At 61.1% G+C, this 57,671-nt stretch carries 50 protein-coding genes and 2 pseudogenes (2 of these 52 only partly in view); 25 read left to right on the top strand and 27 right to left on the bottom strand.

Going from position 1 to position 57,671, the window contains the following annotated elements; all coding sequences use genetic code 11:
- The 4 genes from BLR69_RS01370 to BLR69_RS01355 form a co-directional block, all read right to left on the bottom strand.
- Positions 1-1,312 carry the 5' portion of an acetate--CoA ligase family protein gene (locus BLR69_RS01370; protein ID WP_071495068.1) on the bottom strand. The gene continues 797 nt to the left of window position 1, outside the view, so the window shows 1,312 of its 2,109 coding nt (coding positions 1-1,312); the start codon lies at positions 1,310-1,312; its stop codon lies beyond the left edge, outside the window.
- 17 nt (positions 1,313-1,329) lie between these two features.
- Positions 1,330-2,490 (bottom strand): acyl-CoA dehydrogenase family protein, encoded by a 1,161-nt coding sequence (locus BLR69_RS01365; protein ID WP_071495069.1) that lies wholly within the window; start codon positions 2,488-2,490, stop codon positions 1,330-1,332.
- A gap of 27 nt (positions 2,491-2,517) precedes the next feature.
- Positions 2,518-3,309 carry an enoyl-CoA hydratase/isomerase family protein gene (locus BLR69_RS01360; RefSeq protein WP_071495070.1) on the bottom strand — a complete coding sequence of 264 codons (792 nt, stop codon included), beginning with the start codon at positions 3,307-3,309 and terminating at the stop codon, positions 2,518-2,520.
- Between the two features lie 151 nt (positions 3,310-3,460).
- Positions 3,461-4,099, bottom strand: coding sequence for a TetR family transcriptional regulator C-terminal domain-containing protein (locus BLR69_RS01355; protein WP_010211286.1), 639 nt, complete (start codon positions 4,097-4,099; stop codon positions 3,461-3,463).
- Between the two features lie 187 nt (positions 4,100-4,286).
- Here BLR69_RS01355 and dkgB point away from each other — a divergent pair, with 187 nt between their 5' ends.
- Positions 4,287-5,102, top strand: a complete 816-nt coding sequence (gene dkgB, locus BLR69_RS01350; protein ID WP_071495071.1) for a 2,5-didehydrogluconate reductase DkgB — start codon at positions 4,287-4,289, stop codon at positions 5,100-5,102.
- Here dkgB and BLR69_RS01345 read toward each other — a convergent pair.
- The 8 genes and pseudogenes from BLR69_RS01345 to BLR69_RS01305 all read right to left on the bottom strand — a co-directional run.
- On the bottom strand, positions 5,099-5,521 hold the full coding sequence (locus BLR69_RS01345) for an ANTAR domain-containing protein (protein ID WP_071495072.1): 423 nt from the start codon (positions 5,519-5,521) through the stop codon (positions 5,099-5,101). The genes dkgB and BLR69_RS01345 overlap by 4 nt on opposite strands.
- 134 nt (positions 5,522-5,655) lie before the next feature.
- Positions 5,656-9,270 carry a transporter substrate-binding domain-containing protein gene (locus BLR69_RS01340; RefSeq protein ID WP_071495073.1) on the bottom strand — a complete coding sequence of 1,205 codons (3,615 nt, stop codon included), beginning with the start codon at positions 9,268-9,270 and terminating at the stop codon, positions 5,656-5,658.
- 1 nt (position 9,271) lies between these two features.
- A complete protein-coding gene (locus tag BLR69_RS01335) occupies positions 9,272-9,898 on the bottom strand; it encodes a response regulator transcription factor (RefSeq protein WP_071495074.1) in 627 nt (208 codons plus the stop codon).
- 301 nt (positions 9,899-10,199) lie between these two features.
- Complete coding sequence (locus tag BLR69_RS01330) at positions 10,200-10,916, bottom strand: MgtC/SapB family protein (RefSeq protein WP_058427147.1); 717 nt, start codon at positions 10,914-10,916, stop codon at positions 10,200-10,202.
- A 16-nt stretch (positions 10,917-10,932) separates the two neighbouring features.
- Positions 10,933-13,638, bottom strand: a complete 2,706-nt coding sequence (gene mgtA, locus BLR69_RS01325) for a magnesium-translocating P-type ATPase (RefSeq protein WP_071495075.1) — start codon at positions 13,636-13,638, stop codon at positions 10,933-10,935.
- Positions 13,639-14,059: 421 nt separating this feature from the next.
- A complete protein-coding gene (locus tag BLR69_RS01315; protein ID WP_071495076.1) occupies positions 14,060-14,662 on the bottom strand; it encodes a GNAT family N-acetyltransferase in 603 nt (200 codons plus the stop codon).
- A 12-nt stretch (positions 14,663-14,674) separates the two neighbouring features.
- Positions 14,675-15,019: an FKBP-type peptidyl-prolyl cis-trans isomerase gene (locus tag BLR69_RS01310; protein ID WP_071495077.1), complete on the bottom strand. Its 345-nt coding sequence runs from the start codon at positions 15,017-15,019 to the stop codon at positions 14,675-14,677.
- Positions 15,020-15,054: 35 nt separating this feature from the next.
- Positions 15,055-15,327, bottom strand: a pseudogene (locus tag BLR69_RS01305) (type II toxin-antitoxin system HicB family antitoxin); the annotation flags it as partial.
- 439 nt (positions 15,328-15,766) lie between these two features.
- Here BLR69_RS01305 and BLR69_RS01300 point away from each other — a divergent pair.
- Both BLR69_RS01300 and BLR69_RS01295 read left to right on the top strand, forming a co-directional pair.
- On the top strand, positions 15,767-16,012 hold the full coding sequence (locus tag BLR69_RS01300; RefSeq protein ID WP_071495078.1) for a DUF6124 family protein: 246 nt from the start codon (positions 15,767-15,769) through the stop codon (positions 16,010-16,012).
- A 150-nt stretch (positions 16,013-16,162) separates the two neighbouring features.
- Entirely contained in the window at positions 16,163-17,050 is an 888-nt protein-coding gene (locus tag BLR69_RS01295; RefSeq protein WP_071495079.1) for a nitrilase family protein, read from the top strand.
- Positions 17,051-17,086: 36 nt separating this feature from the next.
- On the opposite strand, the gene BLR69_RS01290 is transcribed toward BLR69_RS01295, so the two are convergent.
- Positions 17,087-17,707, bottom strand: a complete 621-nt coding sequence (locus BLR69_RS01290) for a transglycosylase SLT domain-containing protein (RefSeq protein WP_033902081.1) — start codon at positions 17,705-17,707, stop codon at positions 17,087-17,089.
- Between the two features lie 170 nt (positions 17,708-17,877).
- On the opposite strand from BLR69_RS01290, the gene BLR69_RS01285 reads away from it, so the two are divergent.
- Together BLR69_RS01285 and BLR69_RS01280 are read left to right on the top strand one after the other, a co-directional pair.
- Positions 17,878-19,374, top strand: coding sequence for a PAS domain S-box protein (locus BLR69_RS01285; RefSeq protein WP_071495080.1), 1,497 nt, complete (start codon positions 17,878-17,880; stop codon positions 19,372-19,374).
- A gap of 102 nt (positions 19,375-19,476) precedes the next feature.
- Positions 19,477-19,749, top strand: a complete 273-nt coding sequence (locus BLR69_RS01280; RefSeq protein WP_071495081.1) for a DUF1652 domain-containing protein — start codon at positions 19,477-19,479, stop codon at positions 19,747-19,749.
- Here the strand turns inward: BLR69_RS01280 and BLR69_RS01275 are convergent.
- Positions 19,712-20,905 carry an MFS transporter gene (locus tag BLR69_RS01275; RefSeq protein ID WP_071495082.1) on the bottom strand — a complete coding sequence of 398 codons (1,194 nt, stop codon included), beginning with the start codon at positions 20,903-20,905 and terminating at the stop codon, positions 19,712-19,714. The genes BLR69_RS01280 and BLR69_RS01275 overlap by 38 nt on opposite strands.
- A 77-nt stretch (positions 20,906-20,982) precedes the next feature.
- On the bottom strand, positions 20,983-21,291 hold the full coding sequence (locus tag BLR69_RS01270) for an RcnB family protein (protein WP_071495083.1): 309 nt from the start codon (positions 21,289-21,291) through the stop codon (positions 20,983-20,985).
- A 174-nt stretch (positions 21,292-21,465) separates the two neighbouring features.
- On the opposite strand from BLR69_RS01270, the gene BLR69_RS01265 reads away from it, so the two are divergent.
- The 4 genes from BLR69_RS01265 to BLR69_RS01250 all read left to right on the top strand — a co-directional run bounded on the left by BLR69_RS01265 (position 21,466) and on the right by BLR69_RS01250 (position 28,808).
- Positions 21,466-25,692 carry a dermonecrotic toxin domain-containing protein gene (locus BLR69_RS01265; protein WP_076955227.1) on the top strand — a complete coding sequence of 1,409 codons (4,227 nt, stop codon included), beginning with the start codon at positions 21,466-21,468 and terminating at the stop codon, positions 25,690-25,692.
- A gap of 82 nt (positions 25,693-25,774) precedes the next feature.
- Positions 25,775-26,332, top strand: coding sequence for a helix-turn-helix domain-containing protein (locus BLR69_RS01260; protein ID WP_058425569.1), 558 nt, complete (start codon positions 25,775-25,777; stop codon positions 26,330-26,332).
- Positions 26,333-26,343: 11 nt separating this feature from the next.
- The gene (locus tag BLR69_RS01255; protein WP_071495084.1) at positions 26,344-27,690 is read left to right on the top strand and encodes a glutamine synthetase family protein; all 1,347 of its coding nucleotides are present in this window, start codon (positions 26,344-26,346) and stop codon (positions 27,688-27,690) included.
- Between the two features lie 20 nt (positions 27,691-27,710).
- Positions 27,711-28,808, top strand: coding sequence for a DNA alkylation repair protein (locus BLR69_RS01250; RefSeq protein WP_071495085.1), 1,098 nt, complete (start codon positions 27,711-27,713; stop codon positions 28,806-28,808).
- A gap of 37 nt (positions 28,809-28,845) precedes the next feature.
- Here the strand turns inward: BLR69_RS01250 and BLR69_RS01245 are convergent, their stop codons facing one another.
- Complete coding sequence (locus tag BLR69_RS01245) at positions 28,846-29,739, bottom strand: LysR family transcriptional regulator (protein WP_058425572.1); 894 nt, start codon at positions 29,737-29,739, stop codon at positions 28,846-28,848.
- Between the two features lie 130 nt (positions 29,740-29,869).
- Between BLR69_RS01245 and BLR69_RS01240 the strand changes: the two genes are divergently transcribed.
- From BLR69_RS01240 to BLR69_RS01205, 8 genes are all read left to right on the top strand, one after another.
- On the top strand, positions 29,870-31,537 hold the full coding sequence (locus BLR69_RS01240) for a GMC family oxidoreductase (RefSeq protein WP_071495086.1): 1,668 nt from the start codon (positions 29,870-29,872) through the stop codon (positions 31,535-31,537).
- 128 nt (positions 31,538-31,665) lie between these two features.
- Positions 31,666-33,288, top strand: coding sequence for an MFS transporter (locus BLR69_RS01235; protein ID WP_071495087.1), 1,623 nt, complete (start codon positions 31,666-31,668; stop codon positions 33,286-33,288).
- Positions 33,289-33,515: 227 nt separating this feature from the next.
- On the top strand, positions 33,516-35,465 hold the full coding sequence (locus BLR69_RS01230) for a DNA topoisomerase III (RefSeq protein WP_071495088.1): 1,950 nt from the start codon (positions 33,516-33,518) through the stop codon (positions 35,463-35,465).
- Positions 35,466-35,596: 131 nt separating this feature from the next.
- A complete protein-coding gene (locus BLR69_RS01225) occupies positions 35,597-36,037 on the top strand; it encodes a CBS domain-containing protein (protein WP_058425576.1) in 441 nt (146 codons plus the stop codon).
- Positions 36,038-36,450: 413 nt separating this feature from the next.
- Complete coding sequence (locus BLR69_RS01220) at positions 36,451-38,676, top strand: cytochrome P450 (protein ID WP_071495089.1); 2,226 nt, start codon at positions 36,451-36,453, stop codon at positions 38,674-38,676.
- Positions 38,673-39,467: a class I SAM-dependent methyltransferase gene (locus BLR69_RS01215; RefSeq protein WP_071495090.1), complete on the top strand. Its 795-nt coding sequence runs from the start codon at positions 38,673-38,675 to the stop codon at positions 39,465-39,467. Before BLR69_RS01220 ends, BLR69_RS01215 begins: the two co-directional genes overlap by 4 nt.
- 40 nt (positions 39,468-39,507) lie before the next feature.
- On the top strand, positions 39,508-40,050 hold the full coding sequence (idi, locus tag BLR69_RS01210) for an isopentenyl-diphosphate Delta-isomerase (protein WP_071495091.1): 543 nt from the start codon (positions 39,508-39,510) through the stop codon (positions 40,048-40,050).
- Positions 40,051-40,528: 478 nt separating this feature from the next.
- Positions 40,529-40,858, top strand: coding sequence for a hypothetical protein (locus BLR69_RS01205; RefSeq protein WP_071495092.1), 330 nt, complete (start codon positions 40,529-40,531; stop codon positions 40,856-40,858).
- 61 nt (positions 40,859-40,919) lie between these two features.
- Here BLR69_RS01205 and BLR69_RS01200 read toward each other — a convergent pair whose 3' ends face one another.
- Complete coding sequence (locus BLR69_RS01200; RefSeq protein WP_071495093.1) at positions 40,920-41,825, bottom strand: LysR family transcriptional regulator; 906 nt, start codon at positions 41,823-41,825, stop codon at positions 40,920-40,922.
- A gap of 133 nt (positions 41,826-41,958) precedes the next feature.
- Between BLR69_RS01200 and BLR69_RS01195 the strand changes: the two genes are divergently transcribed.
- The 3 genes from BLR69_RS01195 to BLR69_RS01185 are packed head-to-tail and all read left to right on the top strand — an operon-like array spanning position 41,959 to position 44,544.
- The gene (locus BLR69_RS01195) at positions 41,959-42,657 is read left to right on the top strand and encodes a CoA transferase subunit A (RefSeq protein ID WP_058425579.1); all 699 of its coding nucleotides are present in this window, start codon (positions 41,959-41,961) and stop codon (positions 42,655-42,657) included.
- Positions 42,658-42,691: 34 nt separating this feature from the next.
- On the top strand, positions 42,692-43,351 hold the full coding sequence (locus BLR69_RS01190) for a CoA transferase subunit B (protein WP_071495094.1): 660 nt from the start codon (positions 42,692-42,694) through the stop codon (positions 43,349-43,351).
- Between the two features lie 11 nt (positions 43,352-43,362).
- Positions 43,363-44,544 carry an acetyl-CoA C-acetyltransferase gene (locus BLR69_RS01185; protein WP_071495095.1) on the top strand — a complete coding sequence of 394 codons (1,182 nt, stop codon included), beginning with the start codon at positions 43,363-43,365 and terminating at the stop codon, positions 44,542-44,544.
- A 170-nt stretch (positions 44,545-44,714) separates the two neighbouring features.
- Here the strand turns inward: BLR69_RS01185 and BLR69_RS30655 are convergent.
- Positions 44,715-44,828: pseudogene (locus BLR69_RS30655) on the bottom strand (PaaI family thioesterase); the annotation flags it as partial.
- A 102-nt stretch (positions 44,829-44,930) separates the two neighbouring features.
- Here BLR69_RS30655 and BLR69_RS01180 point away from each other — a divergent pair.
- Positions 44,931-45,716, top strand: a complete 786-nt coding sequence (locus BLR69_RS01180; protein ID WP_071495096.1) for a DUF4349 domain-containing protein — start codon at positions 44,931-44,933, stop codon at positions 45,714-45,716.
- On the opposite strand, the gene BLR69_RS01175 is transcribed toward BLR69_RS01180, so the two are convergent.
- The 4 genes from BLR69_RS01175 to BLR69_RS01160 all read right to left on the bottom strand — a co-directional run bounded on the left by BLR69_RS01175 (position 45,717) and on the right by BLR69_RS01160 (position 49,604).
- Positions 45,717-46,802 (bottom strand): DUF1615 domain-containing protein, encoded by a 1,086-nt coding sequence (locus BLR69_RS01175; protein ID WP_071495097.1) that lies wholly within the window; start codon positions 46,800-46,802, stop codon positions 45,717-45,719.
- Between the two features lie 165 nt (positions 46,803-46,967).
- Positions 46,968-47,942: a porphobilinogen synthase gene (hemB, locus tag BLR69_RS01170; protein ID WP_071495098.1), complete on the bottom strand. Its 975-nt coding sequence runs from the start codon at positions 47,940-47,942 to the stop codon at positions 46,968-46,970.
- A 117-nt stretch (positions 47,943-48,059) separates the two neighbouring features.
- Positions 48,060-48,902, bottom strand: coding sequence for a PhzF family phenazine biosynthesis protein (locus BLR69_RS01165; protein WP_071495099.1), 843 nt, complete (start codon positions 48,900-48,902; stop codon positions 48,060-48,062).
- A 3-nt stretch (positions 48,903-48,905) separates the two neighbouring features.
- Positions 48,906-49,604, bottom strand: a complete 699-nt coding sequence (locus BLR69_RS01160; protein WP_071495100.1) for a glutathione S-transferase N-terminal domain-containing protein — start codon at positions 49,602-49,604, stop codon at positions 48,906-48,908.
- A 260-nt stretch (positions 49,605-49,864) separates the two neighbouring features.
- Between BLR69_RS01160 and BLR69_RS01155 the strand changes: the two genes are divergently transcribed.
- Positions 49,865-50,566: a histidine phosphatase family protein gene (locus BLR69_RS01155; protein ID WP_071495101.1), complete on the top strand. Its 702-nt coding sequence runs from the start codon at positions 49,865-49,867 to the stop codon at positions 50,564-50,566.
- Between the two features lie 44 nt (positions 50,567-50,610).
- On the top strand, positions 50,611-51,666 hold the full coding sequence (locus BLR69_RS01150) for a permease (RefSeq protein ID WP_071495198.1): 1,056 nt from the start codon (positions 50,611-50,613) through the stop codon (positions 51,664-51,666).
- 129 nt (positions 51,667-51,795) lie between these two features.
- Here the strand turns inward: BLR69_RS01150 and mnmH are convergent, their stop codons facing one another.
- The 4 genes from mnmH to BLR69_RS01130 form a co-directional block, all read right to left on the bottom strand.
- Positions 51,796-52,899 carry a tRNA 2-selenouridine(34) synthase MnmH gene (mnmH, locus tag BLR69_RS01145; RefSeq protein WP_071495102.1) on the bottom strand — a complete coding sequence of 368 codons (1,104 nt, stop codon included), beginning with the start codon at positions 52,897-52,899 and terminating at the stop codon, positions 51,796-51,798.
- On the bottom strand, positions 52,899-53,933 hold the full coding sequence (selD, locus tag BLR69_RS01140; RefSeq protein ID WP_071495103.1) for a selenide, water dikinase SelD: 1,035 nt from the start codon (positions 53,931-53,933) through the stop codon (positions 52,899-52,901). Before selD ends, mnmH begins: the two co-directional genes overlap by 1 nt.
- Before the next feature lie 94 nt (positions 53,934-54,027).
- Positions 54,028-54,780, bottom strand: coding sequence for a TerC family protein (locus tag BLR69_RS01135; protein ID WP_071495104.1), 753 nt, complete (start codon positions 54,778-54,780; stop codon positions 54,028-54,030).
- Positions 54,781-54,806: 26 nt separating this feature from the next.
- Positions 54,807-55,058 (bottom strand): hypothetical protein, encoded by a 252-nt coding sequence (locus tag BLR69_RS01130; protein WP_071495105.1) that lies wholly within the window; start codon positions 55,056-55,058, stop codon positions 54,807-54,809.
- A gap of 134 nt (positions 55,059-55,192) precedes the next feature.
- Between BLR69_RS01130 and nhaR the strand changes: the two genes are divergently transcribed.
- Positions 55,193-56,095 carry a transcriptional activator NhaR gene (gene nhaR, locus BLR69_RS01125; protein WP_071495106.1) on the top strand — a complete coding sequence of 301 codons (903 nt, stop codon included), beginning with the start codon at positions 55,193-55,195 and terminating at the stop codon, positions 56,093-56,095.
- A 4-nt stretch (positions 56,096-56,099) separates the two neighbouring features.
- On the opposite strand, the gene BLR69_RS01120 is transcribed toward nhaR, so the two are convergent.
- Positions 56,100-57,257 (bottom strand): MFS transporter, encoded by a 1,158-nt coding sequence (locus BLR69_RS01120; RefSeq protein WP_071495107.1) that lies wholly within the window; start codon positions 57,255-57,257, stop codon positions 56,100-56,102.
- A gap of 239 nt (positions 57,258-57,496) precedes the next feature.
- On the opposite strand from BLR69_RS01120, the gene sstT reads away from it, so the two are divergent.
- Positions 57,497-57,671, top strand: partial view of a serine/threonine transporter SstT gene (sstT, locus tag BLR69_RS01115; RefSeq protein ID WP_071495108.1) — the 5' end (the start) only. Its footprint extends 1,046 nt past the window's final position; 175 of the gene's 1,221 nt are visible here — the first part of the coding sequence; it begins with the start codon at positions 57,497-57,499; its stop codon lies beyond the right edge, outside the window.

The following is a 57,671-nucleotide window of genomic DNA, read 5'->3' as shown; positions in this document are numbered from 1 at the left end:
GCGCCGCGATGCCTTGGGCATGCAGGCGCTCGCGGGCATGGGCCGGCAGCAACTCGGGAAAGGCCGAGGTGACAAACCCGGTCTTGCCATGCCGGCCAAGCGCACTGCAAAACAGCTCCAGCAGCAGGTCGCACTCCTTGCGCTCACCCGTGGACTCGGCCGGGTAATCCAACACCAACAGCGCGGCATCGGCCTCAGTGCGCAGGGCGCTGTCGAGCATGGCGCCGAGGGCCTCACGGTTGCCCCAGATGGCCGTGGTGAAATCCAGCGGGTTGACCAGGTTGGCGTAGCTGGGCAGCACCTGCGCCAGTTCACAGCGCTGGCCTGCATCGAGCGCTGGCAAGGCCAGATGGTTGCGCTCGGCATAGTCGGCAATCAGCCCCGCATCGCCACCAGAACAGGCCAGCGCGATCAGGCGGTTACCCGCAGGAAGGTTGCCGCATGCCGCCGCTTTGAGGGTTTCGACAAAACTCACCGGCCCGCTCACGCGGATCACGCCCAAGCGTGCAAACAGGCTGTCGTACAGCGCATCGGAGCCGGACAGCGAACTGGTGTGACTCAAGGCCAGCTCGGCGCCGATCTGCGACACGCCGGTTTTCAGCGCGATGATCGGAATGCCTTTTTCCAGGGCCTTGTGGGCGGCGCGGGCAAACCCCGGCACATTCTTCAACCCTTCCAGATGCAGGCCGATGGCGGTGACGCGCGGTTCATCGAGCAGCACCTCCATCAGTTCGGCAACGCCCAACTGCGCCTGGTTACCCACTGATGCCATGTAGGCCACCGGCAGTGAACGGTCGCTCATCGACAGGTTGTAGGCGAAGTTGCCACTCTGGGTCAGCACCGCCACGCCCTTCTCCACCGTCTTGCCGCCATGGGCCACCGGCCACAGCGCAGCGTTGTGCAGGTAGTCCAGCAGGCCGTAGCAGTTGGGGCCAAGCACGGCCATCTCACCCGCTGCATCTAGTAATTGCTGTTGCAGAACGGCGCCATCGGCCCCGGTCTCGGCAAACCCTGAGGCGTAGCAAATGGCGCCGCCGGTACCGATAGCCGAGAGTTCGCCGACGCAAGTCAGTGTAAGTTCGCGGTTGGTGGCGATGAACACCGCGTCCGGCCCGCAGGGTAAATCCGCCACGCGGCGTACACAGGGGATGCCATCGAGGCTGTCATGCTGCGGGTTGACCAGCCACATCGGCCCGATAAAACCACCTTCGGCGCAACGCTTGAGCGCACGGGCCATGCTGCGGCCGCCGACGAAAGCCAGGTGCCGGGGCGCCAACAGGCGCTTGAGGTTGTCGCGATTAGCCTGGGACATAAGCGTTCTCCGCGCCATCAGCGCAACAGCGGCCGCAACAGTTCACGAGCGATGATATGGCGCTGGATTTCCGAGGTACCTTCCCAGATCCGCTCGATCCGCGCGTTGCGCCAGATACGTTCCACCGGCCCTTCATCCATCAGGCCCATGCCGCCGAAGATCTGCACCGCCTCGTCGGCGACCTTGCCCAGGGTTTCACTGGCAAACAGCTTGGCCATGCCGGCCTCGCCATCGGTCATGCTGCCCTGGTCCATCTTCCAGGCGGTGTGCAGGGTCAGCAGTTCTGCTGCGCGGATCTGCGTGGCCATGTCCGCCAGCTTGAAGCTCACGCCTTGATAGGTGCCGATGGGCTGGCCGAACTGCTTGCGGTCCGCCGCCCATTGCAGCGACACATCCAATGCACGCTGGGCCTGGCCGACGCAGTTGGCGGCCACCATCACACGACCGGCGGTGAGCCAGGCGTTGGCCACGTCCCAGCCCTTGCCCACTTCGCCCAGTACCTTGGAAGCGGGGACGCGGCAGTCGTCGAAGAACATTTCATAGGTGTGATAACCCCGGTTGCTCACGCACTTGGGGCCGCGGCGGATGGTCATGCCGGGCGTGCCACGATCCACCAGGAACGACGTCACGGCGTTGCGCTGGCGACCGTTGTGTTCGTAGGTATCGGTGACCGCAAACACGATGGCGAAATCGGCGTGCCCGGCATGGCTGATGAAGTGCTTGCTACCGTTGATCACGAAGTCATCGCCACGGCGCACGGCGCGGGTCTTGATGGCATTGGCGTCGGAACCGGCGCCGGGTTCGGTCAGTGCAAAGCAGTCGATCTTCTTGCCCTGCACACACGGCAGCAGGTAGTCGCCAATCTGCGAGCCCGTACACGCCATGAGAATCTTGGATGGGCGCGCGACAAACACATGCAGCGCCCACGAGACCTTGGACAACTCCCGCTCGATCAGGGCCTGGGACAGGTAGTCCAGGCCGCCGCCCCCCACCTCCTGCGGCATGTTGAACGCATAGAAGCCGGCAGCGATGGCCTTGTCACGGATCTGCGCGGCCAGCTCGGGGGAGACCTCATCGGCACGGTCCACCGCCGCCTCATGGGGCAACAATTCCTTGGCAACAAAACTGCGTACCGCGTCCACCAACATGTCTTGTTCTTGGCTGAGTTGGAAATGCATGGCGCTACCTGCTCGGAGGAAGTGGGGTTACTGGCCGCAAAAAGTCGGCGGGCGTTTTTCCATGGACGCGCGCAAGGCCTCGGCGCCATCGGCACTGCGCCCGCACAACAGGCCGGCAGCCAGTTCGGCCTGTAACTGTTCGGGCAGGCTGCGCCCGGCGCCTTCACGGATCAGCGTCTTGGTCTGGGCGAAGGCGAACGTCGGGCCGTTGGCCAGGCGTGCGGCGAGTTCGGTGGTGTGGGCATTGAGCTGATCATCGGCAACGACTTCGCCGACCAGGCCAGTTGCCAGGGCGCGCTCGGCACTCCACAGCTCGTCGAGGAACAGCAGGCGCTTGGCCTGTTCGCTGCCAATCAAGCGTGGCAAGTGCCAACTGGCGCCCGCGTCCGGCGAATAGGCCATGCTGGTGTAACCGGCCTTGAAGCGCGCCGATTGGGCCGCTATGCGCAGGTCGCAGCATAAGGCCAGGTCCATGCCCGCGCCGACGGCGGTTCCGTTGATCGCGGCAATCGCAGGTTTATCGAGGGTGTGCAGGCGCGTCATCAGCGCATGGGCGGTTTCGGTCCAGCCGTAGGACTCGAGGGCACCGCGAGCTTCGGCATCCGCCCACTCGGCCAGGTCGGCACCGGCGCAGAAACTGCGACCGTTGCCGGTCAATACCACCACGCGCACAGCGGCGTCGGTGTTGAGGGCATCGAGCAAAGCGTGCAAGTGCTTGAGGGTAGGAATGTCCAGGGCATTGCGCTGCGGGCCACGGTTGAGGGTGATCCAGGCAACGCCGGCGTGTACATGAATGAGCACGGGCGAATCGGCAGTCATGGCTTCCTCGAATTGTTTTATTTGGCCTGAGGGGTGCGACATGAAGCGATACTAAACAAGTGTTCAGTAAGAAGGCAATCAGCAAACTGCAAATTTTTTCAGAAGGGAAAACCGCCTGCCTGAACCTTGCGTTCAGGCGGCTGGAGCAGGCTCAGGGTTTGAGCTGATAACGCTGGCGACCGCCCGCCTGCAGGCCATCCACCCAGGCTTCGCAGATTTGGATGCCCTGTTCGGGCGTAAACGTGCCGGGGTTGAGCCCCGACTCCAGCCACAACCCATCGAGCAATGCGCTCAGGCCGATGGCGGCGAGGTCGGCGTCAAAGTGCTTCCAGCCCTCCTCCCTGGCCATGTCGGTCAGGGCCGAGCGCATGATGGTGCGGTACTCGCCGTAGGAATGCTCGTGCGCCAGGTTGATCGCCGGTGCGGTCTTTACCGCTCCCCAGAACACCAGCCACGCGTCCAGCAGGTGCGGGTCGAGCAATTCGGCGGAAAACGAGCCCCGGAACAACGCCGACAGGCGCTCCCGAGGGTTCGGCGGCGCCTTGGCCATGGTCGCACGCAACAGGCTCATGACCTGGTCGGTGATGGTGCGATAGGCCTCGGCCACCAGCTCATCCTTGCCCGAATAGTGATGGCTGATCAGCCCCACCGACACCCCGGCCTCGGCACTGATCTTGCGAATCGACGCGCCCTGGAAACCATCACGCTTGAGACAGGTGAGCGTGGCCTGGACCAGATTGGCCTTGCGCACTTCCGGGTCCATCCGGGAAAAACGGGATTCCTGGGTCATGCGGCGATTTCCTTGGGTTGAGTAGGCAGCACGACTCTACATCAGTCGCGATAGCCCGGCGACACCCATCCAGCCCCAGTAGATTCGTGATCTGCGGTAAAGAGTCCTTTTCGAATTCGACGGTTTTTCCGAAGGAACGACGGGCGGATACTCGACTCCATTGTTCACCCCCCTTCAGGAGTTACTGATGTCCACCAAGCAAAACGTTCCGGCCTTTGGCCTCGGCACCTTTCGTCTGCAAGGCCAGGTGGTGATCGATTCCGTCAGCACCGGCCTCGAGCTGGGCTACCGCGTCATCGACACCGCGCAAATCTACGAGAACGAAGCCGACGTCGGCCAGGCCATTGCCGACAGCGGCATAGCACGCGATGAGCTGTTCATCACCAGCAAGATCTGGATCGCCAACTTTGCCGAAGGCCTGTTGATTCCAAGCCTGCGCGAGAGCCTGCGCAAACTGAAAACCGACTATCTGGACTTGACTCTGATCCACTGGCCCTCACCGGAGGACCAGGTGCCTGTCGCCGAGTTCATGGGCCAGTTGCTGGAGGCCAAGCGTCTGGGTCTGACCCGCCAGATCGGCATTTCCAACTTCACCGTCGACCTGATGAAACAAGCGATTGCGGCGGTAGGTGCGGAGAATATCGCCACCAACCAGATCGAGTTGCACCCCTACCTGCAAAACCGCAAGGTCGTGGATTTTGCCACCGCCAACGGTATCCAGATCACGTCCTACATGACCCTGGCCTACGGCGAAGTGCTCAAGGACCCGGTGATCCAGCAAATCGCCGAGCGCCATCAGGCGACCCCGGCGCAAGTGACACTGGCCTGGGCGATGCAACTGGGTTACGCAGTCATCCCATCGTCGACCAAGCGCGCCAACCTGCAAAGCAACCTCAAGGCCATGCAGCTGACCTTGAGCCCTGCCGACCTGGCGCAGATTGCCGAGCTGGAGCGCAGCCATCGCCTGACCAGCCCCAAGGGCATCGCCCCCCAGTGGGACTAAACCCCAGCCACAGGCGTGCGGGATAACTCTCGCAGCCAAGGCAGTACGCGCAGGCCTGAGGCGGCCGCGGGTGGGTCGATTATATCCATGAAGTGTTCGAGGTTGACGCTGTCCGGCACGCCGGGCAGCCTCACCAGCACCGTCGGCGTTGCGTCGGCGGACAGGCCCAGATCCAGGTGATCGTAGACCAGCACATGATGCGCCTGGGGTTGAGGACCGCAGGTGTGGATCGCCAGGCCAGCGTTGATGATCAGTACATCGAACGGTTGCGCCGGGATGGCAGTGAGCAGTTGGACCTCTTCGAAGGTCTGCACCGGTACGATCCGGTGATAACCCAACTGGTTGAGCATTTTTTCGATATAAAGGCGTTGCAGGTGTTGCTCATCGGCAATCAGGACAGTCAGTGCTTTGTTTGGCATGGCGAACCCCTGGGCAGGCAGTGCTCGTCAGTGAGCGAGGCCCATTTTCCAGACATATGCCGACGACAAAATCAGGCTTGTTCCCGTTTGATGTAGGAGTTCTCTCAAATCAACCGAGTGGAGAGCCGCCTAGGTCAAGCCTGCTTGCAATACTGAGTCAGGCTATGATGCAAACCATCGATAGCCGCACCCAATGCCGCAACAGCATCCTCCACTGCATCGCGGTCGCGCCTTTCGCACACGCCCTCCAAAGCGTCGCAACAGGCGATCAGCGCCTGGGCCTTGACCATGCGCGCGACACCTTTGACACGATGGGCCAGGTCATACAGCTTGCCGAAATCTGCAGGGTCCTGCAGGGCCGACAGCACCCGCTGGTCCTCTGCAAGACTACTGAGCAACGGCGCGAGCAACTCGTTGAGTGCGGCAGTGTCGTCGCCTGTCAGCATCGCCAGCGAGCTTAAATCAAAGTCTGCCTTGCCCTCATCCGTTGCCACGCTGGTCGTGCGCGATGCCAAGGCCGCACGTAGATCGTCAAGCCCCGTCGGCTTGAACAGGCAACCGTCCATGCCGGCCTGCCGACAGCGCTCGACCTCCTCCGGCTGGGCGTTGGCGGTGAACCCCAGCAGAAGGCAGGGCACCAAGCCGCGTTGCCGTTCCTCGGCACGAATATCACGCGCCAACGTGTAGCCGTCCATGACGGGCATATTGCTGTCAGTGATCACCCCGTCAAAATGCCCGGCTTGCCAACATGCAAAGCCCTCGGCGCCGTCCTCGGCCGTAACGATTTGATGCCCCAGGAAAGTCAACTGTCGAGCCAGCAGCAAGCGGTTGGCCGGATAGTCATCGACTACCAGAAGTTTCAATGCCTGCGTGGCAGGAACACAGGGGACAGATGAGGAAGCCGGTGCTGCCGTGGTCAACGCCAGTGCCAGTGTCACATCCACCCGCGTCCCCTTCCCCAGCACGCTACTCAGGTGCAGTTGGCCGCCCATCATCTCGCACAGGTTACGGCTGATCACCAACCCCAGGCCCGAACCGCTACGCGCTGGCTGCTCGTTATTGCTGCCCTGGATAAACGGGTTGAACAAACGCTGCTGATCTTCGGCACTGATGCCAATCCCCGTATCTTCCACGCAAAGCCGCAGGTTCAAATGTTCACCGGCCAACACCGATGCGGCCTGGGCCTCCAGGCGTATCTGGCCGGAGTGAGTAAATTTGATCGCATTGCCTAACAGGTTCGACACCACTTGCTTGAATCGCAACGGATCGATCAGTACCAGTCGGTCGATCATCGGGTCGAGCTCTACGCGCAGCGACAGGCCTTTATCCCGCGCCAGCCCTTCGAACACCCGCGCGACAGAAGCCAACAGCTCGTGCAGGTTGGCCGGCTCCAGAGTCAGGGACAGGTGGCCGGTTTCGATTCGCGCAATGTCCAGGATATCGCCGATCAGCTCCAGCAAACTGCGCGAAGCCATCGATGCCACTTCCAGCGCATCTCGATCGACATGCCCCTGCTCGGCGTTTTTCTGCGCCAGTTCAATCATGCCGATCACTGCGTTCATCGGCGTTCGGATCTCATGACTCATCGTCGCCAGGAACGTGGTCTTGGCACGGTTGGCGGCGTCCGCGTCTTCCTTGGCTTCCCGAAGTTCGCCCAACAGGCGTTGACGTTCGCTCACATCCACCCAACCGGCAATCATGCCCACCACGTTACCGTTGCTATCACGGTACGGCAGCATCCACTGGTAAATCGTCAGCACACCGCCACCGGGCACCTTCAGCACCCGGTCGTGAATCTGCGGCTCACCGCGCGCCATCAAGTCCAGGTAGTCGGCATGGAACGACTGGGCCTGGGGCGGGTTGCCCGTATCGGTCTCCACAACGGTCTTGCCGATCACGTCCTCCAGCTTGAAGCCGAACACGTCAAGGTACGCGTTGTTGCACGCCATCAAGCGCCCCTGGCGGTCGCGCACGTAAATCGGGTGAGGCGTGCCGTCGATCAGCACGCTCATAAACCGCATCTGGTCGCTCAAGGCGCGTTCGGCCTGGGCACGCTTGCGAATCAGGTTACGCAGGTAGAACACCCAACCCAGGGTGACCAGCAACAACAGCGCGGCCAGGCCAAACCCCTGGAGAATCACGTTGCGATGACTGACCCAGTAGCTGTCTTCAATAATGATTTCACTGCGCCAATGGTTGGTCAGTTCGTCCATTTCTTCAGGCGTAATACTCAACAACGCCTTCTCAAGGATCGAATACAACTCCAACTGGCTGCGGTTGACGCCGAAGGCAATCCGCGCCGGTTCCGTACCCACAGTGCTGGTGATACGCAACCGATCGCGATAGTTGCGCGTGATCATGTAGCGTGCGCTGATCAACGAAATGACGGTCGCGTCGACACTGCCCTTGGCCACCCATTCCATGGCCTGCTCCGGGTTCTCGACGTCGACAAACTCGATCCCTGGATAGTCCCGGGCGATCTGCGCAGCGAGGCTGTTGCCACCAATGAACGCCAGGCGTTTGCCAGGCATGTCCTCCAGGGTCAGCAGACGCTCGTCGCCGGAGCGCGCCACCAGCACATAGGGATTGGACAGGTATGGCCGGGTAAAGCGCACCTTTTCGGAACGCTCGACACTGGGCGTGATCACCGCCAGCATGTCCATTTGGCCGGTGCTGACCTCGTCGACTTGCCGAGGCAGCGAACTGCCCTGCACCACTTCGAACTTCAAGCCCGTACGCAAGCTGATCCGCGACAATACCTCGTCACTCAGCCCCACGAACTGCCCTTGCTCATTGAAAAATGACAGCGGGACGAACTTGTCCAGTACCGCCACTCTCACCCGAGGATGCCTCTCCAGCCACCGCTGCTCGCTGGCACTCAAGCGCAACCGGTCAGCCTCCAGCAAACCACTGCCGCCGGCACTCCAACGGCGCAGGATTTCCATCTGCTGGCCGGCCGGGATAACGGCCAGCGCGGCATTGACGATCTTCAACAGGCGCTGGTTGTCTGCAGTGAAAGCGAACCCGAACGGGTTGACCTCCAGCGCGGAAAAGTCCGCCATGCGCACGTTATTGAGGTGGTTCTTGTTGATCAGATAGCGCGCGCTGATGGCATCGCCCAAGTAGACATCCGCCTGGCCGAAGGCCATGGCACCGATGGCCTGATGGGTCGAGCCGAACAGCAACAGTTGCGCCTGGGGGTAAAAGGCCTGGACAGCGGCGGGTTGCATATAGTGGTAGAGCATCGCCACTCGCTTGCCGGCCAGGTCGACGCTCAAGGAATGGCTTTCACCCGTGCGGGTCACCAGCACGGGTTGATCATTGGCGTAAGAACGCGACAGTACCAATGCCTTGTCGGCTGCTTCATAACCATTGGCCGACCCCACCAGGTCCACCTCGCCCAGCTTGAGCGCCTCGATCACTTCGTCCCGAGTGTCGTAGCGCCGAACCTCGATAGGTACATTCAAGATCAGGCTGATCAGCCCTGCATAGTCAGCCGTGATGCCTTCAAAATCGTTATCGTTGCTCAGGTCGAACGGTGCGTAGTCGGGAGCCGACACGCCCATCAACAAACTGCGGCGCTCGCGCAACCACCGCCATTCGCTGTCATCCAGTTCTACTGTTGGGTGTTCGAGGGTGGAATGTCCGAGCAATCGAAGGGCATGTGGCTCGTCCAGGGCCATCGCTGCACAGGGCAACAGCCCCATCAGCAGGATGGCCGTGAATCTCACCAGCCGGGAGGTGGTCATTTCAGATCAGATGATTGCGCTGGGCAAACTTGGACAGGTGCACCACCGAGGACATGCGCAACTTCTCTTTGAGGCGGGTCTTGTAGGTGCTGATGGTCTTGTGGCTCAACAGCATATCCTCGGCGATTTCCTTGTTGCCCAGGCCCAGCGCCAGTTTTTGCAGTACCGTCAACTCACGGTCGGACAGCGCCTCCACCAACTCCTGTTCGGTGGTCTGCAAATCGTCGCGGCGCACTGAACTGGTGGGCAGACTGGGAAAGCAACTGTAACCGGAGCGGATTGCTCTGATTGCCTTTTGCAACTCATCCAGCTCACCAGTCTTGGCCACAAAGCCCATGGCCCCGGCGCGCATGCAGCGGGTGGAAAAGAACACCGCCAGGTACGAGGTCAGTACCAGGATCTTGCAAGGCAGTTCCAGCGCCTTGATCCGACTGATCACCTCCAGCCCGCCAAGTTTTGGCATTGCCAGATCGAGGATAACCAGATCCGGGCGTTCCTGACGAGCAATCTGCATGGCGTCAGCGCCGTTGCCCGCTTCAAATATTTCAACGAAGCCTTCCTGTTTCAACAGGTACTTCACGGTGGCGCGGATAAAAGGGTGATCGTCCACAATTAAAGCTTTGCTCATAAGACTCCCCGAGGGATCAGTACGCTTACATATCACACGGGACCTATCTACCTGTGAAAAGTAACAGTTCCGACAAACGGTACTGATTACTCTGCGTGACACTCCAGGCAGTACAGACCCCTCCTTTTGATAGAACACGGTATACACGTAGAGCTGCGCCCTGCTTCCTGGGCAAACGCAAGCGCGCAACCTTAACAACGGCGTGTCCGCTCAAATGAAGGGATAGTCTCTAATGCTTGTAGGACTTTTCCTTGTCACAGCATAGCCAGCTTTACACAAGGCAAGGCCTGACAGCCGGGGACTACTCGGTGGTACTGGGGCTCCAGAACGCCTGCACCACCAGGGTCGACATCGAAATTCGCGCCACCAGGGCGTCCAGCTCATCACCGTCTACCGAGGTCACGGCCAGGGTGGCTTCGATTTCCACTTCTTCCGTGCCAAAAGGCCGCACGTCAACGTCGCTGGCGGGGTAGTTACAACGCGCCAGCTCGGCCTCCAGCAAGGCCAATACGGCCTTCTGCTGAGTACGCCGGGCAATCACATACAGGATGTTGGTGACTTCCGCCGACACCACGTCCAGCGGCTGACGGTTGATGTTATTGACGATCGGCCGCAGCAAGGTGTTGGCCGCGAGTATGAACAGCGTGCCCAGCAGCGCTTCGAGGACCAGGTCGGCGCCGGCGCAAGCGCCCACCGCCGCCGAGGCCCAGAGGGTGGCAGCCGTGTTGAGCCCGCGCACATTGCCCTCTTCGCGCATGATCACGCCTGCACCGAGAAAGCCGATGCCCGACACCACATAGGCCACTACCCGCACCGCGCCTTCCGCGCCGCCCAGGCGGCTGGCCATGTCGACGAAGATCGCCGCGCCCACCGCCACCAGCACATTGGTGCGCAGACCTGCCGTGCGCTGGCGGTACTGACGCTCGAAACCGATAAGGCCACCCAGGATAAAAGCTGCGGTGAGGCTGACCAGGGTGTCGACCAGGGATTCGAGGTTGATGTTGTTGATTGCTTGCATAGGAAATCTTCCCTGTTCATTGCCAGCCAAACTTACGGATGTAGTACCCCTTCACCGCCTGGGTCAGCGCCATGTATGCCAGCAGGATCACCGGCAGGAACACAAAGTACAGCGACGGCAGCGCCTGCAATTTGAAGTAATGCGCCAGTGGCCCCATCGGCAGGAAAATCCCCACCGCCATGATGACGCCCGTCATCACCATCAACGGCATCGCCGCACGGCTTTGCAGGAACGGGATCTTCGGGGTACGGATCATGTGCACGATCAGCGTCTGGGTCAGCAGCCCCACCACGAACCAGCCGGACTGGAACAGGGTCTGGTGGTCGGGGGTGTTGGCATCGAAGACATACCACATGAGTGCGAACGTGGTGATGTCAAAGATCGAGCTGATCGGCCCGAAAAACAGCATGAAACGGCCGACATCTCCCGGTTGCCAGCGCTGTGGTTTGCTGAGCATCTCGTCATCGACGTTATCGAACGGGATCGCAATCTGCGAAATGTCATACAGCAGGTTCTGCACCAGCAGGTGCATCGGCAGCATCGGCAGGAACGGGATAAATGCACTCGCCACCAGCACTGAGAACACATTGCCGAAGTTGGAGCTGGCGGTCATCTTGATGTACTTGAGCATGTTGGCGAAGGTGCGCCGGCCTTCCAGCACGCCCTCCTCCAGGATCATCAGGCTCTTTTCCAACAGGATGATGTCAGCGGCCTCCTTGGCGATATCCACCGCGCTGTCCACCGAAATGCCGATGTCGGCAGTACGCAGTGCCGGCGCATCGTTGATGCCATCGCCCATGAAGCCCACCACATGCCCATTAGCCTTGAGCAGGCGCACGATGCGCTCCTTGTGGCTTGGCGTCAGCTTGGCGAACACATTGGTGGTTTCCACCGCCTTGGCCAGTTCGGCGTCGGTCATGTCCTCGATGTCGTTGCCCATCAGCAGGCCTTGTTGCTCCAGGCCCACTTCGCGGCAGATCTTGGCGGTGACCAGTTCGTTGTCACCGGTGAGCACTTTCACGGCGACGCCGTGGGCCTTGAGAGCCTTGAGCGCAGGCGCGGTGCTTTCCTTCGGTGGGTCGAGGAAGGCAACGTAGCCGATCAGCGTAAGGTTGTTCTCATCCGCCAGGCTGTAGGTGTCACGCCCCGGCGCCATCGGCTGTGCAGCTACGGCGACCACGCGCAGGCCTTCTTCGTTGAACGCTGCCGTCACCTGACGAATGCGCGCCAGCAACTCTTCAGTCAGCGCCTCGTTGGTCTCGCCATGGCGCACGTTGTTGCACACCGAGAGGATTTCCTCCACGGCGCCCTTGCAGATCAGCAGGTGCGGTTGACCCTGCTCGGCGACCACCACCGACATGCGGCGGCGATTGAAGTCGAATGGGATCTCATCAATTTTCTGGAACGCGGTGCCGACCTTCAGCTCGCGATGCACCTCCACGTGCTCCAGCACCGCCACATCCAGCAGGTTTTTCAGGCCTGTCTGGTAATAGCTGTTGAGGTAGGCCATTTCCAGCACGTCATCGGACTCTTCGCCCCACACGTCCACATGGCGGGCCAGGAAGATCTTGTCCTGGGTCAGGGTGCCGGTCTTGTCGGTGCACAGCACGTCCATGGCGCCAAAGTTCTGGATCGCGTCCAGGCGCTTGACGATGACTTTCTTGCGCGACAGAAACACCGCGCCTTTAGCAAGGGTGGACGTCACGATCATCGGTAGCATTTCCGGGGTCAGCCCCACGGCAATCGACAACGCGAACAGCAGCGCTTCGGTCCAGTCACCCTTGGTGAAGCCGTTGATGAACAGCACCAGCGGCGCCATCACGAACATGAAGCGGATGAGCAACCAGCTGACCTTGTTGACGCCGTGCTGGAACGAAGTGGTTGCACGGTCTGTGGCAGTCACACGTTGGGCCAGCGCGCCAAAATAGGTGCTGTTGCCGGTGGTCAGGATCACCGCCGTCGCAGCGCCGGACACCACGTTGGTGCCCATGAACAGGATGTTCTCCAGGTCCAGCGGGTTGCGGGTGTTGGCGTCCTGCTGCTGGGCGAACTTTTCAACCGGCATCGATTCGCCGGTCATCGCCGCCTGGCTGACGAACAGGTCCTTGGCACTGAGCACACGGCAATCGGCGGGGATCATGTCACCGGCAGACAGGAAAATCAGGTCACCCGGCACCAATTGCTTGATCGGCAATTCGATGCGCTTGGCCTCCTCACGGCGCAGCACGGTGGCGGTGTTGCTCACCATGGCTTTCAAGGCATCGGCAGCCTTGTTGGACTTGGCTTCCTGCCAGAAGCGCAGCAGCGTCGACAGCACCACCATGGAGAAAATCACGGTGGCGGCCTTCATGTCTTCGGTCAGCCAGGAGATCACCGCCAGCAGGGTCAGCAGCAGGTTGAACGGGTTCTTGTAGCAGTGCCACAGGTGCACCCACCAAGGCAGCGGCTGCTCATGCTCGACTTCGTTGAGGCCGTATTGCACGCGCAGGGCGTCGGCCTCCTGAGTGTTCAACCCCTCGGCGTGGCTGCCCAGGGTGCCGAGCAATTGCACGGCACTGCTGTTGGCCGAGACCACCAGGGTTTGCGCCAGGGTCGGCGGCACTTCGCGGCTGACGCTGGCGTCGGTCACGGTTTCGAGCATTGCCAGGCGGCGGAAATGCCGGGCGATGTGCCGGGTCCGCAGGAAGCCGGCGAAGAACTCTTTGAGCAGAGTGAGGTTCATGGTGTTACTCCTGCGCGAGGAAAAAACCGTCGTGCAGGTACCGCCGTGTGCGCCGCACCCTTTTTACAGGAACAGCCACCCTGGCCCGCCTACCGCAAAGGGCAGGCGCGTCCGTAGCATCCCGAGGTAAGCCGGGTGCTGGTCAGCGTCGATGAGAGGGATTCGGGCAGGTGCCAGGACTGGCCGCTGCCGGGATGCCGCTTCTCGCTTTTAGTGGCGAGACAACGGCATCGGAAAAATGCGCGTTACCTTGCCAAGCCTGTGCCGGTTACCGAAACCGGCCGACTACTGTCACTCGAACAAGTACCCACTGAGGGTCTCCGCTATTGATGAAAACGCGCGAAGCTTACGCCCCGATGATGGGAGAGTAAACCGTAGGAAAGTTTCCGTATGGTGAATAAGAGGATTCTTCAGGGAGGGTTCAGGAAGGTGCATCCACTAGATCTCGCGGCACCAACGTCAGGTAATCACCCACCTGCCCACCTGTCAGGGCCTTGACCTGAATCGAAACGCTGTTCACCTGACGCCCCATCGTGATCCCTTCGCGGGTGCGCACCTGCACATAGCCAAGCTTTGGCCAGAAACGTTCGGCCTTGGCATTGCCGATGACTACCGTCAAACGCAGCCATTGAGCGCCGTTGCCCGCAGCCCAAGCCTCATGATCAGCGTGCAGCCGCTGCGCCAACCCAGTGCCATGCAAGCGTGCGTCCAACAGCAACAGCCCGATATGCCAAACACCAACAGCCAGCAAGTCCGCCGCAATGTTCACCACCGCCACCAGCTGGTTTTCCAGATCGCGGTAACCCAGCCAATACATCCGACTGCACGCCCACCCTGCGGGCAACTGTCCCTGCAATTCCTCATGCGCTTCGGTCGCAGTGGCCGGTTCGCCGTTGACCGCTATGAAGTAATCCGGCGCCCGCTCAAAAAACCGCTGCAACTCGACCTCATCGCGATCACCCAGCTCAACGACCTGAAGGCCCTCGACGGAACACGCCGGCAACTCGTGTGAATTAACGTCCATGTTCAGCCGCCCTCAATCGTCCCGCGTCAGTACTTCCAACAACTCAATCTCAAAACGCAGGTTGCTGTTGGGTTTGATATGCGCGCCCATCGACCGCTCGCCATAGGCCAGATGCGCCGGCACGAACAAGGTCCGCACACCGCCGACCTGCATGCCCATCAAGCCCAAGTCCCAGCCCTTGATCACACGCCCGGTACCGATCACACACTGGAACGGCTTGCCGCGCTGCCAGGACGAATCGAACACCGTGCCGTCTTCAAGGGTGCCGGTGTATTGGGTGGTGATCAGCGCGCCCTTGACCACGGCCTTGCCGGTGCCGGGGCGGATGTCGGTGATCTGGAGTTCTTCGTTGTTCATAGGGGGCTCGTTGGATACAAGGTATTTGCTTATGCTGTTTTTCGCAGATAGGACGTTAAATCCAGGTCGACTATCGCCCAGAAACCACCGGCAAAATCAGGATTATTCAGGTGGACATCAATCGCTGAAGCTTGCGGAAGCTTTTCTTGATCGGTAATCAACCCTTCAAAGTGCAACGCCAAGGCTTCACGGACGTTACCCAGCGCTTCGGGAAAAGACCTGCCCGCTGAGAAACACCCCGGAACGTCAGGGGCGGTCACGCAGTAGTCTGAGGCCGTGTCTTTATGTACTACCACAGGAAACTTCATTGTTTCTCCTCTGGGTAAATTCTTGTGGGCCATCCAGCCGATTCATTATTTGAGGCTTACCGGCTTTTTACCAGCTTGCCGATTGTTTCTGCACAGAATGGGGGGGCATCCACACGAGTCGAAACAGTGACATTTCCCTTTAACTCGCAGGACGTTTCCGAGAGAATCCCAACCGCTTGCGCCGCTCAAATCACGTGGCTAGTCTTCGCCGGTCACTGCCAATTCAGTGACCGGGTTTAGCAGCCCGTTGATGTGACTAGGCGCAAAGCGCCACCTTTTGCGGGCGTTTTTTTGGCCCGCGCTTCATGGTGGCCATGCGCAGGGCACCCTCGGGTGCACCGGGTTCCTAGTCACCGGTCTGCTAACCTGCGTGTGGCCGCCACCCTTCCACCGTTTAGCAGCGGTCGTGGCGGCTCCTTATGACTAGAGGAGCTTCAAAATGGAAAACCTTGTCCCCGCACCACCCGCCCCAGACCTGAAATTCTTCACCACCACCCCCGACCTCAGCTTCGAAGACGCCCTGGCCCATGCCAGCAGCGTGTTGCGTTGTGCCGCCGTTGCTGCGCAGACGGCAGGGGAGCAACTGGACGGAACGTCACGCACATTGGTGCTGTCGGTCATGCACTTGGTGGACATGGCCAGTGTGATGGTGGATCGGTCGCTGGAGTGTATGCAGCCGATTTGAATGAGTTACGGCAAGAAGCCTTGCTTCTTGCCGTAACTAAGCGCTTGCGATTGGCAGGCGCCAACTGACAACCTAAACGGAAGCACCTGATTTACGCCTTGCCGCCCTATCACCTCTTATGTAGAGCAGTCCCCATAAGAGTCTTCTGCAATGAACCCAGCTATCAGCCCTGTCCGCGTTTCTGTCGTGCAGTTTGATCCCCAGGTAGGAACGCAGCACCGCACCGCTAACCTGCAGCACAGCCTTGCGCTCGCAACTGAAGCGGCCAACGGCGGCGCCACACTGATCGTGCTTCCAGAACTTTCAAATTGCGGTTACTTCTTTGCCAATCGCCAAGATGCCTTTGACCATGCCGAAATTGTTCCGAACGGAAGAAGCGTGCAGGTATGGATCGAATTTGCTTCCCGGCATCGTGTGTATCTGGCTGCGGGCGTTAGCGAACTAGACGGCATGCAATTGTTCAACACCAGCGTCCTGATAGGCCCGGACGGCTTTATCGGCAAGTACCGCAAAGCGCACCTCTGGAACTTGGAAAAACTATGGTTCACCCCTGGGAACACAGGTTTCCCTGTCTTTGATACTCCCATTGGACGTATCGGCATGCTGATCTGCTGGGACATCTGGTTTCCCGAGGTACCGCGCATTCTCAGCCAGCAAGGCGCCGATATCATTTGTAGCCTGAACAACTGGGTATGGACCCCTCCCCCGTTATTTGATGAGGCCGGCAAGTGCATGGCGTCTTACCTGACGATGACCGCAGCGCACGTCAATAACGTGTTTATCGCAGCAGCCAGTCGAATTGGTGAAGAGCGTGATGCCCGTTATCTCGGTTGCTCATTGATTGCCGGGACCAATGGTTGGCCCATCGGCAAGGTGGCGTCGGCGAACGGCCAGGAGATTCTGTTTGCCGATATCGACCTCAGCAGCGCGCGCAGCGCACCGATCTGGAACAATCTCAATGACCTGCAAAGGGATCGGCGCGCTGATATCTATGATCAGATGCTTGGCTACACCCAGCACCCGGCACTCCCACGCTGAGAGAAGGAGACACACCCAACACTACCACTGCGGTTCTCATAGCCACCGCCAAAACCGACTCCAAAACCCCCGCCCCAAATCATCCTTGCACCGCGCATATTGCGCCGCATACAGCTGCGACCGCGCCTGTACCTTGCTGGCCACCGGCGGCAGCCAGGCCTTGGCGGCGTAGGTGCGCTGGCGATAGCCGCCCCAGCCTTCGTGGTAGTTCAGGTACTGGCCGTAGGCATCGTATTTGTACACGCCGTTGACGGTGTAGGTCTTGTCCATGTACCAGCCGACAAAGTCGATGGCATCGTCGAAGTCCTGGCGACTGGCGCCGCTGCGGCCGGTGCTCTTGCGGTAGTCGTTCCACACCTCGTCCTTGGCCTGGGCGTAGCCGGCGGCGGTGGAGACGCGGCCCCAGGGGATGATCCACAGCAGGTATTTGCGCGGGGCCAGGGCGTCCTGGTGGAAGCCGGACTCCTGATACATGATGGCGAACGGCACCTGGATCGGCACGCCCCAGCGTTTTTGCGTGACTTTGGCTGCGTCGTACCAATCGTCCTTTTCGCGGAAGATGCCGCACAGGTCATTGGGCGTGCGTGGCGGCGAGGTGCCGCACGCCGCCAGCAGGGAGGTGAGTAACAACAGTCCGACGGCTTTGCCTGCGCTCACGGGGCACCTTTGCGAGATATGCGTAAAAGTGCGGCATTCTACGCGCCCACTGCGCGGGATGCCGAGTGGTGGCTCACCCCAGCCCGTTCAATGCCAGTGCCCCAGTAATGCATCCGCACTATCCTGAGCCCCAGGTGTCGTACTCCCATATGCCGAACCCAGGAGAACCCATGACCCAGGATGTGCTTGCCAAGGAAACCAACCGCCGCCAGTTGCAGCAGATCATCTCCGGGCTGTCCGACGGCGTGATCCTGGCCGAGGTCGATCAAACCATCCTGTGGGCCAATGAGGCCGCACTGACCATGCACGGCGTGGGTGACGTGATGGGGCTGGGGGCCAACGGGCAGCAATATGCCGAGCGCTTTGCCCTGCGCTATCGCAACAACCACCCGGTGCAGGCGGACAACTACCCGCTGGCCCGGGCCGCCGCAGGCGATGAGTTCAGCGATGTGGTGGTGGAAGTCACCCCCACCGCCGATGAAGAAAAAACCTGGGTGCACCGCCTGCGCAGCCTGGTAATCACTGACTCCCGCGGTGAAGCGGAATTGCTGGTGCTGATCCTCAGCGACGCCACCGAATGGGCCAGCGCCGAACAGCGCTTCGAAAAAACCTTCAACGCCAACCCGGCACCGGCGGTGATCTGTCGCCTGAGCGACTTGCGTTATATCAAGGTCAACCAGGGTTTCCTGGAGATGACCGGCTACAACCGCGACCAGGTCATCGGCAAATCCGTGTATGAACTGGATGTGCTGGAACAGGCCGAACGCAAGGACCTGGCCATCCAGCGCCTGGGCGAAGGCGCGACCATCCCGCAGATGCAGGCCGAACTGCGGCTGCCCGAAGGCGGCAGCAAGCTGGTGATCGTCGCCGGCCAGCCGCTGGACATGAACGAAGAGGACTGCATGCTGTTTTCCTTCATGGACCTGGAGCCACGGCGTAAAGCCGAAATCGCCCTGCGCCAGAGTGAGGAACGTTTCGCCAAATCCTTCCGCCTGACCCCGGTGCCGACCCTGGTGTGCAACGCCGGCAACCACCAGGTGGTGGACGTCAACGAAGCCTTCATGAGCATCACCGGTTATACCAGTGAAGAGTTGATTGGCAAGTCGATCGAGGACATCGACTTTATCGACAGCCCCCAGGCCGGCGCGCAGCTGTTCGCCCGCCTGGAAAAAGCCGGCAACCTCGACGGCCAGGACCTCAAGGTGCGCAAGAAAGGCAACGAGGTGATCGACTGCGTGGTCTCCGCCGACACCGTCATCATCCAGGACGTGCCCTGCTACCTGCTGGTGATGATGAACATCACCGAACGCAAACGCTCGGAGCTGGAACTGGTGGCGGCCATCGAGGAAGTGATGCAGGACGCTTCGTGGTTCAGCCAGACCCTCATTGAAAAACTGGCCAACGCCAAGAGCGTCAACAGCGCCAGCCAGTCGAACGTGGCCTTCACCGACCTCACCGCCCGCGAGCGCGATGTGCTGGGCCTGATATGCGAGGGGCTGGCCGATAAGGAGATCGCTTTGCGCCTGAAGCTGGCGCCCAACACCGTGCGCAATCATGTGGCCACGGTGTACTCCAAACTGGGGGTGCACAGCCGCAGCGCGGCGATCGTCTGGGCCCGTGAACGCGGGCTGTTCGCCGGGGAATTGCGGGTCAAAAACAAGCCATGACAGTGCAAATGCACTAGTACACCTAGTGCGAATTCGCCTTATTGCAGGGAGGGCTAATCAATAACCTTCTCGGTATCGAACCTGATGCCTGAAGGAACCTGCATGTTTACCCTCGCCCAACTGCGAAACTGCATCGAAGAAGGCCTGTCGCCGCTGACCTGCGAGTTCACCCTGTGCCGCGATGCGTCCCTGACCCTCAAGGTCTACGACGCCGAAACCGGCCGGGTCGATTTGGTCGTCACCGGGATCAGCACCAACCGGCTGCAGACCCCGCAAGAAGTGGAAAAGATGGTGGATGAGCTGCGCTACGAATTGCAAAGCAACACCATGGGCCAGCTCACGCTGGATGACTTGCCTTCAACGACGCCCCAATGAAGTAGAACACCCCGCCCGCGACGATAAACGCCCCCAGCATCCAGAACATGTAATGGGCCGGCAGGCTGGCCAGCACCAGCCCGCACAGCACCGGCCCCAGCGCCGCGCCCAGGTTGGACAGGTTCTGCGCCCCGTAATACATGCCGCGCAAGTGGTCCGGGGCGATCCGGTCGATAAACATGTATTCGGCCGGGAACACAATGATCTCCCCCACGGTGAACACCGCCATTGCCAGCACCCACCACAGCACGCTGGTGGACAGCGCGAAACCGATGAGCCCCAACATGAACATGCCCAGGCCGGCGATCAACCATTGGCCCAGGTAGCGGTGCGAAATGCGCCGGCCGATCACGTACTGCAAGGCGATCACCAACACCGCGTTGGTCACCAGCACGGCGCTGACCACGGTGTAGGTGTAGTCGGCGGTGGTGGTGGTCACCAGGTATTGCGACAGCCACGCGGTGAACTGACCGAACACCACAGCACTGAGCACACCGCCGAGGGTGAAGCAGACAAGGCGACGATCCTTCAACAGCACCCGGCCAACGGCGAGAAACGGCACTGGCTTTTGCGTGGTATCGACAGTCGCCAGCGTACGATCACCCCAACGCCAATACAGCAGGAAAAACCCCAGCCCCAACAGCGCCGACAGCACAAATGGCAAGCTGATTTCCACCTTGGCCACCACCGCGCCAAACGCCGGGCCCACGGCATAGCCGATATTGGTCAGGGTGTACTTGATGGAAAACACTTCGCTGCGCGCGTCCTCGGGCAACAGGCTGGCAAAGCCGGCTTTGGCCGCGATATCGATCACGGCATGAGCCAGGTTGATCAGGATCAGGCAGGTGTAGAAGGTCCAGATATTCCCCGCGAGCACCATGCCGACAAAGCCCAGTAGAAACAGCAAGGTGAGGGCCAGCAACAGCCGGTAGCTGTGGATACGATCAACCAGAAACCCGCCATACACGCTGAGCAGCGAGCCGACGATCAATGAACTGCCGATCACCAGGCCGACCTGGGTAATGTCGAGGGCGAAATGGCGGGTGAGGTAAATCACCAGGTACGGAAAGGTGATGGCCTTGGCCAGCGTGAGCAGCAACGTCGAGGACAGCAACAGGTTAACGGTGCGGGGGTAGTTTCTTATTGTGGCAAGCATCCTGCTCTCTTTCCTTGAAGGTAACGCGGCCTTTATAGCCGGCTACCTTAACTCAGGAACAGGGCCTAAATGCAAGGTCATTTCTTGACGGGGGTGATCTCGAGAATGGTGCCGTTGGTGGTCTTGAGCAGCACGAAACGGTCGCCCACCCGTGCCCATTGGCTGTCTTCTTCAGGCTGTTTGAGACCGCGCTTTTTCCAGTCGCTGACGGCCGACTCCTTGCGCATCAGGATATCCGGGGCGCGGTCACCTTCCTTCAGGTCACGGGTGTTGATGCTGGAAGGCTTTACCGTCTCCTGGGGCGTATCACCGGCGTGCACGATAAAGCTGGCGGTGGACAGGCTCGCGGCGACCAGCAGGGAGGCGAACAGGGATCTTGATGTCATGGGTGTTCCTCAATGAATGATGCGTACCCAGGTTCGGACCGCTGCGGCACGCAAACATTCAGCCGCAATCACAAACACCGCACACGCCACCCTTCAACGTATTAACGGGATAGCGCACACGCAGCCCGCACCCGCAGCACCATGACCATTCACCTTATTTTGCAGGTAAATGACATGCGATACGGCAACGCTCTATCGACCCCGATGATCACCACGTTGAACGCGCGCGACAACCGCCGCGAAAGCCGCCTGGTCCAGCGGATCCAGACCCTGAACAGCGAAATCAGGCAGCTGTTGCAGGGGCAACCCACGTTTTTCAGCTGTGTGCAGGATGCGTTCAACCAGGCGTTCAACACGCTGCCCACGCCCCTCGACCTGACCAGGACCTACCTCAAGATCAACCCGGCAGACGCGCCCCCTTCCGAGCCGGCTCAAGCGTTGAACCCGTTGCTGCCGACACTCATGGAGGCCGCAGTGGAACGATTGGTCACGCAGCACTCCGCCGACTACGCCAAGCACGCTACCCGCTTTCACCTGACCTGCGACGGTCGGGACGACGGCTCGGCACTGGCACTCACCCCGCAGGCCTTCGACGGTTTTCTCGATACGCTGGCAAGCACCCTGGCGGCGCGCTTCAACACCCAGGTCGAACAGTTCTGGGGCGCGCCCATCGACACCAACGATACCCGCACCTGCAAACAGTGGCTGGCCGAGAAGCGCCTGGATCTGATGAGGGCCGAAGCCGAACTGCTGAAGATCGACGGCTTGCTCGATGTGTCGAGCGAGCTGCTGCTCCTGCGTGTCATGCGCTACCCGGATGCGGCCTCCCGACGCGCCTTGAACGGCTACCGACCCTGCGCATTGGGCGTGGCGGTCAAGGACAAACTGTCGCGGGATATCCCGCTGTACGGGGCATTCGTGCTCACTGCCCGAGACCCGGACGACGCCCAGGTGCGCTTCGAAGGTGAGGAAAAACCGCTGCAAGTGCGTGACATCGCCCCCCAGGCCAATGTCGGCAATGTGCTGTTGTACCTCCCGACCAGCGGCTTCGAAGCCTTCGACTCGTTGGCCGGCCTTGACCGTGAATTGCATCGGCGACTCAACAGCGCCGTCGAGTTCGGCGACATCCTGGCCCTGATGAGCCACAACGATCGTGCCAGCGGCCTGGCGTTTCACCAGCAGCAACCCGAAGGCGACCAATTTCGCTACCTCGAACGGCTGGAGTCGGTCTTCAGCGATAGCCTGCACGGCTTGCATGAACGGGCACAGGCAGACTTCACCTGGATGATTGCGCACTACCAGCGTCAGCCCCACGGCCTGGCCCCACGACAATTGCCGGCAAGCCTCGACCGGGTCACCGATCTGACCCGTGCCTTTGATGCCAGTGGGGTCCTGGTCGCCCGTCATCAGAAAAAACTGCGGCGCCAGCTCCAGCAGTTTCTCAAGCACGCAAGCCCCGAAGACCAGCAACGCTGGTCAAGCGCCGTACAAGGTTACGCCGATGAGCTGCAACGGCTGTCGATGCCCGAGGGGCTGCCCTCCCTGTCCCAGTTCAGCGACCCCGCCGCCGTACTGTCCTACAGCAATGAGCAGTTGCGCAGGCAGCTGGAGGACGACTACGGCGTGGTGACCGACCCGGACACCCTCATCATCCACACCAAAACCTACGCCGCCCGCCCCACCGGCAGCTATGTGGTCGGCGGCAAGCCGCAACCGCCGGTGACAGGCACGCCGGTCTACACCACGCGCACGCTGACCCTGACCGCATTGGCGCTGGAAAACATCGAATGGCTGGATCTCAACTTCACAAACTTCGCCTGGCTGACCGATAAAGACCAGGCGCCCTATACCGCGCTGACGGTGGCGCAAGTCAAGGAGCTGGTACGCAAGGTCAATATCGGTGACAGCTACGAGCAATTCCTCAAGACGCGCCTGGTCAGCTCCAGCGAGGCGCACGCCGACCAGGATCGCTACGCCCGACTCATGGCCTTGCAACTGCGGGTGGACGCCATCGAAGCCAAAATCGCCGGCGACTTCCTGCCGGACCGACTCGACCGCGGCTACAACTGGGTGATGAGTGCCCTCGCCGGCCCCACGGATGACGATAAACGCCCCACCGTCGAAGAGCACCGCATCATCGTCAGCAGCCTGAAACTGCGCGGTGAACGCGTGCGCGGGGTGCTGGTGTTTGCAACCGCGTCCCACAGCGTCGCCTCCCTGGTGGTGTATACCCCCGGCACCGCCAACGGTCGGCTGTTCCACGAATACCCCGACGCGTCGGCCATGCACCGCGACTTCATCAACCACAGCGCCTGGCGTGACTACCTGACTGCCCGCGTGGAACTCAATGCCCGCCCGCGCATCCACAACCTGCTCAAAGGGGGGGCCAATGAAACGGTCATCGCCTTGAGCCGTATCGCCGATCACTTCCTGGAAGAGGCTTACCAGGCCGAAGCGTCTGCCGTGATCAACGATGCCAATGCGCAATCGACCAGCACCCAGGAAGCCAACCTCGAAAGCGCCGCCACCCTCGTCACCGCGGCACTGGACTTCGCCACGTTGTTCCTCCCGGTCAAGGTCATGCTGCCGATCGGCCTGTCCAGAAGCATCCTGTCCATCATCAATGCCGTGGAAGCCGCCCAACTCGGCGACCGCACCGCCGCCGCCCAATACATTGTGCGGGCCCTGGGTGAAATGGTGGGCGCGGTGATCGACGGCGCCATCGGCGGCGCGCGTTCGGCAAGCAGAGGTATCGCAACCGGCCCCAAACTCAACCCGAAGCTGGCGTTGCGCAGCAAGCCCACGGGCGTCAAGCCGCTGGCAGGATGGGAAGACCAGCAGATCTACGTACAGGATACGGCGACGCCCGGGGCCTTCGAGGCGCCTCGGCATTTCCTGCAGGAGAATGGCCGCTGGTATTCGATCCGCAGGGATCACGATCGTCAGGTCTGGCGACTCAAGGACCCACGGCGCGCACCCAGTGCGTACCCGGGCGAGCCGCTCTACCGCACGGTTCAAGGCGCCTGGGAGATCCGCTCGCCACTCATCGGGCTGTTCGGTGGCACGCCGCCAAGCGGGCCGGAAATCGCGTTGATGGACCTTTTCCCGCACCTGGACCTGCAACAGGCTCGGCGGGTGTTTGAATCCTTCAATTTCCCCGCGTTCAATAACCTTGAACACCAGATGTCCCTGGTGTTCCGCCTGAGCCGGGCGCCAGACCAGCTCGATGTGAGCTTTGCATACCTGCAAACCACCCAGAATCGCTTCTGGGCTCGATTGCAGGGCGCAGACCTGCCGGGTGCGCAAACCGTCACCGCCATCGACCCAGCGCCCGGGCCAAGCAGGCCAGCCCTGCCGGCTCGGCGCCCTGCGCGCAGCGACGCCGAACGTTTTGTGGATTGGGGGCAGGCCTTTGCGCCGCAGATGATGAACCCTGTCCCGGGCCGCCCGGGCGTCTGGCGCCGAAGCCACGCCATGCCGAGCCAGGCGTTGCAGGACTACATCAAGATCGACGGTCGTTATTACGCGATTCTGCCAGGCGATAGCGTATTCGCCACACAAGGCGCGAGAACCGCCATCGTGTCGGCGGACCAGCCTCACTCGACATTCGCGCAATTCGAACACGTCGTCGCGAATACGCCGTTTGAACAGCCCAGGCTCGTGGAATACAACGCTCACCTGGATACCTGGCTCATCCACCCGCAGCCGCCGCTGCCCTTGTCGATTGCCACACACATGAACCGCATGTTCCCCCGCTTCGACCCACGCGCCCGCGCCCAGGTTGGCGCAAGCCTGTTCAACACAGCGAACCCATCCGGGCTGACCGCAAAAGGCTTTGCGCATGTGCTCAATACCCTTCAGGACTGGACGGAATGGGCCCGGGGCGCTGTCGGCACACTGACCCGGCAGCACTCCCTGATCGCGAACGATCCGTTGGCACTGCTGCCCACCTTGCCGAGAGGGCCAGGGCCGTTCGAGTGGTCATTGGGGGTTTCAAATGAGTTCAACCTCATACGGTTCGACACGACCGGGGTACGTCCCGTCCTGGTTTCAAACCTGTTGGAGCGCCCCACCCAAATCAACATCAAAACGCTGATGCGCGAACTGCTGACAGACAGCCACTACGAAGTCTTCGACTCGCGGTACAGCACCGAGTTGATCTTTCGGCGCCCAGACCGACCGACCTGGTATTGGCTGACATTGCGCAAGACCCACTCCCCGAAGCTGTCCGCCAAACAGTACAACCCTCAAGCACCCACGCCGGCCAACCTGGAGGGGCAGCGGTATGCCCTGCGCGACGCACTGATTCAAGCGCGCGACGAGGGGAACCTGCTGCTGTTGGTCGGCGGCGTAGAACTGACAGGCACCTGGGGCGTGAAACCCTTTATCTTCCGACCCTGAGGCCAATGCCATGGCGAAGGTGCCGATTGCCTGCATGAAATAATTCCTGTAGTTTTTCATGAAATTATTCGACATAAATTTCATGACACCCCAAGAAGAACTCGCCACCCTCGCCGCGCTGATCCATGACCTGCGCAAGCACAAGAAGCTCACCCTCGCCCAGCTCGCGCAGAAAATCGAGCGCTCGGTGGGCTTCCTGTCTCAGGTCGAACGCGGCCTGTCGCGCCCGACCGTGGCCGACTTGACCGCCATCAGCCACGCCCTCGACGTGCCCACTACGTACTTCTACAGCCAGCCCAAACCCAAGGCCGTGGATTGGATCACCCGCCCCAACGAGCGGCGTACGGTGTATTACGCCAATGGCATCACCGACATCCTCGTGTCACCCAGCATGAACGGCGCCTTCTCGATGCTCGACAGCCTGCTGGCCCCCGGTGCCAACAGCGGTGAACAGACCATGAGCGACCGCGCCGAACAAGCCGGTTTTGTGCTGGAGGGCGAGTTGACGTTGTGGGTGGAGGGTGAAGACGGCTCAGTCACCCTCGGCCCCGGCGACAGCTTCCACCTGGCCAGTTTCGCCCACTGCCGCTACGCCAACCTGACCGACCTGCCCGCCCGCGTGTTGTGGGTTTACAACTAGGAGCAACACCCGTGAAAAGCCATGCCTCCACGTTACTGGCCGAAGTACGGACCTTTCGCCAGAACCACCCGGACGTGCGTTATGTCGACCTGATCGCCCTGGACATTCCCGGGCACTTCTACGGCAAGCGCTACCCCATCGAGATGCTGGAAAAAGTCGCCGCCGGCAGCCCGTTGAAGCTGCCGCAGAACGCGGTGTTGCTGGGGGTTCAGGGCGGGTTGTTCAAAATTGGCGACTACTGCTTCAACGACGGCGACCCGGATGCCAATCGCCGCCTGGTGCCGGGCACGCTCAAGCCGGTGAGCTGGGAGTCGCAGCCGCTGGGCCAGATGCTGATCACCTCGGACGGCACCGAAGCGCCCATCGAATTCGAACCCCGCGAGGTGCTGGCCAAGGTGCTGGAGCGCTTGCAGCACAAGGGCATTCACCCGGTGGTGGCGTTCGAACTGGAGTTCTACCTGTTCGACAAGAAACTCGACAACGGCCTGCCGCAATTTGCCCGCGACCCGCTGAGCGATGACGCCGACGACCAGCCCAACCTGCATATCGAACGGCTGTCGCGCTTCAGCGAAGTGCTCGATGACATGGCGCAAACCGCCAAGGACCAGGGCATCGATATCACCGTGATCACCGCCGAGATCGGCCCCGGCCAGTTCGAAATCAACTTCGGCCACCTCGACGATGGGATGCGTGCCGCCGACTGGGCCGCCCTGTTCTGCCGCAGCACCCGTGGCGTCGCGTTGAAACACGGTTACCGCGCCAGCTTCATGGCCAAGCCCTACCTGCAATACCCCGGCAGCGGCATGCATGTGCATGTCAGCCTGTACGACGGCGCGGGTAACAATTTGCTGGCGGCACACCAGCAGCAACCCCTGCGCCATGCCGTGGCCGGCTGCCTGGAATTGCTGCCGCACTGCATGCCGATCTTCTCCCCCAACCACAATGCCTTCCGGCGCCTGGGCGGCACGGTCAACGCCGCCACCCGCGCCAGCTGGGGCTTTGAAGACCGCGACGCGTGCGTGCGCATCCCCGAATCCGACCCGCGCAACCTGCGTATCGAGCATCGCCTGGCCAGCGCAGACGCCAACCCGTACCTGGTGCTAGCGGCGATCCTGGTCGGCCTGGAACACGGTCTTGAGGCCAAGCGCGAACCCATCGCCCCCCTGAATGAAGACCGCAGCAGCGGCAGCGACTTCCCCCTGGAAATGCTCGACGCCGTGCGTGCCATGCAGCATCACGCGGTATTGCGCGATAAGCTGGGCGCCGAATTTGTCGACGTGTACTGCGAAAACAAACGCCAGGACCACCTGGCCTTCCAGCAAGAGATCCATGCGCGGGAATATCGCTGGTTTCTCTGACATCACCTACGGAATCACCGATGACCGACCAAAGCGCCCCGGCCCTCAAGGAAATTTTCAACGTTGAACGCCTGCAACACATCGCCGACGAGATGACGGCGGTGTACCCGGCGTTCGACGCCAAGGGCTTTCTCAAGCACGCCAAGGCAGGGCTGGCCGAGCTGTCGGTGCTGCAGCGCATGGCGCGGGTCAGCGAGAGCCTGCATGCGGTGATCCCGCTGGACTACCCGCAAACCCTCAAGGTGCTTTATGCGTTGGCCCCGCGCTTGAACAGCGCGTTTGTCAGCCTGTTCCTGCCGCACTTCGTGGCGAGTTACGGACGGGATGATTTCAAGCGTTCAATGGCCGCACTCAAGTACTTCACGACCTTTGGCTCCGCCGAATTCGCTATCCGCCACTTTTTGCTGCACGACTTCCCGCGCACCCTAGTGGTGATGCAAGCCTGGTCGCTGGATGCCAACGAACACGTGCGTCGCCTCGCCAGCGAAGGTTCGCGGCCGCGCTTGCCCTGGTCATTCCGCCTGGCCGAGGTGCAGGCCAACCCGGAACTGTGCGCGTCGATCCTCGACAACCTCAAGGCCGACAGCAGCCTGTACGTGCGCAAATCGGTGGCCAACCACCTCAACGACATCACCAAGGACCACCCGGACTGGGTACTCAGCCTGATCGAAGGCTGGGACCTCGATAACCCTCATACCGCCTGGATTGCCCGCCACGCCCTGCGGAGCCTGATCAAGCAAGGCAACACGCGCGCGCTGACGATCATGGGCGCCGGGGCCAGGGCCGAAGTAAAGCTCCACCATCTGAAAGTGACGCCGGCGGTGATCAACCTGGGTGAGCGGATCAACCTGTCCTTCACCCTGGAATCCACCGCCACAGCGCCACAGAAACTGATGGTGGACTACGCCATCGACTATGTGAAAAGCGCCGGCCACAGTGCGAACAAGGTATTCAAGCTCAAGGGGTTCAGCCTCGGTGCCGGGGAGCAGCAGCACCTTCGGCGCGAACAGCACATTCGCGACATGACCACCCGCAAGCATTACTCAGGCCGGCATGTGGTGCATGTGTTGGTGAATGGGGAACGACTGGGCAGTGCCGAGTTTGAGTTGCGTGCCTGACGGGGTCCGGTGCTCCCACAGTATTGATCCGGTTTCGTCAGTTGGCTTCGCCCAGCAACAAGCCTTGCTCCCGCGCGCACAACTCCACCACGTAATCCCATAACACCCGCAGCCGCACCGACTTGTGCAATTCACGGCGCGAGCTGATCCAGTAGCTGCGCTGGATCCCCTCCCCCGGCAGCAACGGCACCAGGTCCGGGTCGCCGGCGGCCATGAAGCACGGCAACACCGCGATGCCCAACCCGGAGCGCGCCGCCTGGTGCTGGGCGATCACGCTGGTGCTGTGGAACACCACCTTGGGGTTGCGGCAGAAGCTGCTGAGGAATTTGAGTTCCTGGCTGAACAGCAGGTCGTCGACGTAATCGATCCACGCGTGTGCCGCGAGGTCTTCGCGCTTTTCAATCGGCGGGTTGCGCGCCAGGTAGGCGCGGCTGGCATAGAGGGCCAGGCGGTAGTCGGTGAGTTTGCGCGTGACCAGTTGATCAACGCTCGGCCGTTCGAGGTGGATGCTGATCTCCGCTTCGCGATTGAGGATGCTGACAAAGCGTGGCACCGCCACCAGTTCCACTTCCAGACCGGGGTAGCGCTCGAACAGCCCGCCCATGCGGCTGGCGAGGAACATCACGCCAAGGCCTTCGGCCACACCGAGGCGGATCTTGCCCAGGGGCGCAGCAGAATGAGTCAGTTCGTCTTCGGCCAGCAGCGCGACGTTTTCCATGGCTTCGGCATGCTTGAGCAAGGCTTCGCCGGCGGGGGTCAGTTCGTAGCCCTGGGCATGCTGCACGAACAGCGCGGTGCCGAGGCTTTTCTCGATGGCTTCGATATGCCGGGCGACGGTGGCGTGGGTGGTTTTCAAGCGTTGCGCGGCGGTCAGCAGGCGGCCGCTGCGCTGCAATTCAAGAAAGTACCGCAGGTCGTTCCAGTCGAACATGACGCCTCCATTGCCTATCCCTGGGCTGCGCTGTTTAAAAACGCACAGCAGCTGGGCAAAAACTAACATTTTTAAGACGAAAACTAACAACTAGGATGGGGCCAATAAGAAAAACAAGCGAGACCTTCAGATGCCCATTGCAACTGCTGAATACGATTACATCGTCGTAGGCGCCGGCCCCGCGGGCTGCCTGCTGGCCAATCGACTGTCCGCCAACCCCGCCCACCGCGTGCTGCTGCTCGAAGCCGGTGGCCGCGACAACTACCCCTGGATCCACATCCCCGTCGGCTACCTGTTCTGCATCGGCAACCCACGCACCGACTGGTGCTTCAAGACCGAAGCCCAGGAAAGCCTGCAAGGCCGTGCACTGAGTTATCCACGGGGCAAGGTGCTGGGCGGCTGCTCGTCCATCAACGGCATGATCTACATGCGTGGCCAGGCCCAGGATTACGACGGCTGGGCCGCTGCGGGGAATGAAGGTTGGGCGTGGAAGGACGTGTTGCCGCTGTTCAAGCAGAGCGAAAACCACTTTGCCGGCGGCTCGGAATTTCACAGCGACGGCGGTGAATGGCGGGTCGAGCAACAGCGCCTGCACTGGCCGATCCTCGATGCGTTCCGCGATGCGGCGGCGCAGAGCGGCATCGCCAACATCAACGATTTCAACCAGGGCGATAACGAAGGCTGCGGCTACTTTCAGGTCAACCAGAAGGCCGGGGTGCGCTGGAACGCGGCCAAGGCGTTTCTCAAGCCTGTGCGCCAACGGCCCAACCTCACCGTGCTGACCGAAGTGGAAGTAGACCGCGTGCTGCTGGAAAACGGCCGTGCCTCCCAAGTGGTCGGGCGTCAGCAGGGCCAGCAAATGAGTTGGAAAGCGCGCCAGGAGATTGTGCTGTGCGCCGGTTCCGTCGGTTCGCCGGGCATCCTGCAACGCTCGGGAATTGGCCCTTCGAATGTGCTCAAACCGTTGGGCATCAATGTATTGCACGAGCTGCCCGGCGTCGGCGGCAACCTCCAGGACCACCTGCAACTGCGGCTGATCTACAAACTGGAAAACGCCCGCACCCTCAACCAGATCGCTGGCACCCTGTGGGGCAAGATGGGCATGGGCCTGCGCTACCTGTACGACCGCAGCGGCCCGTTGTCGATGGCGCCCAGCCAACTGGGTGCGTTTGCACGCTCGGGTCCGGAACAGACCTCGGCCAACCTGGAATACCACGTGCAGCCGTTGTCGCTTGAACGCTTTGGCGAGCCACTACATCCCTTCCCGGCGTTTACCGCGTCGGTCTGCGACTTGCGCCCGCAAAGTCGCGGGCGCATCGACATCCGTTCGGCCAACCCGGCGGACGCACCGCTGATCCGCCCCAACTACCTCAGCCATCCGCAAGACCTGCGCGTGGCCGCCGACGCCATCCGCCTGACCCGTCGCATCGTCGCCGCACCCGCCCTGAGCCAGTTCAAACCGGTGGAGTATCTGCCGGGCGATTCGCTGCAAACCGAAGAGCAATTGCACGAAGCCGCCGCGCGCATCGGTACGACGATCTTCCACCCGGTCGGCACCTGCCGCATGGGCAACGATAAAGACGCGGTGGTCGACGCCCAACTGCGGGTGCACGGCGTGCCAGGTTTACGCATCGCCGATGCGTCGATCATGCCGCGTATTACGTCCGGCAATACCTGTTCACCTACGCTGATGATCGCGGAGAAGGCCGCGCAGCTGATCCTTTCGCCGACTACTGTAGGAGCGAGCTTGCTCGCGAAAAACGCAAAGGCGCCGCAGTCATCCGGGTTTCCCGCGTAATCGTTGACGATTTTTGCGAGCAAGGGCTTGCCGCCCGCCTCGCGCCTACAAAGGAATTGAGAAATAGCGGCGCCGAACCTGGCGCCGACAGTGGAACAACAATAAATAATCACTGTGAGGGCTACCCGATGTCAGAACATGCTCAACCCCTGGGCTCGTCAATCGACGCGAGCACCAGCAACGACTCAAAGAAGGTCATCTTCGCCTCGTCCCTGGGGACGGTGTTCGAGTGGTATGACTTTTTCCTCTACGGCGCCCTGGCGGCGGTGATCAGCAAGCAGTTCTTCGCCGGGGTCAACGACACTACGGCCTTCATCTTCGCCTTGATGGCCTTTGCCGCCGGCTTTGTGGTGCGCCCCTTCGGTGCGCTGGTGTTTGGCCGGTTGGGCGACATGATCGGGCGCAAGTACACCTTTTTGGTGACCATCATTCTGATGGGCGTGGCGACCTTCTGTGTCGGCTTGCTGCCGACCTATGCCAGCATCGGTATCGCCGCGCCGATCATCCTGATCGTGCTGCGCATGCTGCAAGGCCTGGCGCTGGGTGGCGAATACGGCGGCGCGGCAACCTACGTGGCCGAGCACGCACCGGCCGGCAAACGCGGCTTCCACACCAGTTGGATTCAATCCACCGCGACCATCGGCCTGCTGCTGTCGCTGCTGGTGGTGCTGGCCTGCCGTTACTTCACCGGTGACCAGTTCGAAGTGTGGGGCTGGCGCATTCCGTTCCTGTTCTCCATCGTGCTGCTGGGCATTTCCACCTGGATCCGCATGAGCCTGCACGAGTCGCCCGCGTTCCTGAAGATGAAAGAGGAAGGCAAGGCCAGCAAATCGCCGATCCGCGAGTCCTTCGGCAAATGGGAAAACCTCAAGGTGGTGCTGATCGCCTTGTTCAGCATCAACGGCGGGCAAGCAGTGACCTTCTACGCAGCGCAGTTCTATGTGCTGTTCTTCCTCACGCAATTCCTGAAAATGGACCCGGCCCTGGCCAACATGCTGTTGATCATCAGCGTGGTGATCGGCGCACCATTCTTCATCTTCTTCGGCTGGCTGTCGGACAAGGTCGGGCGCAAGCCGGTGCTGATGCTCGGCCTGCTGCTGGCCACCGTGCTGTACTTCCCGATCTTCAAGAGCCTGGCGCACTACACCAACCCGGCGATGGACCAGGCGAGCAACCAGGCGCCGATCACCGTGATGGCCGACCCGGCCACCTGCACCTTCCAGTTCGACCCGGTGGGCAAGGCGAAATTTGACAGCCCGTGCGACAAGGTCAAGACCTTCCTGGTCAAGCAAGGCCTGCCTTACAGCAGCGCCGCCGCACCCGCCGGCAGCCCGGTGCAGGTGAGCGTGGGCGAAGTGCGTATCGACGGTTTTGACGAAAAAGCCCTGCGTGGCGCGGTGACCCTGGCCGGCTACCCGTCTTCGGCGGATGTGGCCCAGGTCAACAAGACCATGGTGGTGGTGCTGATCGTGGCGCTGATCCTGATCGCCGCAATGTGCTACGGCCCGCTGGCGGCGTTGATGGTGGAGCTGTTCCCGACGCGTATCCGCTACACCTCGATGTCCTTGCCCTACCACATCGGCAATGGCTGGTTTGGCGGGTTCCTGCCGACCGTGTCGTTTGCCCTGGTGGTGTACACAGGCGATATCTTCTACGGCCTGTGGTACCCGGTGGTGGTGACCGGGGTGAGTTTGATCGTGGGGATGGTGTGCCTTAAAGAGACCCGTCACGTGGATATCGATAACAACTAATCCGATCTCCTGAGCACAGAAGATCCCCTGTGGGAGGGGGCTTGCCCCCGATAGCGGTGTATCAGTCGAGGATTTTTGACTGACACTCTGCAATCGGGGGCAAGCCCCCTCCCACCTGTGCCTTCAGGCGCCTACATAAATTGCTGTACATCCATACAGATAATGGTTGATCAATGCGCGCTGACTGAGCATCCTGCACAGCATCAACCCGATCTGATGTGACGACCATGCGGCTGTACCTCTGTGAAAAACCCTCCCAGGCCAAGGACATCGCGGCCGTGCTCGGCGCCAGCCGCCGTGGCGACGGGTGCTGGCTGGGCAATGGGGTCACGGTCACCTGGTGCATCGGCCACCTACTGGAAACCGCCCCGCCGGATGCCTACGACGAAAAGTACAAGCGCTGGGTACTGGCCGACCTGCCCATCGTCCCGGAAAAATGGAAGATGCGCGTCAAGCCCAAGACCGCCAGCCAGTTCAAGGCGGTCAAGCGCCTGCTGGGGGAAGCCCAGGAGCTGGTGATCGCCACCGACGCCGACCGTGAAGGCGAGATGATCGCCCGCGAACTGGTGGAGCATTGCCGGTACCGTGGGCCGATCCAGCGGCTGTGGCTGTCGGCGCTGGATGATGCCTCGATCCGCAAGGCCCTCGGGGCGCTAAAACCGGGCGCGGAGACCTTCAGCCTGTATCACTCGGCCCTGGGTCGCTCCCGCGCCGACTGGCTGATTGGCATGAACATGAGCCGCCTGTTCACCTTGCTCGGGCGCCAATCCGGTTACCAGGGCGTGTTGCCCGTAGGCCGAGTGCAAACGCCAACCCTGCGCCTGGTGGTGGACCGCGATCGCAGCATCGCCGACTTTGTGCCGGTGGCTTACTGGGCCATCGATGTCGACCTGCGCCACGAGGGCATGACGTTCACCGCCCAATGGCGCGCGGCCGAGGACGCCTGTGACGACCAGGGTCGCTGCCTCAACCCGCAGTTGGCGCGGGATGCGGCCGACGCCATGACCAACGCCGCCACCGCCCGGCTGGTGAAGCTGCGCACTGAGCGCATCCGCGAAGTGGCGCCCCTGCCCTTCGACCTGGGCACCCTGCAGGAAATCTGTTCCAGGAAGCTCGGCCTCGGCGCCCAGGAAACCCTGGATATCGCCCAGTCGCTGTATGAAACCCATAAAGTCATCACCTACCCGCGCAGTGATTGCGGCTATCTACCAATGAGCCAGCACCCTGACGCGCCGAAGATCCTGGCTGCGTTGGGGCGTGCGGATACCACGGTGAACGAGCTGATGCCACATATCGATGCCCAGCGACGCTCGCGGGCGTGGAACGACGCCAAGGTCAGTGCCCACCACGGCATCATCCCTACCGGCGCCGGCAAGGATGTGGGACAACTCACTGGCAAGCACCGGGCGGTCTACACCCTGATTCGCGCGCGCTACCTGGCGCAGTTCCTGCCCAACCATGAGTACGATCGCACCCAGGCGGATTTCGACTGTGCGGGCCAGGCATTGCGCGCGGTGGGCAAAGTGGTCATCGAACCGGGCTGGAAACGCGCCCTGCCCGAAGCCCTGGCGCCGGCCAAGGGACGTGAAGCACCGGCTCCGCAAGCGCTGCCGCCATTGGTGCAAGGCCAGGACTATGCAGTGGCCAAGGTCAACCTCAAGGACCTGTGGACCCAACCGCTCAAACCCTTTACCGAAGGTGACCTGATCAAGGCGATGAAGAATGTCGCCAAGCTGGTCGAAGACCCGCTGCTCAAGCAAAAGCTCAAGGACACCACCGGCATCGGCACCGAAGCCACCCGCGCCGGCATCATCCAGGGGCTGCTGGACCGTGGTTACCTGGTGAAGAACGGCAAGGCGCTATCAGCCACTCCGGCGGCATTCAGCCTGATCGACGCCGTGCCCCGGGCCATCGCCGACCCAGGCACCACCGCCATCTGGGAGCAGGCCCTGGACATGGTGCAAAGCGGCGAAATGAGCCTGGAAGACTTCGTCGCCAAACAGGCGGCCTGGATGAGCAAGCAGGTCGCCCGCTGCAATGGCATGCGCATGACCATCACCGGTCCCGCCAGCCCGGCAGGCCGAGGTGCCACGCCATGGAAAAAGAAACGCAAAAGCGCACCACGCAAGACGGCAGCCAGCCCCAAGCGGGCCAAAAAACCGACAAATGCGGGGTAAACACCGAAAAAAACCGGTGAATGACGTTTTTCGACGGGTTTAGCGCCGCTTTGGACCTTGCAGCGCGGTGGCCGGTCTAGGATTCTGTAGTGGGACCCTGACTAACCAACAACAACACCGGAGTGGCCGCCATGAAAACCGTTGCAGAAGTGCTCAAAGCCAAGGACCAGAAAAACCAGGAAGTCCATGTCATCAAACATGACCACACTGTGTTTGAAGCACTGGTCCGGATGTCGGAAAAAAACGTCGGGGCCTTGCCGGTGGTCCAGGATGGCGTGGTGGTCGGGATCATCAGCGAGCGCGATTACGCCCGTAAGATCATGCTCAAGGGCCTGTCGTCGGTCACCACCAAGGTCCATGAGGTGATGAGTTCTCCGGTTATCACCGTCGACACCCACAAAAAGGTCGATGAGTGCATGAACATCATGACCGACAGCCACCTGCGCCACCTGCCCGTGGTCGAAGACGGCAAGCTACTGGGCCTGCTGTCCATTGGCGACCTAGTCAAGGAAGCCATTGCCGACCAGGCTGACCTGATCAAGCAGCTGGAGCAGTACATTCGCGGCGAGTAGAGACCGCGAAGGCATGTGCCGCAACAAGGTGGCACATGCGGTATACATACCGAAAGCTCCGGGGTTGCGTTTTATGCCCGTTATGCGAGGCGTTTCCTGTGCTGACCACAGTTAACTCCTACATTTAAGCGTTTCGTCCTTCAGTAAAGTCAGCCGGTCTGAATAGCCGGGTTGGCCAAACAATGGAGTTTTTTGCATATACAACACAGGTACGTTCTATGGCTGATACTCCAGGCCATGGCTCAATCTCGAACGCCTTACACCCCCCGCCAATGAACGATCCCCCCAAACGCGCACTGACCGCTCCAATTGCTCAGAAACACCCTCCAAGCCTTCCATTTTGCAGAAAACGGAACCGCTCGGGTGCTGACGTCAAATGTTCCTTATAAAAACTTGATTCAAGGTAGAGCACCATGCAAACGGTACACCTCGAAGGTGGCCCCCGTGTCCGCCACGGCCGTCATTCACCTCCGACCTCACTGATCCTTCCAGAGATTCGGCTGCCTTTTGCCGATCCGCCGCCACGTTCCGACAACGATCAGTTGAAGGCTCATGCTCTCGCTTGGGCACAGCAACATGGCTTGATCGGTCGACGCGGTGCGCATCGGTTAAGCACCACGCCGCTGCTCGAATTGGGGATGGCGTTGTGCGGACAAGCCCCCACACACCGAGCCGAGACGCTGGTGTGCTGGTATCTGTGGGCGCTCACGCTGGATGATCGGATTGATGACGGGCCCTGGGCGGAAAACGGTGCATTGGAGCGGTTCGTCACCGCAGTGCAGGCAGTGACCGAGAACGATGGCACGCATCCCTTCAGTGAAATGAGCCGTTTTGATGATCCGATGCTGACTGTCCTGGCCAACGATCTGTGGCCGCGAACCAGACACTGGGGTAACGACGGTTGGCGGCAACGGCTTGCACGGCACCTGATCCGACATCTGCGCGCCCAGGTAAGGCTGGTGCGAATGCGCGAAACCGACACGGTGCTCACGCTGGCCGAATATCTGCCATTGCGCCGAGATTCGTTCGGCGCACTGTTCTTTTTTGATCTGATAGATGCCGCCGAAACGCTCGACCCATACCAGCATTCAGCGGACGTCGAATGGTGGGACACACTGCGCGAACACAGTGCCGATATCATTGCCTGGACGAACGATATCCATTCGATTGCCAAAGATGTGGTGTGTGGTGAGCACTTCAACCTGGTATCGATACTGGCGGACACCGCTGGCATGGAATGGCCTGCCGCGATCGAATCTGCACATCAGATGGTGGTCAACGCGGTCGCGGCGTTCACGGCTGTCGCCACTCGGCCAGCCAATCACCTGCCATCCGCCGCAACCGAGCCGGACCGGCTGCGACATGTTGTCCGGGCAGCGGGTGACTGGCACCAGACCGTTTCTCGCTACCACCTGCACACCACCGGCACTACAACTCAGGGCAACCGGACAGTGGACCTGACACTCACGCCACCAACACTGAAATCCAGACAGTTCGAAATCGACCCCTATCCTTTGTATGAACGTTTACGTACCACTCTGCCGATCACCTACGACGAGCCCACGGACGTATGGCTGGTCAGCCGGTATGTGGATGTCAAAGCCGCACTGACGCATCCGCAAGCCAGCAACAATAACTACGCCTGGCAGATTGGGCCGCTGCTGGGGCACACTCTCGTGGCGATGGACGGCTGTGAACACGCTCAGCACCGTGCCCTGCTCAGCCCATCGTTTCGCAATCAAGCCCTTGCCGCGCTTGAGGTATCCATCATCTCGGTCACCACTGACCTGCTGGCACGCATGCATGGCCGGGCCCAGGTAGACCTCATCGCCGACTTCACCGCAGCACTGCCGGTGCGGGTGATGGCTCACGCGCTGGGTCTACCGGCTGACACCTGCGAGGAGGTGGCACGGCTAAAGCGCTGGTGCGCGATCGGCTTCGCTTACATGGGCAACTACCGACAGGACCCAGCACTGTTGACCGGGGGGTTATCCAACCGAGACAGTTTCTACGATTTCATCCAGCCACACATCGATGCCCGCCGCGCTAAACCTGCAGATGATTTGATCTCGCATCTCCTGGCGGCAGAGATTGAAGGGCAACCATTGCCTGAAAGCTTCGTCCGGGCTTACTGCGCAATTCTGATGACTGCTGGTAGCGAGACCAGTCACGGCGCCCTGGCGAATCTCATTGTCAACCTGCTGAGCGAACCCGGCGTCAAAGACGCCGTGATGGCTGATCCCGACTTGATGGACACTGCGCTCACCGAAACCTTGCGACGAAACCCTCCTTTGCAACTCGTACTCCGCGAGGCCCGCGAGGCGCTGCAACTGCCGTCGGGAACGATTCCCTCTGGTGCGACCCTGGCGTGCCTGATCGGTTCGGCCAACCGCGATCCGGCTCAATACACCGACCCGGAGACCTTCAGCTTGTCGCGTACCGATCAGGCAACAAATCATTTTGCGTTCGGCGCAGGACGTCACTTCTGCCTGGGATCCATGCTGGCGCGGATGGAAATCACGATCGGCGCTCGCATGCTGCTACAGACCTTTCCAGACGTGCGCTGGGCGCCAGGGTTCCAGCCCTCGGAACACGGCTTCCTGAACCGCTGCCCCGACCGACTGGAGGTCGTTCTATGACCACTGCCGCCCCCGGCTACACCGATAGCTATCTCGGCGATCAGCACGCCGGCCAATTGGCACGCCTGCGCACGCTTGAATGCGCCTTTGACCCACAGAGCCAAACGGTTTTCGACCAGCTCAACCTTCCGTGCAAGCCTGACATCCTCGATCTCGGCGCCGGTGCGGGGTCGCTCACTGGCTGGCTGACCCAGCGATACCCTGACGCGACAGTCACGGCAACCGATATCGATACCCGATTCCTCACCGATATACCCGGCATAAAGGTGCTCACCCATAATGCCGTCACCGATGACTTTCCTATGGCCTCTTTTGATGTGGTACACGCCAGGGCGCTCCTGTGCCACCTCCCCCAACGGGAAGACATATTGAAGCGCGCCATCACCTGGCTTCGCCCTGGTGGATGGTTGGTAATCGAAGACGTAAGCCTGCAGCCGAGCTTGAAAACCTCGCACCCATTGTTCCGAAAGGTCGCCCAAGCCGGAATCACACTTCTGACAAAGTCCATTGGTTCCGACATGCTTTGGGCCGACACGCTCCCTGCCCGATTGCGTGACAGGGGACTCTCCAACGTAGGGTATCGCCTCTATGAAGGCCGAATCGGAGACAACAGCCCCGCCGATACATTCTGGGCCTCAACCACCGTACAGGCTGGGCCGGCACTGCTGAAACTCGGGTTACTCACCCAGGATGACCTGGAGGCCATGACGCACCTGCGTGCCGACCCAACATTCACCGACACCGCATTGACATTTGTCAGCGCCTGGGGACAAGCCCCTGAACGTGGGTAGAACGGCAGAGCGCCGTGCATTGCACCGGAGGAAACTCAAAATGATCGATCATGTAGTATTAGTTGACGCACAGGACGTGCAAGTCGGTGTGTGTGACAAACGTGCCGCGCACCTGGGGGCGGGTCAGCTTCATCGCGCCTTTTCGGTCCATCTGATCGACAGCGCCGGGCGTCATCTACTTCAACGTCGTGCTGCCGGTAAAATGCTTTGGCCAGGTTTCTGGTCGAATGCCTGCTGCAGCCACCCGGCACCCGGCGAGACGGTTACGGACGCCGCATCTCGTCGTCTGCGTGAAGAGCTCGGAATCTCTGCCTCGTGCCGCTTTCTGTACAGTTTTGAATATCATGCTCGCTTTGGTTCGATCGGAGCGGAGCACGAGTTTTGTCATGTACTGGTTGCTCAGTCCGACGCGGTGGTCAGCCCGGCGGCAGAAGAAGTCAGCGAGATCAAATGGTGGACTCGCGCCGAAATCTCAGCCCGGCTGTCAGAGTCGCAAGCGCAATTCACGCCCTGGTTCAAAATGGAGTGGCGTCACCTCCTATCGGAACACCCTTCGTTCGACATACCCACAGTGCAGGAATGATTAGGGCAAGCTCAACGACCCACCACGCCGAAAAATGACGCCCAAGTCACGTTTTCCCACATTCTCCCGCCCCCACGGCCATTTATGTAGTGAGCAAAAATAATCACTACATAACCGTTGACGTAAACATTTTGTCCTTGCATTATCGAGACGTCTCCCGGATCGGGAGCGTTGGCAACAAGCGTTTTGAACAAGCTCGTCTGACCGCCGAGCTGTTTTTTCCGGATGTGCACTGCCCACAAGGCAGATTGATGAAGCTGACCGGCCCGAAGGGTTCGGTACAAGACGCTCAAACGCGGCTTGTCTTCGTTATGAAAGCATTGCGTAGCAGTTCATCAGCAAGACTACATGCATCAGGTTCAAGACCCTGCCCGTATTCGGCAGACAGTCGCTGACGCCCGGTTTTCGCAACCGGAGACAACTTACGAAGTACTAACGAACCAACTGATAGATCGCCAACTGGTCAAGGGGCTTACACATGAATCTGAACAACCAACCAACTATCGATGAATTGGCTGAGATGTTCGCAGCGCAGAAAGACACACTCGACGACCATATCCTGTGGATTGGTAAATCGGGCGAAGTGCAAATTGACTGCCTGGCGCCCCATACCGAAGAAGCCGAGTTTGACCGCAATAACCGTGAGCTGGCGGCGCGCCTGAAAATGTACCGCCGTGGCCAGGGTTATGTCGGCAAGAAGGCGGCCGCCGATCGCAACTTTATCGAACAGGTCTTCCACACCCTTAATACCGAATGGCAGAACCTCAAGGACCCATCGCACGTTAAGGTGATTGATAGATACTGCTGATAACAGCGCATTAAACATTTAAGCCCGCTCGTTAGTTCGAGCGGGCTTTTTAATTTCGGCGCTATAACACTGCGGGAAATCGTCCCTTCTTCGCTTCCTCGCAAAAGATATCAAATAACACCTGCGCTGCCGCCGAGAGTTCATGACCGGGTTTGGTCAGCACCCCAATCGGTCGTTCGATCACCGGATCACGCAAGGTGATGCAACGAGCCCCCGCCTCCTCCATCTGCCGCGCACACAATGCAGGGACGGCACTGACACCCAACCCCATCGCCACCATCTTGCCTACGGTCGCCAGTTGATGGCTTTCCAGCGCTACCGGCAGCTTCATCTGTAGAGCGCCAAGGTGCTCTTCCAGCATCACCCGCACCGTGGACGGGCGCTGCAAAGTGATGAACGGCTGCTCCAACAGCGTTTTCCAGTCGATTTCATCAAGCTCAACCAACGGCGAATCTCCCGGCACTACGGCAATGAAGCGATCCAGGTACAACGGCGTGAACGCCAGCGACGAACCGTCTGACGGCTCGAACGCCACGCCCAGTTCCACCTGGCGGTCGCGCACCATTTCCAGCACCTGTTCGTTGATCAGGTCGTGCACCGTGACGTTCACCTGAGGGTAACGCGCGCGGAATATCTTCAGGATCGGCGGCAGCAAGTTGCCCGCGAACGACGGCATCGCCGCCACCGTGACCCGCCCGCGTTGCAGGGTAAAGCGCTGGCGCAGTTCGTCTTCGGCGTTGTCCCAATCGGCAATGAGCCGGCGTGCCAGTGGTAGCAGGGATTCACCCTCGGGGGTTAGCGCCACATTGCGTGTGTTACGGCTGAACAGCCGCCCGCCCAGGCCTTCTTCCAGGCCCTTGATGGTCAGGCTCAGCGCCGACTGGGAAAGATGCAGGCGCTCGCAGGCGGCGGCGAAACTCAGGCTCTGGGCCACGGCGAGAAACGCACGCATCTGTTTAACGGTCATGACGCAACTCCAAATGGCCAGGCGACTATGCTGTTTTTTAAATCAATCAACCTTAAAAAACAACTTAACAAATCAATCCGACGGAGCAACACTCGGGTCATTGGCTGGCCCACAAACAATAAAAGAGGTGCATATGGCAGGTTTCGATAAACGCGTGGCGTCCTACGAGGAAGCACTGGCGGGCCTGGAGGACGGCATGACCGTACTCTCCGGTGGTTTTGGCCTGTGCGGTATTCCGGAAAACCTCATTGCCGAGATCAAGCGCAAAGGCACCCGCGACCTTACCGTGGTTTCCAACAACTGCGGCGTCGACGGCTTTGGCCTGGGCGTGCTGCTGGAGCAAAAACAGATCAGCAAGGTGATCGCCTCCTACGTCGGTGAAAACGCGCTGTTCGAGAAGCAACTGCTCAGCGGTGAAATCGAAGTGGTGCTGACGCCACAAGGCACCCTGGCAGAAAAAATGCGCGCAGGCGGCGCCGGCATCCCGGCCTTCTTCACCGCCACCGGCGTTGGCACCCCGGTTGCCGAAGGCAAGGAAACCCGCGAATTCAACGGCCGCCCGTACCTGATGGAAGAGTCCATCACCGGCGACTTCGCCATCGTCAAAGGCTGGAAAGCCGACCATTTCGGCAACGTCATCTACCGCCACACCGCCCAGAACTTCAACCCGCTGGCCGCCACCGCCGGCAAGATCACGGTGGTCGAAGTCGAAGAAATCGTCGAACCGGGCGAGCTGGACCCGGCGCAGATCCACACCCCTGGCATCTACGTCGACCGGATCATCTGCGGCACGTTCGAGAAGCGCATCGAACAGCGCACCGTGCGCAAATAATCCGCCCCCAGCCCGAACAATAAGGACACATAAAATGGCTCTTACCCGCGAACAAATGGCTCAACGCGTCGCCCGCGAAATGCAGGACGGTTACTACGTGAACCTGGGCATCGGCATTCCGACCCTGGTGGCCAACTACATTCCCGAAGGCATGGAAGTGATGCTGCAATCGGAAAACGGCCTGCTTGGCATGGGCCCGTTTCCGACCGAAGACACCATCGATGCCGACATGATCAACGCCGGCAAGCAGACCGTCACCGCGCGTATCGGCGCGTCGATCTTCTCGTCCGCCGAGTCCTTCGCGATGATCCGCGGCGGCCACGTCGACCTCACGGTACTCGGTGCATTTGAAGTCGACGTACAGGGCAACATCGCGTCGTGGATGATCCCCGGCAAGCTGGTCAAAGGCATGGGCGGCGCCATGGACCTGGTGGCCGGTGCGGAAAACATCATCGTGATCATGACCCACGCGTCCAAGGACGGTGAGTCCAAGCTGCTCAGCCAGTGCAGCCTGCCGTTGACTGGCGCCAACTGCATCAAGCGTGTATTGACGGACCTGGCGTACCTGGAAATCGAAAATGGCGCTTTTGTCCTCAAGGAACGCGCACCTGGCGTCAGCGTTGAAGAGATTGTGAGCAAGACCGCCGGTAAACTGATCGTCCCGGACCACGTTCCAGAAATGCATTTCCAGTGAGGACAGATTCCATGCAAGACGTCGTGATTGTTGCTGCCACCCGCACCGCCGTGGGCAGCTTCCAGGGTTCGCTGGCGAACATTCCGGCACCGGAACTGGGCGCCGCCGTGATCCGTCGCCTGCTGGAGCAGACCGGCCTGGACCCGGCCGAAGTGGATGAAGTGATCCTCGGCCAGGTCCTCACCGCAGGCTCCGGCCAGAACCCGGCGCGCCAGGCGTCGATCCTGGCCGGCCTGCCCCACGCGGTGCCCAGCCTGACCTTGAACAAGGTTTGCGGCTCGGGCCTCAAGGCCCTGCACCTGGGCGCCCAGGCCATCCGTTGCGGTGACGCCGAGGTAATCATCGCCGGCGGCATGGAAAACATGAGCCTGGCTCCGTACGTATTGCCCGCCGTGCGCACCGGTTTGCGCATGGGCCACGCCAAGATGATCGACAGCATGATCACCGATGGCCTGTGGGACGCGTTCAACGACTACCACATGGGCATCACCGCCGAGAACCTGGTGGACAAGTACGGCATCAGCCGTGAAGCCCAGGACGCGTTCGCCGCTGCCTCCCAGCAGAAAGCCGCTGCGGCGATCGAGGCTGGGCGGTTTGTCGATGAGATCACACCGATCCTGATTCCTCAGCGCAAAGGCGACCCGGTGGCCTTCGCCGTCGATGAACAACCCCGAGCCGGCACCACCGCCGAATCCCTGGGCAAGCTGAAACCAGCGTTCAAGAAAGACGGCAGCGTCACCGCCGGCAACGCCTCCAGCCTCAACGACGGCGCCGCTGCGGTGCTGCTGATGAGCGTCGACAAGGCCAAGGCCCTCGGCCTGCCAGTGCTGGCGCGCATTGCCAGCTACGCCAACGCCGGCGTCGACCCGGCGATCATGGGCATCGGCCCGGTATCGGCCACCCGCCGTTGCCTGGACAAAGCCGGTTGGAGCCTGGGCGACCTGGACCTGATCGAAGCCAACGAAGCCTTCGCCGCTCAATCCCTGGCGGTGGGCAAAGAGCTGGAATGGGACGCCGACAAGGTCAACGTCAACGGCGGCGCCATCGCCATCGGCCACCCGATCGGCGCCTCGGGCTGCCGCGTGCTGGTAACCCTGCTGCATGAAATGATCAAGCGCGATGCCAAGAAAGGCCTGGCGACCCTGTGCATCGGCGGCGGCCAAGGCGTAGCCCTAGCCCTCGAACGCGCTTGACTGTAGGAGCGAGCTTGCTCGCGAAAAATCTACGGGCACCGATTACTGCCAGAAGAGCTGCGTCATCATTAGCGATCTTCGCAAGCAAGCTCGCTCCTACAGAAAAGCACTAAAAGAGCAACACAGAAAAGGCCTGGTTCCACGAAAACCAGGCCCTTTCTTTATCTGCCTCACTGAGGCTGTGGCACCGCAAACACCGCACTCGCCCGCGCCACCACCTTCTCCCCCACCTGCACCGCGCCCGAGTAATCCAAGGTCATGCTTGCTGTAATCAACGGCAACGGCCATCACCATCAGCCACGCAAATCCCCTCCGATGCTTTGCGTTAATCCATCAGACCCGCTTTAATCGCCGTCAAATTCCCTCGTACCTGCCAAGGAACCGCAATGCGCCATCTGGACGGCAAGCCAAAACCCTATCTCCTGTTCCTGCTGGCAACCCTGGCCGTTGCCGGCTGTTCGCCCAAGGATCAGTCCAGCGCACGGGTGATCAACGGCGAACAAAGCCGGGCCGGCGCGCAGTTGGCCTATGAACATGAACTGAGCCTGGCCCTGCCCGGCGCCCTGCTCGCGCCGCGCATGCAGGCCACCCGCGAGGCCTGCGAAACCGCGCGTTTTGGTGCCTGCAATATCCTCGGCATCACCGAAGACGGCAGCGGCGGCCAGATCATCCTGCGCATCGCGCCAACCGGGGTCGAACCGATGGTTGCCATGGCGGCTGAAGGCGGCAAGCTCGGCCAGCGCATCACCACCGCCGAGGACCTGGCCGATGCCGTCGCCGACGTACGCCGCCGCCAGGACCGCCTGCAGGCTCAACAACAACGGCTGGATGAGCTGGCCAAGCGCAAGGACATCACCGTCAGTGACCTGATTGCCTTGAGCAAGGAGCAGGCCGGTATTGAAAACGATCTACAGGAACTGACCCAGGTTGCCGCCGGCCAGCAACGTCGTCTGGATACGAACCGGGTGACGCTGAACTTCCGTTCCTCTGACGGCGCAAACCAGCCATCACGGTTCAGCAGGATGTTCAGCAACCTGGGCGACAATCTGGTCGACGGCACCGCCGACGCCCTGGAGCGATCAAGCTATGTACTGCCGTTCGTGATCCTGGCGTTCCCGGTGCTGTGGTTGTGGGTGTGGCTGTGGCGGCGTTTTGTCAAACGTCGCACCTGATCAGCGCTTCAGGCAGCGCTGATAGCGCTCGTCGACCCGCTGGGCAAACCAGGCCGTGGTCAGGTTACGGGTGATCTTGGGACTCTTGAGCACGATGCCCGGCAGGATGGCCCGTGGCATCGGCTTGCCGGCGGCCTTGTCGGCCAGCGCGAACACGCGCTTGTACAGGGTGGTGTCCTCGAAGTCCAATTGCTCGCCCTGCTCCAGCTGACTGCGGATGCTGGGGTTGCGCATGTCCAGTTTTGCCCCTAATGAACGCACCGCCAGCTCGGTGGTGCCGGGCAGCAGTGAGCCATAGCGAATCAAATCTCCATCCAGGGCCAACTCGGTGCCCGAGACGCGGCTGACGGCCGCCTGGAATGCGGCATTGCGGCTGGCGTACCACCCGGCATTGAAATCGGCAAAGCGATACAGCGGCCGATCGTAGTTCACCGGGTAACCCAGTAAATGCGCAATGCCGAAGTACATGCCACCACGCCGGGTAAAGACTTCGCGACGAATCGTGCCATCCACCGTGTAGGGATAACCCCGCGCCTGTTTCTGCGCAAAGTCGATACTCACCTGCATCGGGCCTGCGGTATGCACCGGGTTGAAACCACCAAACAACGTATTGCCCAGGGGCACCATGCTGATGAAGTCATCAAAGATGCCGCTCAGGTCCTTCTCCGTGCGCGCAGCATTGAGGCGGTCGGCGTAGGTCTTGCCACTGGGTGAGCGCAGTTGCAGGGCGCTGCGCACGACAAACGCCGGCACATGCACGTTGCCGGCACGCCGCAGGATTTCGTCCTGGGCGATCTTGCCCATGTTGGGCACCGGCGGGTCGACCTGATAGGTCGACTCCTGCTCGGTCACCGCCAGCACCGCGCAGATGTTTTCCGTGCTGGGGTAGATGTTCTGGGTATCGAAGGCGGTGTAGATGTCCTGGGCCCAGCCCTCGCGATCGGCCACCTTGGCCGGCAACAGCCGCACGACCTGTGCTTTCACCTCGGCCTCGCTGCGCTGCGGCTGTTGCGGGTTGCGCGTGGTGGAGCAGCCGGCCAGTACCAGTAGCGAACAGAGTAAAAGGGTAAGACGGGACGAAGACATTCAAAGCTTCCTGAGGCAGCGGAATTGAAATACTACCCCACAAACGACGCAGGCAAATGTGGGAGGGGGCTTGCTCCCGATAGCAGTGGCTCAGCCAACAAAGAAGTTGAATGTGCCGCCGCCATCGGGAGCAAGCCCCCTCCCACCTTTGAATGTGCGGTGGTTCTAGATCCCGGCCAACGCCAGGTCCATCGCGAAGTAGGTGAAGATCAAATCCGCACCCGCGCGCTTGATCGAGCCCAGCGTCTCACGCACCACACGGTCCTCATCGATCGCCCCGGCCTGGGCGCCGAACTTGATCATCGCGTACTCGCCGCTCACCTGGTACGCCGCCACCGGCAGGCGCGAGGCTTCGCGGATGTCGCGGATGATGTCGAGGTAGGCACCGGCCGGCTTGACCATCAGCGCATCTGCGCCTTCCTGTTCGTCCAGCAGCGATTCGCGTACGGCTTCGCGGCGGTTCATCGGGTTCATCTGGTAGCTCTTGCGGTCGCCCTTGAGCGCACTGCCACCGGCTTCGCGGAACGGGCCGTAGAGGGCCGAGGCGAATTTGGTCGAGTAAGCCATGATCGGGATATGGGTGAAACCGGCGTCATCCAGGGCACGGCGGATCGCCTGGACCTGGCCGTCCATCGCCGCCGAAGGGGCAATCACATCGGCACCGGCACGGGCGGCGGCCACGGCCTGCTTGCCGAGGTTAACCAGCGTCGCGTCGTTGTCGACATGGGCACCGTGCATCACACCGCAGTGGCCGTGGTCGGTGTATTCGCAGAAGCAGGTATCGGACATCACGATCATTTCCGGCACGGCATCCTTGATGATCGAGGACATGCGCGAGACCAGGCCACGCTCCTTCCAGGTGTCGCTGCCGCTGGCGTCCAGATGATGGGACACGCCGAAGGTCATCACCGACTTGATGCCGGCACGGGCATAACGCTCGATCTCGCCGGCCAGTTTCTTCTCAGGGATGCGCTGCACGCCCGGCATGCTGGTGATAGGCACGAAGTCATCGATTTCTTCTTCGACGAAAATCGGCAGCACCAAGTCGTTGAGGGTGAATTCGGTTTCCTGGAACAGGCCACGCAGCTCCGGGGAGCGGCGCAGGCGGCGTGGACGGGCTTGGGGGAACTGGCTGGTCATGGTGGTCCTATCGCAAGGCAGAAAATCTTTGGGGCGAAAGCTTATGCCCCCAGGCCCCGGCAGCACAAACGCCGAGGGGCCAATAGTGTATTGCGTGGGCGGTAACAATTTATTGATCTAGAGCTGTACACGCCCTTCGATGCACACCGAAACAGCGCCACCGATCCAGATTTCATCGCCCTGGCGCTCAACGCGGATCCGCCCTGCCCGACCTATGGCGGTGCCCTGGCTGACCACAAAGCGCTCGGGCGCCAGGCCCTCGCTGAGCAACCATTGCGCGAGCCCGGCGTTCAAGCTGCCGGTGGCCGGGTCTTCCTGGGCGCCGTCGCCGGCAATAAAGGCTCGCACTTCAAATTGCGCGTCCACATCATCGCGCCCGGCGTCACAGGGGGCGATCACACCTACGGCCAACCCCAACAGTTGCGAATAGTCCGGCCGCAACGCCAGGACCTGGTCACGGTCTGCCAGCATCACCGCGAGCCAGCCGGCGCCATTGTCCACCCACTGGCTGCGCACGATGGCCCCCGGCTCCAGGCCCAAACCCAGGCGCACACGCTCCAGCAACGGCGCGTCCACGGTGCCGGAGCGCAATAACGGCGGCGCGATAAACGCCAGTTCATCGCCTTGGCGACGGATACGCACCAGGCCGATTTCGCACTCCTGGACGATGTCCTCGCCTTTGGGGATACCGCCTGCCTGCAACCAGGCATGGCAACTGCCCAGCGTCGGGTGCCCGGCGAAAGGCAATTCGGTCAAGGTGGTGAAAATCCGCACCCGGTAGTCAGCCCGGGGATCGCGTGGCGTCAGTAAGAACGTGGTTTCACTGAGGTTGGTCCAGTTGGCGAAATCCGCCATCTGTTGGTCGCCCAGGCTGTCAGCGCCGAACACCACCGCCAGCGGGTTGCCTTTGAGCGGCACGCGGCTGAACACGTCCAGCTGTTTGAAATCGAAAGTCGGCATGCTTCAACTCGGAATATTAAGGCCGCGGATCACCGCCGGCCGTGCAACGAAACCGTCCAGCGCGCGCAGCACATTGGGAAAGTCGGCAATGCCCACAAGGTCACCGGACTCGTAGAAACCGATCAGGTTGCGGACCCACGGGAAGGTGGCGATATCAGCGATGCTGTACTCGTCGCCCATGATCCAGGTACGGCCCAGCAGGCGTTTTTCCAGCACATCGAGCAGGCGCCGGGATTCGGCGGCATAACGGTCGCGCGGGCGTTTGTCTTCGTAGGCCTTGCCGGCGAATTTGTTGAAAAAACCTAACTGGCCGAACATCGGGCCGATACCGCCCATCTGGAACATCAGCCATTGAATGGTTTCATAACGTGTCGCCGGGTCCTCGGAGAGCAATTGACTGGTTTTTTCCGCCAGGTAGATCAGGATCGCGCCGGATTCGAACAACGCCAGCGGCTGGCCGCTGGGGCCATTGGGGTCGATGATCGCAGGGATCTTGTTGTTGGGGTTCAGCGACAGGAACTCGGGAGATAACTGGTCCTGGGTCTCGAAGCTGACTTTGTGCGCTTCATAGGGCAGGCCGAGCTCTTCGAGCATGATCGACACTTTTACCCCGTTGGGGGTCGGCAGCGAGTACAGTTGCAGGCGCTCGGGATGCTGGGCAGGCCATTTGCTGTTGATCGGGAACGCGGCGAGTGGGTTCATCGGAAAGCCCCATGTGTTTAAGTGCTGAAAGCCCCCATGATAGTCATCTGGCGAGCGTCCTGCATGGGTCATCAATACGCAACAAGCGCAGGCTATTATCCCGCGAGGGCGAACCAATACGCCCTCGCGCACTCATAAGTGCGCTCGAACGGTGAAAGGAGGCACCTGGCTATCTCGACAGGGAACACCACAGGCGCCCCAGGCGTCATCGTGGCCAGGCGTGTCTGCCTTAACGTGACGCATGAAGACTCGAACCTATAATGACGATCAAGCCTCTGCGCCTAGTGCAACGACTGAAACGCTATTCATACATCATGTTGCCGCTATTGCTGATCGGCGGCGCCATCGACCTGACCCTGGAGTCGCGCATCAGCAACGCCGACCAGGTAGACGGTGTGCAAACCCTGGTCTTCCTGCGCCACGGTGAAAAACCCGCCGGCGGCCTGGGCCAGCTCAATTGCCAGGGCCTCAACCGGGCGATGAACCTCGCGACCCTGCTGCCGGAAAAGTTCGGCAAGGCCAACTTCGTGTTCGCCGCCAACCCGACACGCAATGTGGAGGAAGGCGAGCTGGACCATTCCTACAGCTATATTCGCCCGCTGATGACCATCAGCCCCAGCGCGATCAAGCTCGGCCTGCCGGTCAACATCAAGTTTTCCGCAAATGACACCAGTGCCCTCGCCGACGAACTGGTGGAAGACAAGTACCACAACTCCATCATCTACACCGCCTGGTCCCACGGTTACCTGCCGGAGTTGATCAACAAGGTGGCGAGCGAAGCGTCCGGCGAAAAACACACCATCACCGACGACTGGTCCGGCAGCGACTATGACACGCTGTATGTGCTGACGTTGACCTGGCACAACGGCAAGGCCTCGTTGCTGAGCCGCAACTACAAGCAGGGCCTGAACAACGGCGAAGAAACCTGCCCACCCCCGACTCAGGTGAGTGCCGAGAGCTGAGGGCGTATGATGCGCCGCTATTGACTCACCTGCGGATCATCACCATGCCCAACCTTGCCTCCCCCCAGCCCAACCGGGGCTGGTCGTTCTGGTGGAAACCAGCGCTGTTCCTGCTGGTCGCCTGCGTCGGCCTCTACTACGTGAAGTGGTCGCCTTACTACCTCAAGGCCTTCGTCGCCGCCGATAACCACAGCATTGGCGCCTCGATTCTCCACGACCAGCAAAGCTCGCCCCTGGCGGCCGCGCTGGCGTATGCCCAGGTGTACTTCCTGGCGATCTGGAAGGCCGCCGTCCTGGCGGTGATCCTGGGCTCCCTCCTGCAAGTGCTGATCCCGCGCGACTGGCTGCTGCGCCTGTTCGGCCGTGCCGGGCTGGGTTCGACTGTGCGCGGCGGGCTGTTCGCCCTGCCGGGGATGATGTGCAGTTGCTGCGCGGCTCCGGTGGCGGCCGGCATGCGTCGGCAGCAGGTATCGGTGGGCGCGGCGCTGGCGTTCTGGATCGCCAACCCCGTGCTGAACCCGGCGACCCTGGTGTTCATGGGCTTCGTGCTGGGTTGGGGCTTCACCGCATTGCGGCTGGTGGCGGGGATTGTGCTGGTGGTGGGCGTGTCGCTGATCGCGCAACGTATCGCCCGCCCGGACCAGGTACCGGAAGCGGCGCTGGGCGCGGTCGCCGAGGTCAGCGCGGTTGAGTCCCAGCCGTTCCTGGGCCGTTGGCTGCGGACCCTGTGGCAGTTGTTCTGGAGCACGATCCCGGTGTACATCCTGGCCGTGCTGATCCTGGGTGCCGCGCGCGTGTGGCTGTTCCCCCATGTCGACGGCGCCATGGCCAACAGCCTGGTATGGCTGGTGCCGCTGGCGATTGTCGGTACGTTGTTCGTGATTCCCACCGCCGCCGAGATCCCCATCGTACAAACCATGATGACCCTGGGCATGGGCACCGGCCCGGCCGTGGCCTTGCTGATGACCCTGCCCAGCGTGAGCCTGCCGTCGCTGCTGATGCTGCGCAAGGACTTCGATGCGCGGGTGCTGGTGACGGTGGCTGGGTTGACTATGTTGGTGGGAGTACTGTGTGGGTTGATCGGCGCGGCTATTCTTTAGTTGCCTTTGTGAGGCTGATGTCGCTTTCGCGAGCAAGCCCGCTCCCACATTCGACCGCATTCCTACAGAATAAACGCGGTTAAATGTGGGAGCGGGCTTGCTCGCGATGAGGCCCTTGAAGCGCCCCCATCAGCTTCGTCGAACATTGCGCTCGCGCAAATACTCCACCACGGCGCCCTGCTCCCCCGCGAACTCGATCCGTGCGCCTTTGCTTTCACGCTGGAAGGCGTACATCGGGTCGTAATATTCACGCAAAAGCCCTTCGATCCAGGCGCGATGCAGGTGCACGTCACCGCTGCGGGCCTGCTCCGCCAGGGCCGCCTGCAAGATCGCCTGCAAGCGCTGGAAGCGTTCGCCGCCCAGGCGTTTATGGATATTGCCCAGGCTCTGGGTCAGGCGCTCGGCAAACAGCGCCTGGCCGGCGTCGCCGAACACCTCGATAAACTCGGCGCGCAGGTCCACCACATAGTCGCGCAGGATCCGCTCGACCCGCCCTTCTACGCTGTCCTGCAGCCACACCATCTGGAACGTCTGCATGCCCTTGTGCAACGCCAGCGGCAGCGCACAACTGCCGATCATGCGGCTCTCATCCTCGACCACGAACTGCTCGATACCCGCGGCACGCTTTTTCAGCAGGTCCACGGCCAGGCGGTTTTCAAAGTCGATGTTGGACGGCTGCGCCGTGGCGCGTTTGCCGAAGCTGGAGCCGCGATGGTTGGCGTGGCCTTCCAGGTCCAGGGCATTGCGCAACTGGCCGAGGACTTCGGTCTTGCCAGTACCGGTCATGCCGCCCAGCAGCACGAAGTCACACTGCGTGGCGGCGTGCTCGACGGTCTCCAGCAAAAACGTACGCATGGCCTTGTAGCCGCCACCGACACGGGGATACTCGATGCCGGCTTCGGTCTTGAGCCATTGCTGCACGATCTGCGAACGCAGCCCGCCACGGAAACAGTAGAGGTAGCCCTCGGGGTGGGCCTTGGCGAACCGCGCCCACTGCTCGATACGCTCGGCCTTGATAGCGCCGGACACCAGCTCATGCCCGAGCACAATGGCGGCCTGCTGGCCCTGTTGCTTGTAGCAGGTGCCGACGCGCTGACGTTCGTCGTCGGTCATCAGCGGCAGGTTGATCACCCCCGGGAACGCACCCTTGGTGAACTCGATCGGCGCGCGGGTATCCATCATTGGCCGATCATTGAGGAAAATATCGCGGTAGTCGGTGATATCGGTTGCCATCAAATCACCTCAACCGCGTGGGTCTGTCGCTCGAGCAGCTCGCCGATAGGTTCCAGGACCAGGCCCAGTTCAGCCGCCATGCGGTGGAATTCGGCGTCGCCCTCGGGCGTGACGGCGATCAACAGGCCGCCGCTGGTCTGCGGGTCGCACAGCACGCGTTTGTGCAGTTCCTGCAAGCGTCCCACCTTGCTCGAATAACTGTCGAAGTTGCGCAAGGTTCCGCCGGGCATACAGCCCTGGTCCAGGTAGTCCTCGATCCCGGCCAGGCGTGGGACCTTGGCGTATTCGATACGTGCGGTCACGCCGCTGCCGTCAGCCATTTCCACCAGGTGGCCCAACAAGCCGAAACCGGTGACATCGGTCATTGCCGTCACCCCCGCCAACTTGCCGAAACGGCTGCCGGGCTTGTTCAGGGTGCACATCCAGTCGCGGGCCAGGCCGATATCCGCCTCGCGCAACTTGCCCTTCTTCTCGGCGGTGGTGAGGATGCCGATGCCGATTGGCTTGGTGAGATACAACCGGCAACCGGCGGTGGCCGTGTCGTTGCGCTTCATATGGCGTTTTTGCACGATGCCGGTTACGGCCAGGCCGAAGATCGGCTCCGGGGCGTCGATGGAATGCCCGCCCGCCAGAGGAATGCCGGCTTCGTCACACACCGAACGGCCGCCACGGATCACTTCGCGGGCAATCTCCGGCGCCAGTACGTTCACCGGCCAGCCCAGAATAGCGATGGCCATCAGCGGATCGCCGCCCATGGCGTAGATATCGCTGATGGCATTGGTGGCGGCAATCCGGCCGAAATCGAAGGGATCATCGACAATCGGCATGAAGAAGTCGGTGGTGGAGACCACGCCGCGCTCGTCGTCGATGGCGTACACCGCCGCATCGTCACGCGAGGCGTTGCCCACCCACAGGTTGGGGTCAAGGTTCTGTGCGCCGCTGCCGGCGAGGATCACTTCCAGGACCTGGGGCGATATCTTGCAGCCACACCCCGCGCCGTGGCTGTACTGGGTAAGACGAATCGGCTCGTTCATGTAGGACCTCACGCTATCAAGTGCGCGAATTCTAACAGACAGCAAAAAGCCGGCTGGGCTCAAATGAGCGCAGCCGGCCGTTTGGTTTCAGCGATTACTGCCGGGCAGCGAGCAAACGCTGGTGGCGGTTACGCCGGGCAATGTTCAAGCATTCGATGGCCGCCGAGAACGCCATGGCCGCATACACGTAGCCTTTGGGTACATGGGCGCCGAAGCCTTCGGCGATCAGGGTCATGCCGATCATGATCAGGAAGCCCAGGGCCAGCATCACCACGGTCGGGTTGTCGTTGATGAACTTGGCCAGCGGTTCGGCCGCCACCAGCATCACGATCACCGAGGTCACCACGGCAATGATCATGATCGGCAAGTGCTCGGTCATGCCCACGGCGGTGATAATGCTGTCGATGGAGAACACCAGGTCGAGCAACAGGATCTGCCCGATGGCCGCGGCAAAGCCGATGGCCACGACGTTGCCGGCGTTGGTTTCCTTCTCTTCAGGCTCCGGGTCCATGCTGTGATGGATCTCGGTAGTGGCCTTCCACACCAAGAACAGGCCACCGGCGATCAGGATCATGTCCTTCCACGAAAACGCCTGGCCGAACACTTCGAACACCGGCGCCGTCAGTTGCACGATGAACGCGATGGTGCTCAATAGGCCCAACCGCAACACCAACGCCATGCTGATACCGATGCGTCGCGCCTTGGCCCGATGTTGCTCCGGCAACTTGTTGGTGAGGATCGAGATGAAGATCAGGTTATCGATGCCCAGCACGATCTCCATCACGATCAAGGTCGCCAGGGCAATCCAGGCGGTGGGGCTGGCGGCCAGTTGTAAAAGGTAATCCATAGGTCAGTCCTGACGTTGAGCGGAAATTAGGCTTCTTTACTGTTCGATTCGGTTTCTTTCTCTTCCTGATCATCCTTCTTCTGCGGGTTGATCAGGCCGTTGGTCGCTTCACTCAATGCCTGTTCGGCAGCCTTGTGGGTGTCATCGATAGCTTGCTTGGCCGATTCGGTGGCCTTGCCCAGCACCTGCTGCGCGCTTTTCTCGACCTGATCGCAACCGCTGACCACTACCAATGAAAGCGCAAGCAAGGATGCCGCGCCCAGGGAATTGAGTTTCATGATGTCTTCCTCGTTAGAACCATTGGGTCCAAATAGTGGCCCCGCGATAGCGAGGCATTCTATGCAGGCAAACAGTTCAGGAAAATTCGTATTTTTCTCGCGTATACTTCGGTTTTTACGAAGTGATGGCGAGCATGCTCAATTACCGACAACTGCACTACTTCTGGGTGGTGGCCAAGACCGGCAGCATCGTGCGCGCGTGTGAGCAACTCAACCTCACGCCCCAGACCATCAGCGGGCAGATCAGCCTGTTCGAGCAAACCTTCGGTATCGCGCTGTTTCAGCGCGTCGGCCGGCAGTTGGAGTTGACCGAAGCCGGGCGCCAGGCCCTGCCCTATGCCGAGCAGATGTTCCAGACCGGCAATGAATTGGAGGCGATGCTGCGCGCGCAGCCCGACGAACAGCAGATCCTGTTCCGCGTCGGCGTGGCGGATGTGGTGCCCAAGTCCATCGTCTACCGGTTGATCGCGCCGACCATGGAGCTGAACGAGCCGATCCGCATCACCTGCCGCGAAGACAAACTCGAACGCCTGCTCGCCGACCTGGCGATCCAACGCCTGGACCTGGTGATTTCCGACAGCCCCATGCCCACGCACCTGGACATCAAGGGCTACAGCCAAAAGTTGGGGGAATGTGGCATCAGTTTCTTCGCCACCCAGGCCCTGGCTGACGAACACAGAGGAAATTTCCCACAGTGCCTGCACGGCGCGCCGCTGTTGATTCCGGGCGCGGAAACCGTGGTACGCAGCCGTTTACAGCGCTGGTTTGCCGAGCAACAGATTCAACCGAAGATCATCGGCGAGTTCGACGACAGCGCCTTGATGCAGGCATTCGGCCAATCCGGCAGCGGGATCTTTATCGCCCCCAGCGTGATTGCCGACGAGGTGGTGCGCCAGTACGGCGTGGCGCTGATTGGCCAGACCGTGGCCGTGACCGAGTCGTTCTACGCGATCTCGGTGGAGCGCAAAGTCAAACACCCCGGCATCGTGGCGATTACCGAAGGCGCCCGGCGCGAGCTGTTCACCGCCCTGCCCTGACGGCTCAGGTACTGGAGGAGATCGGTTGCTTGGCGGTCATCAGCCACAACGCCAGCAGGATCGACACCAGGATGAACCCGGACGCCGCAAAGCCCAGGCTGCCCAGGCCGAGGGTGTCAATCACATGCCCGCCGACCATGGCCCCAAGGCCGATCCCCAGGTTGGCCCCGGCAATGTTCAGCGACGCGGCAAACGCCGGCGCGTGGGGCGCGGCCTTCATCAGGCGCACATGGCTGACCAGGAACATCGCCGCCTGGGTTACGCCCCACACGGCCATCGCCGCCGCCAGGCCGATGCTCGAATGAATCGCCGGCACCAGCGCGACCATGCCGGCGATCATGAAGCCGCAGAACACCATGGAGGCGATCAATGGGTGGCGATCCACCGCCCGTCCGCCCAGGGAGTTGCCGATCAGGCCGACCGCACCGAAGCCCATCAGGCACCAGCCCACCAGCGTGCCGTCGAACCCGGCCAGGCGCTCAAGGATGTCCGCAAGGTAGGTGTACGCCGTGAACATGCCGCTGAACACCAGGATCGACAGCAGGATATGCCCCTGCATCAGCGGGTTGCGCAGGATCTTGAACTGCGCGCGCAACGTCACTTCATCGTTCTTCGGCTGGGTCACCGGCAGGTAGATAAACAGCAGCAAGGCCTTGGCCAGCGCGATCACCGCGAGGATGGCAAACGCGCTGCGCCAGCCGAACATATCCGAAATCAGCGTGCCCACCGGAATGCCGAACACCGTGGCACAGACAATACCGAAGCCGATTTTTTCAATCGCGCGGCCAGCGAATTCAGGGCCGACGATGTCCACCGCCGTTTCACTGGCCAGGGCCCAGAACACCGGTAAACCCAGCGCCGGGATCAACCGTGCCAGCGCCATCACCCAAATGTTCGGTGCCAGGGCCGCCACGGTATTGGCCACACCAAACAGGATCAGGATGCTGATAAACAGGCGCTTGCGCGGGAAACGTGCGCAGTACGCCGTCAGAAACGGACCAAACGCCGCCACGGTAAACGCGAACAAGGTCACCAGCAGCCCGGCCTGGGACACACTGACATTCAAGTCGCGGGCGATGGACGGCAACAGGCCGACGATCACGAATTCTGTGGTCAGCACGGTAAAGCCGGCGGCTGACAGCAGCAGGATGGGAAACAACATGAAAACTCCAGAAACGACGACATCAACGACAGCCCGAAGGGCCCGCTGACGGAGAGGAAAGATGAGAGAACAGAATCTTATCAGAGTATGTCCGGATTTGGCCAAGGCCAGGGCAAGCGGGTGACGCAATGCCGCACCGCCAAGGACTTCTCCCGCAGCATGCTAGACTTCGCAGCCCGCGTCCTACAGCACTTTCCGAGTCAGTAGCTGCGCCCTAAAAAAACTAGAGACAAGTGTTTATGACTGCTGCCCCCTCTCTCCTGCAACGCCTGGCCCGCGTCAGCCTGGTCACGCAAATCGTCATCGGCCTGATCGCCGGCATCCTGTTGGCCCTGCTGCTCCCCGACGTGGCACGCTCCACCGGGTTTATCGGCAAGGTATTTGTTTCCGCGCTCAAGGCGGTGGCACCGATCC

Origin of the sequence: Pseudomonas azotoformans (genome assembly GCF_900103345.1) — a bacterium.
GTDB lineage: Bacteria > Pseudomonadota > Gammaproteobacteria > Pseudomonadales > Pseudomonadaceae > Aquipseudomonas > Aquipseudomonas azotoformans.
This window is presented reverse-complemented; position numbering and strand designations above follow the sequence as displayed.

Coding starts and splice junctions, on each gene's coding strand:
- BLR69_RS01365 (WP_071495069.1), bottom strand. CDS start 2,490: ATGCATTTCCAACTCAGCCAAGAACAAGACATGTTGGTGGACGCGGTA.
- BLR69_RS01360 (WP_071495070.1), bottom strand. CDS start 3,309: ATGACTGCCGATTCGCCCGTGCTCATTCATGTACACGCCGGCGTTGCC.
- BLR69_RS01355 (WP_010211286.1), bottom strand. CDS start 4,099: ATGACCCAGGAATCCCGTTTTTCCCGGATGGACCCGGAAGTGCGCAAG.
- dkgB (WP_071495071.1), top strand. CDS start 4,287: ATGTCCACCAAGCAAAACGTTCCGGCCTTTGGCCTCGGCACCTTTCGT.
- BLR69_RS01345 (WP_071495072.1), bottom strand. CDS start 5,521: ATGCCAAACAAAGCACTGACTGTCCTGATTGCCGATGAGCAACACCTG.
- BLR69_RS01340 (WP_071495073.1), bottom strand. CDS start 9,270: ATGACCACCTCCCGGCTGGTGAGATTCACGGCCATCCTGCTGATGGGG.
- BLR69_RS01335 (WP_071495074.1), bottom strand. CDS start 9,898: ATGAGCAAAGCTTTAATTGTGGACGATCACCCTTTTATCCGCGCCACC.
- BLR69_RS01330 (WP_058427147.1), bottom strand. CDS start 10,916: ATGCAAGCAATCAACAACATCAACCTCGAATCCCTGGTCGACACCCTG.
- mgtA (WP_071495075.1), bottom strand. CDS start 13,638: ATGAACCTCACTCTGCTCAAAGAGTTCTTCGCCGGCTTCCTGCGGACC.
- BLR69_RS01315 (WP_071495076.1), bottom strand. CDS start 14,662: ATGGACGTTAATTCACACGAGTTGCCGGCGTGTTCCGTCGAGGGCCTT.
- BLR69_RS01310 (WP_071495077.1), bottom strand. CDS start 15,019: ATGAACAACGAAGAACTCCAGATCACCGACATCCGCCCCGGCACCGGC.
- BLR69_RS01300 (WP_071495078.1), top strand. CDS start 15,767: ATGGAAAACCTTGTCCCCGCACCACCCGCCCCAGACCTGAAATTCTTC.
- BLR69_RS01295 (WP_071495079.1), top strand. CDS start 16,163: ATGAACCCAGCTATCAGCCCTGTCCGCGTTTCTGTCGTGCAGTTTGAT.
- BLR69_RS01285 (WP_071495080.1), top strand. CDS start 17,878: ATGACCCAGGATGTGCTTGCCAAGGAAACCAACCGCCGCCAGTTGCAG.
- BLR69_RS01280 (WP_071495081.1), top strand. CDS start 19,477: ATGTTTACCCTCGCCCAACTGCGAAACTGCATCGAAGAAGGCCTGTCG.
- BLR69_RS01275 (WP_071495082.1), bottom strand. CDS start 20,905: ATGCTTGCCACAATAAGAAACTACCCCCGCACCGTTAACCTGTTGCTG.
- BLR69_RS01270 (WP_071495083.1), bottom strand. CDS start 21,291: ATGACATCAAGATCCCTGTTCGCCTCCCTGCTGGTCGCCGCGAGCCTG.
- BLR69_RS01265 (WP_076955227.1), top strand. CDS start 21,466: ATGCGATACGGCAACGCTCTATCGACCCCGATGATCACCACGTTGAAC.
- BLR69_RS01260 (WP_058425569.1), top strand. CDS start 25,775: ATGACACCCCAAGAAGAACTCGCCACCCTCGCCGCGCTGATCCATGAC.
- BLR69_RS01250 (WP_071495085.1), top strand. CDS start 27,711: ATGACCGACCAAAGCGCCCCGGCCCTCAAGGAAATTTTCAACGTTGAA.
- BLR69_RS01245 (WP_058425572.1), bottom strand. CDS start 29,739: ATGTTCGACTGGAACGACCTGCGGTACTTTCTTGAATTGCAGCGCAGC.
- BLR69_RS01240 (WP_071495086.1), top strand. CDS start 29,870: ATGCCCATTGCAACTGCTGAATACGATTACATCGTCGTAGGCGCCGGC.
- BLR69_RS01235 (WP_071495087.1), top strand. CDS start 31,666: ATGTCAGAACATGCTCAACCCCTGGGCTCGTCAATCGACGCGAGCACC.
- BLR69_RS01230 (WP_071495088.1), top strand. CDS start 33,516: ATGCGGCTGTACCTCTGTGAAAAACCCTCCCAGGCCAAGGACATCGCG.
- BLR69_RS01225 (WP_058425576.1), top strand. CDS start 35,597: ATGAAAACCGTTGCAGAAGTGCTCAAAGCCAAGGACCAGAAAAACCAG.
- BLR69_RS01220 (WP_071495089.1), top strand. CDS start 36,451: ATGCAAACGGTACACCTCGAAGGTGGCCCCCGTGTCCGCCACGGCCGT.
- BLR69_RS01215 (WP_071495090.1), top strand. CDS start 38,673: ATGACCACTGCCGCCCCCGGCTACACCGATAGCTATCTCGGCGATCAG.
- idi (WP_071495091.1), top strand. CDS start 39,508: ATGATCGATCATGTAGTATTAGTTGACGCACAGGACGTGCAAGTCGGT.
- BLR69_RS01205 (WP_071495092.1), top strand. CDS start 40,529: ATGAATCTGAACAACCAACCAACTATCGATGAATTGGCTGAGATGTTC.
- BLR69_RS01200 (WP_071495093.1), bottom strand. CDS start 41,825: ATGACCGTTAAACAGATGCGTGCGTTTCTCGCCGTGGCCCAGAGCCTG.
- BLR69_RS01195 (WP_058425579.1), top strand. CDS start 41,959: ATGGCAGGTTTCGATAAACGCGTGGCGTCCTACGAGGAAGCACTGGCG.
- BLR69_RS01190 (WP_071495094.1), top strand. CDS start 42,692: ATGGCTCTTACCCGCGAACAAATGGCTCAACGCGTCGCCCGCGAAATG.
- BLR69_RS01185 (WP_071495095.1), top strand. CDS start 43,363: ATGCAAGACGTCGTGATTGTTGCTGCCACCCGCACCGCCGTGGGCAGC.
- BLR69_RS01180 (WP_071495096.1), top strand. CDS start 44,931: ATGCGCCATCTGGACGGCAAGCCAAAACCCTATCTCCTGTTCCTGCTG.
- BLR69_RS01175 (WP_071495097.1), bottom strand. CDS start 46,802: ATGTCTTCGTCCCGTCTTACCCTTTTACTCTGTTCGCTACTGGTACTG.
- hemB (WP_071495098.1), bottom strand. CDS start 47,942: ATGACCAGCCAGTTCCCCCAAGCCCGTCCACGCCGCCTGCGCCGCTCC.
- BLR69_RS01165 (WP_071495099.1), bottom strand. CDS start 48,902: ATGCCGACTTTCGATTTCAAACAGCTGGACGTGTTCAGCCGCGTGCCG.
- BLR69_RS01160 (WP_071495100.1), bottom strand. CDS start 49,604: ATGAACCCACTCGCCGCGTTCCCGATCAACAGCAAATGGCCTGCCCAG.
- BLR69_RS01155 (WP_071495101.1), top strand. CDS start 49,865: ATGACGATCAAGCCTCTGCGCCTAGTGCAACGACTGAAACGCTATTCA.
- BLR69_RS01150 (WP_071495198.1), top strand. CDS start 50,611: ATGCCCAACCTTGCCTCCCCCCAGCCCAACCGGGGCTGGTCGTTCTGG.
- mnmH (WP_071495102.1), bottom strand. CDS start 52,899: ATGGCAACCGATATCACCGACTACCGCGATATTTTCCTCAATGATCGG.
- selD (WP_071495103.1), bottom strand. CDS start 53,933: ATGAACGAGCCGATTCGTCTTACCCAGTACAGCCACGGCGCGGGGTGT.
- BLR69_RS01135 (WP_071495104.1), bottom strand. CDS start 54,780: ATGGATTACCTTTTACAACTGGCCGCCAGCCCCACCGCCTGGATTGCC.
- BLR69_RS01130 (WP_071495105.1), bottom strand. CDS start 55,058: ATGAAACTCAATTCCCTGGGCGCGGCATCCTTGCTTGCGCTTTCATTG.
- nhaR (WP_071495106.1), top strand. CDS start 55,193: ATGCTCAATTACCGACAACTGCACTACTTCTGGGTGGTGGCCAAGACC.
- BLR69_RS01120 (WP_071495107.1), bottom strand. CDS start 57,257: ATGTTGTTTCCCATCCTGCTGCTGTCAGCCGCCGGCTTTACCGTGCTG.